General features: G+C 71.7%; 40 protein-coding genes. 26 read left to right on the top strand and 14 right to left on the bottom strand.

The features are described from left to right. The 4 genes from ABT106_RS12810 to ABT106_RS12795 all read right to left on the bottom strand — a co-directional run. The coding region (locus ABT106_RS12810) for a transglutaminase TgpA family protein (protein ID WP_351275919.1) at nt 1-2,229 on the bottom strand (2,229 nt) is incomplete at its 3' end. Further along, nucleotides 2,226-3,590, bottom strand: a complete 1,365-nt coding sequence (locus ABT106_RS12805; protein ID WP_351275917.1) for a DUF58 domain-containing protein — start codon at nt 3,588-3,590, stop codon at nt 2,226-2,228. The genes ABT106_RS12810 and ABT106_RS12805, both read right to left, overlap by 4 nt. Next, a complete protein-coding gene (locus tag ABT106_RS12800; RefSeq protein WP_351275915.1) occupies nt 3,590-4,600 on the bottom strand; it encodes an AAA family ATPase in 1,011 nt (336 codons plus the stop codon). Before ABT106_RS12800 ends, ABT106_RS12805 begins: the two co-directional genes overlap by 1 nt. Nucleotides 4,601-4,736: 136 nt before the next feature. Beyond that, entirely contained in the window at nt 4,737-5,348 is a 612-nt protein-coding gene (locus ABT106_RS12795; protein ID WP_502979333.1) for a beta-class carbonic anhydrase, read from the bottom strand. A gap of 348 nt (nt 5,349-5,696) precedes the next feature. On the opposite strand from ABT106_RS12795, the gene rsmH reads away from it, so the two are divergent. The 16 genes from rsmH (at nt 5,697) to ABT106_RS12715 (ending at nt 23,855) form a co-directional block, all read left to right on the top strand. Continuing rightward, nucleotides 5,697-6,656 carry a 16S rRNA (cytosine(1402)-N(4))-methyltransferase RsmH gene (gene rsmH / locus ABT106_RS12790; RefSeq protein WP_351275911.1) on the top strand — a complete coding sequence of 320 codons (960 nt, stop codon included), beginning with the start codon at nt 5,697-5,699 and terminating at the stop codon, nt 6,654-6,656. Further along, a complete protein-coding gene (gene ftsL / locus ABT106_RS12785) occupies nt 6,653-7,282 on the top strand; it encodes a cell division protein FtsL (RefSeq protein WP_351275909.1) in 630 nt (209 codons plus the stop codon). The genes rsmH and ftsL overlap by 4 nt, the downstream gene beginning before the upstream one ends. 126 nt (nt 7,283-7,408) lie before the next feature. Then, entirely contained in the window at nt 7,409-9,418 is a 2,010-nt protein-coding gene (locus ABT106_RS12780) for a peptidoglycan D,D-transpeptidase FtsI family protein (RefSeq protein ID WP_351275907.1), read from the top strand. A gap of 44 nt (nt 9,419-9,462) precedes the next feature. Then, nucleotides 9,463-11,172: a UDP-N-acetylmuramoyl-L-alanyl-D-glutamate--2,6-diaminopimelate ligase gene (locus tag ABT106_RS12775; RefSeq protein ID WP_351275905.1), complete on the top strand. Its 1,710-nt coding sequence runs from the start codon at nt 9,463-9,465 to the stop codon at nt 11,170-11,172. Further along, nucleotides 11,169-12,593 carry a UDP-N-acetylmuramoyl-tripeptide--D-alanyl-D-alanine ligase gene (locus tag ABT106_RS12770; RefSeq protein ID WP_351275903.1) on the top strand — a complete coding sequence of 475 codons (1,425 nt, stop codon included), beginning with the start codon at nt 11,169-11,171 and terminating at the stop codon, nt 12,591-12,593. The genes ABT106_RS12775 and ABT106_RS12770 overlap by 4 nt, the downstream gene beginning before the upstream one ends. Continuing rightward, the gene (gene mraY / locus ABT106_RS12765; protein ID WP_351275901.1) at nt 12,590-13,660 is read left to right on the top strand and encodes a phospho-N-acetylmuramoyl-pentapeptide-transferase; all 1,071 of its coding nucleotides are present in this window, start codon (nt 12,590-12,592) and stop codon (nt 13,658-13,660) included. Before ABT106_RS12770 ends, mraY begins: the two co-directional genes overlap by 4 nt. Continuing rightward, nucleotides 13,642-15,069 carry a UDP-N-acetylmuramoyl-L-alanine--D-glutamate ligase gene (murD, locus tag ABT106_RS12760; RefSeq protein WP_351275899.1) on the top strand — a complete coding sequence of 476 codons (1,428 nt, stop codon included), beginning with the start codon at nt 13,642-13,644 and terminating at the stop codon, nt 15,067-15,069. The genes mraY and murD overlap by 19 nt, the downstream gene beginning before the upstream one ends. Nucleotides 15,070-15,139: 70 nt before the next feature. Then, the gene (ftsW, locus tag ABT106_RS12755) at nt 15,140-16,501 is read left to right on the top strand and encodes a putative lipid II flippase FtsW (RefSeq protein ID WP_351275897.1); all 1,362 of its coding nucleotides are present in this window, start codon (nt 15,140-15,142) and stop codon (nt 16,499-16,501) included. Nucleotides 16,502-16,507: 6 nt separating this feature from the next. Further along, nucleotides 16,508-17,602 (top strand): undecaprenyldiphospho-muramoylpentapeptide beta-N-acetylglucosaminyltransferase, encoded by a 1,095-nt coding sequence (gene murG / locus ABT106_RS12750; protein WP_351275895.1) that lies wholly within the window; start codon nt 16,508-16,510, stop codon nt 17,600-17,602. 32 nt (nt 17,603-17,634) lie between these two features. After that, the gene (locus tag ABT106_RS12745; RefSeq protein ID WP_502979331.1) at nt 17,635-18,480 is read left to right on the top strand and encodes a cell division protein FtsQ/DivIB; all 846 of its coding nucleotides are present in this window, start codon (nt 17,635-17,637) and stop codon (nt 18,478-18,480) included. 279 nt (nt 18,481-18,759) lie between these two features. Continuing rightward, on the top strand, nt 18,760-19,965 hold the full coding sequence (gene ftsZ, locus ABT106_RS12740; RefSeq protein WP_351275893.1) for a cell division protein FtsZ: 1,206 nt from the start codon (nt 18,760-18,762) through the stop codon (nt 19,963-19,965). Beyond that, nucleotides 19,962-20,693, top strand: a complete 732-nt coding sequence (pgeF, locus tag ABT106_RS12735; RefSeq protein WP_502979330.1) for a peptidoglycan editing factor PgeF — start codon at nt 19,962-19,964, stop codon at nt 20,691-20,693. The genes ftsZ and pgeF overlap by 4 nt, the downstream gene beginning before the upstream one ends. A 3-nt stretch (nt 20,694-20,696) precedes the next feature. Then, a complete protein-coding gene (locus tag ABT106_RS12730) occupies nt 20,697-21,416 on the top strand; it encodes a YggS family pyridoxal phosphate-dependent enzyme (RefSeq protein WP_351275891.1) in 720 nt (239 codons plus the stop codon). 149 nt (nt 21,417-21,565) lie between these two features. Continuing rightward, nucleotides 21,566-22,183 (top strand): cell division protein SepF, encoded by a 618-nt coding sequence (locus ABT106_RS12725; RefSeq protein WP_351275889.1) that lies wholly within the window; start codon nt 21,566-21,568, stop codon nt 22,181-22,183. A gap of 60 nt (nt 22,184-22,243) precedes the next feature. Then, nucleotides 22,244-22,540, top strand: coding sequence for a YggT family protein (locus ABT106_RS12720; RefSeq protein WP_030155988.1), 297 nt, complete (start codon nt 22,244-22,246; stop codon nt 22,538-22,540). Between the two features lie 82 nt (nt 22,541-22,622). After that, complete coding sequence (locus ABT106_RS12715; protein WP_351275887.1) at nt 22,623-23,855, top strand: DivIVA domain-containing protein; 1,233 nt, start codon at nt 22,623-22,625, stop codon at nt 23,853-23,855. Nucleotides 23,856-24,222: 367 nt separating this feature from the next. Here the strand turns inward: ABT106_RS12715 and ileS are convergent, their stop codons facing one another. Then, nucleotides 24,223-27,390 carry an isoleucine--tRNA ligase gene (gene ileS, locus ABT106_RS12710; protein ID WP_351275885.1) on the bottom strand — a complete coding sequence of 1,056 codons (3,168 nt, stop codon included), beginning with the start codon at nt 27,388-27,390 and terminating at the stop codon, nt 24,223-24,225. A 594-nt stretch (nt 27,391-27,984) separates the two neighbouring features. On the opposite strand from ileS, the gene ABT106_RS12705 reads away from it, so the two are divergent. From ABT106_RS12705 to ABT106_RS12685, 5 genes are all read left to right on the top strand, one after another. Next, nucleotides 27,985-28,815, top strand: coding sequence for a TraR/DksA family transcriptional regulator (locus tag ABT106_RS12705; RefSeq protein ID WP_351275883.1), 831 nt, complete (start codon nt 27,985-27,987; stop codon nt 28,813-28,815). Nucleotides 28,816-29,008: 193 nt separating this feature from the next. Continuing rightward, nucleotides 29,009-29,551 (top strand): signal peptidase II, encoded by a 543-nt coding sequence (gene lspA, locus ABT106_RS12700; RefSeq protein WP_502979335.1) that lies wholly within the window; start codon nt 29,009-29,011, stop codon nt 29,549-29,551. A 52-nt stretch (nt 29,552-29,603) separates the two neighbouring features. Continuing rightward, on the top strand, nt 29,604-30,545 hold the full coding sequence (locus tag ABT106_RS12695) for an RluA family pseudouridine synthase (protein ID WP_351275881.1): 942 nt from the start codon (nt 29,604-29,606) through the stop codon (nt 30,543-30,545). Between the two features lie 74 nt (nt 30,546-30,619). Continuing rightward, nucleotides 30,620-31,048: a GNAT family N-acetyltransferase gene (locus ABT106_RS12690; RefSeq protein WP_351275923.1), complete on the top strand. Its 429-nt coding sequence runs from the start codon at nt 30,620-30,622 to the stop codon at nt 31,046-31,048. A 247-nt stretch (nt 31,049-31,295) separates the two neighbouring features. Continuing rightward, a complete protein-coding gene (locus ABT106_RS12685) occupies nt 31,296-32,888 on the top strand; it encodes a Na+/H+ antiporter (RefSeq protein ID WP_351275879.1) in 1,593 nt (530 codons plus the stop codon). 47 nt (nt 32,889-32,935) lie between these two features. On the opposite strand, the gene ABT106_RS12680 is transcribed toward ABT106_RS12685, so the two are convergent. Next, entirely contained in the window at nt 32,936-33,931 is a 996-nt protein-coding gene (locus ABT106_RS12680; RefSeq protein ID WP_351275877.1) for an SDR family NAD(P)-dependent oxidoreductase, read from the bottom strand. Next, nucleotides 33,928-35,115, bottom strand: coding sequence for a UDP-N-acetylglucosamine--N-acetylmuramyl-(pentapeptide) pyrophosphoryl-undecaprenol N-acetylglucosamine transferase (locus ABT106_RS12675; RefSeq protein ID WP_351275875.1), 1,188 nt, complete (start codon nt 35,113-35,115; stop codon nt 33,928-33,930). The genes ABT106_RS12680 and ABT106_RS12675 overlap by 4 nt, the downstream gene beginning before the upstream one ends. A gap of 432 nt (nt 35,116-35,547) precedes the next feature. Here ABT106_RS12675 and ABT106_RS12670 point away from each other — a divergent pair, with 432 nt between their 5' ends. Next, complete coding sequence (locus ABT106_RS12670) at nt 35,548-36,678, top strand: NsdA family TPR-like regulatory protein (protein WP_351275873.1); 1,131 nt, start codon at nt 35,548-35,550, stop codon at nt 36,676-36,678. On the opposite strand, the gene ABT106_RS12665 is transcribed toward ABT106_RS12670, so the two are convergent. Continuing rightward, complete coding sequence (locus tag ABT106_RS12665) at nt 36,662-37,438, bottom strand: NUDIX domain-containing protein (RefSeq protein ID WP_351275871.1); 777 nt, start codon at nt 37,436-37,438, stop codon at nt 36,662-36,664. The two genes, ABT106_RS12670 and ABT106_RS12665, sit on opposite strands and share 17 nt — an antisense overlap. Before the next feature lie 248 nt (nt 37,439-37,686). Further along, on the bottom strand, nt 37,687-39,081 hold the full coding sequence (locus tag ABT106_RS12660) for an ApeA N-terminal domain 1-containing protein (protein WP_351275869.1): 1,395 nt from the start codon (nt 39,079-39,081) through the stop codon (nt 37,687-37,689). Between the two features lie 638 nt (nt 39,082-39,719). Between ABT106_RS12660 and ABT106_RS12655 the strand changes: the two genes are divergently transcribed. Both ABT106_RS12655 and ABT106_RS12650 read left to right on the top strand, forming a co-directional pair. Next, complete coding sequence (locus tag ABT106_RS12655) at nt 39,720-40,451, top strand: response regulator transcription factor (protein WP_351275867.1); 732 nt, start codon at nt 39,720-39,722, stop codon at nt 40,449-40,451. After that, complete coding sequence (locus ABT106_RS12650) at nt 40,448-41,836, top strand: sensor histidine kinase (protein WP_351275865.1); 1,389 nt, start codon at nt 40,448-40,450, stop codon at nt 41,834-41,836. The genes ABT106_RS12655 and ABT106_RS12650 overlap by 4 nt, the downstream gene beginning before the upstream one ends. 56 nt (nt 41,837-41,892) lie before the next feature. On the opposite strand, the gene ABT106_RS12645 is transcribed toward ABT106_RS12650, so the two are convergent. After that, nucleotides 41,893-42,975 (bottom strand): mechanosensitive ion channel family protein, encoded by a 1,083-nt coding sequence (locus ABT106_RS12645; protein ID WP_351275921.1) that lies wholly within the window; start codon nt 42,973-42,975, stop codon nt 41,893-41,895. A gap of 55 nt (nt 42,976-43,030) precedes the next feature. On the opposite strand from ABT106_RS12645, the gene ABT106_RS12640 reads away from it, so the two are divergent. Then, nucleotides 43,031-43,600 (top strand): dienelactone hydrolase family protein, encoded by a 570-nt coding sequence (locus ABT106_RS12640; RefSeq protein WP_351275863.1) that lies wholly within the window; start codon nt 43,031-43,033, stop codon nt 43,598-43,600. A 65-nt stretch (nt 43,601-43,665) separates the two neighbouring features. Here ABT106_RS12640 and ABT106_RS12635 read toward each other — a convergent pair whose 3' ends face one another. The 4 genes from ABT106_RS12635 to ABT106_RS12620 form a co-directional block, all read right to left on the bottom strand. Continuing rightward, nucleotides 43,666-45,339, bottom strand: coding sequence for an alkaline phosphatase D family protein (locus ABT106_RS12635; RefSeq protein WP_351275861.1), 1,674 nt, complete (start codon nt 45,337-45,339; stop codon nt 43,666-43,668). Nucleotides 45,340-45,435: 96 nt separating this feature from the next. Beyond that, nucleotides 45,436-46,230 (bottom strand): DsbA family protein, encoded by a 795-nt coding sequence (locus tag ABT106_RS12630; protein WP_351275859.1) that lies wholly within the window; start codon nt 46,228-46,230, stop codon nt 45,436-45,438. A gap of 45 nt (nt 46,231-46,275) precedes the next feature. Further along, nucleotides 46,276-46,965 carry a hypothetical protein gene (locus tag ABT106_RS12625; protein ID WP_351275857.1) on the bottom strand — a complete coding sequence of 230 codons (690 nt, stop codon included), beginning with the start codon at nt 46,963-46,965 and terminating at the stop codon, nt 46,276-46,278. A 59-nt stretch (nt 46,966-47,024) separates the two neighbouring features. Continuing rightward, on the bottom strand, nt 47,025-48,350 hold the full coding sequence (locus ABT106_RS12620) for a DUF2252 domain-containing protein (RefSeq protein WP_351275855.1): 1,326 nt from the start codon (nt 48,348-48,350) through the stop codon (nt 47,025-47,027). A 183-nt stretch (nt 48,351-48,533) separates the two neighbouring features. On the opposite strand from ABT106_RS12620, the gene dnaE reads away from it, so the two are divergent. Then, nucleotides 48,534-52,076, top strand: coding sequence for a DNA polymerase III subunit alpha (dnaE, locus tag ABT106_RS12615; RefSeq protein ID WP_351275853.1), 3,543 nt, complete (start codon nt 48,534-48,536; stop codon nt 52,074-52,076). The last annotated feature ends 149 nt before the right edge of the window (nt 52,077-52,225 follow it).

The following is a 52,225-nucleotide window of genomic DNA, read 5'->3' as shown; positions in this document are numbered from 1 at the left end:
GGGGATCGCGCCCGTCACCTCGTCGTCGCGGATGGTCTCCACCCCGTTGACCCGTACGGACACGATCTCGCAGGCCCGCACCGCGGCGGCGGCCTCCGGCTCCAGCGCGCCCAGCTCCGCGATCCGGCCCGCCGCCCGGCGCGGGGACAACGCCCCGTCCGGGGGCACGCCCACGTCCCAGGCGGCGTCGCCCAGCTCCCGCCAGGCCGCCGCCACCTCACCGGTGCCCAGCCGGCGGGCCCGCACCCGGGTCCGCCACAGCAGCGGGAGCAGCGGGAGCGCGAGGACGGCCACCGCGGCCGCGGCCCAGCCGAGCACCACCAGCGGCGAGGTCCCGCCGCCGCCCGACGCGTTCTGCCGGAGCACCGGGCCGCCGCACTCGCCGAGCTTCTTCAGCTCCGGCGGGCAGTCCTCGGCCGCCGACGGCGCCGGGGCGGGCGCCGAAGCGCCCGTGGAGGGCAGCGGCGCGGGCGCCGACGGCTGGGCCGCCGGGGCCTGCGGCCGGGAGTAGTCCGGCACCGAGATGCCCGACCGCGGCGTCGGCTCGAAGCGGGTCCAGCCCACGCCCTCGAAGTACAGCTCGGGCCAGGCGTGCGCGTCCCGCATCGTCACGTTCACGTTGCCGTCCGGCTGCCGCTCGCCGGGGGTGAAGCCCACCGCGACCCGCGCCGGGATGCCGAGCGAACGGGACATCGCCGCCATCGAGAACGCGAAGTGGACGCAGAAGCCCTCCTTCTCGGCCAGGAAGCGGGCGACGGCCTGCGAGCCCGTCCCCGAGGCGGTCTTCGTGTTGTAGCGGAAGCCGCCGCTCACGGCGAAGTAGTCCTGTAGCTTCACGGCCCGCGTGTAGTCGTCCCGCGCGCCCTGCGTGACCTGGCGCGCCGTCTCCCCGACCACCGGCGGCAGCGTGTCCGGCAGCTTCGTGTACTCGGCCTGGACGGCCGCGTTCGGGGCGGGCGCGTTCTGCAGTTGCTGCGCCGTCGGCTTCAGCAGCAGGCTCCGTACGGTGTACTGCGCGCCCTGGACGTTCTGGAACCGCTCCTTGCCCAGCTGGTCCCCGACCAGGGTCCGGCCGGCCGGCTCGAAGCGCCACCTGCCGCGGACGTCGACCGCCGTCGCCGGGTACGGCATCGGGAGGTAGCGCTGGCTGTAGCCCTCGGCGGCCGAGATACTGGTCTGCACCTCCTGCGCGCCCTGGCGGACCTGATCGCCGAGCCCGGGCGGGTTCGGCAGCCGCTCGGGCACGTCGGTCAGCGCCCGGCCCGAGGCCTCCCACTTGACCCCGTTGAACTCGTCGAGCGCCAGGATCCGCAGGTACTGCTCGCCCTGCTGGGGGCTGTCCGTCCGGTACTTCAGCACCACCCGGTTGTCCTGCGCGTTCAGGCTGTTCTGCAGTGAGACCAGCGGATTGACCGCCGAGATCGTCCCGCCCGTACCGCCACCGCCGCCCCCGTCGCCGCCCTGCGGGCCCATCAGCCCGCTGCCGAGCGCCGGCAGCAGCGCGGGCACCACCAGCGCCAGGCCCAGGGCCGCCACGCCGATGCGCCGCCCGGTCCGCGCCGGAGCCGTCGCCCGGCCGCCGCCCGGTCCCGCGCCGAGGCCCGAGGCGGCCGACACCCGGCCGGACGGGGTGCCGCCGAAGACCCGGCCCCACTGCGCCAGCCGGTCGCGGCCCTCGCTCAGCAGCATCATCAGGTACCCGCCGCCCGCCAGCAGGAAGGAGACCCAGGAGGCTTCGCCCCCGCCCGACAGGCCCGCGGCCACCGAGTACAGCGCGAGCAGCGGCAGCCCGGCCGCCGCGGCGGTGCGCACGGTCACCGCCAGCAGGTCCACGAGCAGCCCGATCAGCAGCACCCCGGACACCAGCAGCAGCCGGATGCCGTCCGTGAGCGGGGCCGGGATCGCGTACTCGCCGACATCCATCGCGCCCTGCCGGAACAGCGCCCCGAAGTCCGTCACCAGGTACGCCACCGGACCGGAACCGCCGGACCCGGCCCGGCCGCCGAAGAAGAGCGCCAGCAGCAGCAGCGACACCAGCAGCTGTGCGGCCACGGTCAGCGAACGCGCCAGCGGCACCCGCCGCGCCCCGGCGCCCACCGCGCTCTGCACGGCCAGCAGCACCGCCGCCTGCGGCAGCCAGGTCGCCGACTCCACCAGCGGGGCCAGCGACCACGAGGTCAACAGCGTCGCCAGTGCCGCGAACAGCGTCAGTCTCGCGCGCCCGCTCATCCCCGACCTCCGGTGGTACCCGTGCCGGACGGAGCCCTCCCGGCCTGTCTCCACAGCTCGGCGAAGGCCACCCCGGGCGGGGCGGCCAGCGCCGTCCAGCCCGCGTCGCGCAGCCTGCGCAGCCGTTCCTCCACGGGGGGCAGCGCGTGCTCCTGCGCCGGACGGCCCGCCCAGGTGGCGGAGTCCAGCACGAAGGCGACCGCGCCCCCGGCGCGCTGGCGCATCTTCGCGGCCAGCTCCGTCTGTACGTCGTCCAGGTCGCCGAGGAAGGCGACGAGCAGACCGTCCCCGGCGTTGCCGCCGAAGCCGCTGCCGCGCACCGCGTCGTGCGCCCGCGAGAGCCCGGCGCCGTCGGAGTGCCCGACCACGGCGAGGGTGTCCATCATCAGCCCGGCGGCCGTCGCGGAGTCCTGCCCGCCGGAGGCGGAGAAGCCGCTGCCGCCGTCGCCGGGCACCGAGTCGCCGGTGTCCGTGAGGAGCCGCACCGAGAAGCCCCGCTCCAGGAGGTGCACCAGGGCCGAGGCGGCCCCGGACACCGCCCACTCGAACGCCGAGTCGGGGCCGGCGCCCTCGAAGGCCAGGCGCCGGGTGTCCAGCAGGACGGTCGCCCGGCTGCGCTGCGGCTGCTCCTCGCGGCGCACCATCAGCTCGCCGTAGCGGGCGGTGGAGCGCCAGTGGACCCGGCGCAGGTCGTCGCCGCGCCGGTAGGTGCGCGGGATCACGTCGTCGTCCCCGGCCAGGGCCAGCGAGCGGCGGGAGCCGTCGCCGTAGCCGGACGCCTCGCCGGCCAGGCGGACCGGCGGCAGCGGTTCGGTGCGCGGTATGACGGTGAGGGTGTCGTACGCGGAGAAGGAACGGGTCAGCTCGACCAGCCCGAAGGGGTCGCTCAGCCGCAGCTGGAGCGGGCCCAGCGGGTAGCGGCCGCGCAGATCGGAGCGGACTCGGTAGGACACCTCGCGGCGCCCCCCGGGCTCGACCCGGTCCAGTACGAAGCGGGGGCGCGGGCCCAGCACGTACGGCACCCGGTCCTGGAGCATCAGCAGGCCGGTGGGGAGGCGGGAGACGTTGTCCAGGCGCAGCTGGACCCGGGCCTCGGCGCCCGCGGAGACCCGCCCCGGGGTGAGCCGGCGGCTGCCGGACACCCGGTGGCGGGTGCGGTGCAGCGCCAGTACGCAGATCAGCGGCAGCACCGCCAGCAGCAGCCCGACCCGGAGCAGTTCGCCCTGCCCCAGTACGTACGCGCAGGCGGCGGCCGCGATCCCGGCGGCCAGGAACGAGCGGCCGCGCGTGGTCAGCCCGGACAGCGACGCGCGCAGCCCGCCGGCGCCGCGGCCCTCCTGCGCCGGGCCACCGGCGTCCATCAGAAGCCCCGGATGCCGGCGCCGGGCGGCATCTCGCCGCGGGCGTGCGCCGCGGGGACGGGGGTGCGCTGCAGGATGTCCTGGACGACCTGCTCGGCGGTGCGCCGGTTCAGCTGGGCCTGCGCGGTGAGCAGCAGCCGGTGCGCGAGGACCGGGGCGGCCAGCGCCTGGACGTCGTCGGGCAGGACGTACTCCCGGCCGGAGAGCGCGGCGGACGCCTTCACGGCGCGCAGCAGGTGCAGGGTGGCGCGGGGTGAGGCGCCCAGGCGCAGGTCCGGGTGGCTGCGGGTGGCGGAGACCAGGTCGACGACGTAGCGCCGGACGGGCTCGGCGACGTACACCTCGCGGACGGCCTCGATGAGCTTGACGATGTCGTGGGCGTGCGCGACGGCCGTCAGGTCGTCGAGCGGGGAGAGCCCGCCGTGCACGTCGAGCATCTGGAGCTCGGCCTCGGGGCTGGGGTAGCCGACGGAGACGCGGGCCATGAAGCGGTCGCGCTGGGCCTCGGGCAGCGGGTAGGTGCCCTCCATCTCCACCGGGTTCTGGGTGGCGACGACCATGAAGGGGGTCGGCAGCGCGTACGTGGTGCCGTCGATGGTGACCTGGTGCTCCTCCATCGACTCCAGCAGCGCGGACTGGGTCTTGGGCGAGGCGCGGTTGATCTCGTCGCCGATGACGATCTGCGCGAAGATCGCGCCCGGCTTGAACTCGAACTCGCGGCGCTGCTGGTCGTAGATGCTCACGCCGGTGATGTCGGAGGGCAGCAGGTCCGGAGTGAACTGGATGCGCTGCACCGAGCAGTCGATGGACTTGGCGAGCGTCTTGGCGAGCATGGTCTTGCCGACGCCGGGGACGTCCTCGATCAGCAGGTGTCCCTCGGCCAGCAGGACGGTCAGCGCGAGGCGCACGACCTCCGGCTTGCCCTCGATCACGCTTTCGACCGAGTGGCGCACGCGCTCCGCCGTGCTGGTCAGATCCGCGAGGCTCGCTCGGTCGTCATACGTCGTCACCTGGTTCTCCTCGGCCCTTTCCCAGGGCCGATCGCCTTGGCGCATGACCGGCCCACCCCGAAACACGGACACCGGTTCCGGGGGTTCCCGGAAGGCGTCTCCCCGCATTCTTGACGGCGTTACGGCCTTGTGTCACTCAAGAGCTGGGATCGATCTCCCGCAGGAGGCCGGTGTGCACGTCGAAGACGAAGCCTCGCACATCGTCCGTGTGCGGCAGGAAGGGGTTGGTCCGCACCCGCTGCATGGACTGGCGGACGTCCTGGTCGACGTCGCGGAACGCCTCCACGGCCCAGGCCGGGCGCTGGCCGACCTCGTCCTCGAGCTCGTGCCGGAAGTCCTCGGTCAGGCTTTCGAGGCCGCAGCCGGTGTGGTGGATGAGTATCACCGTGCGGGTCCCCAGGGCCCGCTGGCTGATGGTGAGGGAGCGGATGGTGTCGTCGGTGACCACGCCGCCCGCGTTGCGGATCGTGTGGCAGTCGCCGAGTTCCAGGCCGAGGGCGGCGTGCAGGTCGAGGCGGGCGTCCATGCAGGCCACGACGGCCACGCGCAGGACGGGGCGGGCGTCCATGCCGGGGTCGGCGAACTTCGCGGCGTACCGCCGGTTCGCCTCGACGAGACGGTCGGTGACGCCGTCCCCGGGGATCTCGGACACGGGCTCGGCGGGCAGGGATGCGGATGTCGTCATGGATACGACGTTAATGGTCACGGCTGGTCGGGGCAGTTGGTGAGGACGGACAAAGAAGGTCAACCGGCCTTGGTGTGAGCTAACCCACAGGGGTGAGGCGGAGGCGCCCATCCGAGTGATTCACGGCATTTGCCGCTTCCCCCGGAGAGCGTCGCACGGCGCGCGGGGCGGTTCGTTGACCGCGGCGACCGTTGCACTAAAGTGACGCGAACCGGCCGGAGCCCGGCCCTGACCGGCCGCCCGGCCCCCGATGAAACTCCGCGTGCGCGGCGCGTACGCACGGCCCGGCCCCTCCCGCTCACCGGCCCGGCCGGGGCCGGATTCCCCGGTGCCGCCGGACGGGTACCGCTCCCGAGCGGAGGGGGACCCGGCGGTGCGTGCGCGCGGTGCGCCGTTATCTGAGAGGGCGCTTTGACTAGCGAGTCCCGACATGTCCCGGTGATGCTCCAGCGGTGCCTGGACCTGTTGGCCCCGGCACTGGAGAGGCCCGGGGCCGTCGTCGTCGACTGCACCCTCGGCCTCGGCGGCCACAGCGAGGCCCTGCTCACCCGCTTCCCCGAGGCGCGCCTGATCGGCCTCGACCGCGACAAGGAGGCCCTGCGGCTCTCCGGCGAACGGCTCGCCCCCTTCGGCGACCGGGCCACCCTGGTCCACGCCATCTACGCCGATCTCGGCGAGGTCCTGGACGGGCTGCGTATCCCGGCCGTCCAGGGCATCCTCTTCGACCTCGGCGTCTCCTCCATGCAGCTCGACGAGGCCGACCGAGGGTTCGCGTACGCCCAGGACGCGCCGCTGGACATGCGGATGGACCAGACGACGGGCATCAGCGCCGCCGAGGTGCTCAACACCTACGCGCCGGGCGAGCTGGTGCGCATCCTGCGCCAGTACGGCGAGGAGAAGCAGGCCAAGCGGATCGTGTCCGCGGTCGTCCGGGAACGGGACAAGGAGCCCTTCACCAACAGCGCCCGGCTCGTCGAGCTGATCCGCGACTCCCTGCCCCAGGCGGCCAAGCGCACCGGCGGCAACCCCGCCAAGCGGACCTTCCAGGCCCTGCGCATCGAGGTCAACGGCGAGCTGTCGGGCCTGGAGCGCGCCATCCCGGCGGCCGTCGACCGGATCGCGGTCGGCGGCCGGATCGCGGTGCTCTCCTACCACTCGCTGGAGGACCGCCTGGTGAAGCAGGTCTTCGCGGCGGGCGCGACCTCCACGGCCCCGGCCGGGCTGCCGGTGGTCCCGGAGAAGTACCAGCCGAAGCTGAAGCTGCTCACGCGCGGCGCCGAGCTGCCGACCGAGGAGGAGATCGCCGAGAACCGGCGGGCCGCCCCGGCGCGCTGCCGCGGCGTCGAACGCATCCGGGAGGCGAAGCTGTGACGGCCGGGGGCGGCAAGGCGGGGAAGTTCGCCACGCTGACGCGCGGCCGGGCGGCCCGCGTCGGCCGGGCCCTCGGCGGCCGCCCCGGCGCACGTCCCGCGGGCTCCGCCGGACAGGCGGCCCGGATGCCGTTCGTCCTGCTCGTCGTGGCCCTGCTCGGCGGCGGCCTGATCAGCCTGCTGCTGCTGAACTCGGCGCTGAACGAGGGCTCCTTCCAGTTGAGCAAGCTGAAGAAGGAGACCACCGTCCTCACCGACGAGGAGCAGGCGCTCCAGCGCGACGTCGACGCCCGCTCCGCCCCCGACGCGCTCCAGCGCCGCGCGCAGGAGCTGGGCCTCGTCCCCGGCGGCAGCCCGGTCTTCATCAGTCCGGACGGCAAGGTCGCCGGCGCCGCCGCCCCGGCCGAGGCCCCGCCGCCGCCGTCCCCGCCTCCGTCCCCGGCACCCTCCCAGGGCCAGGCACCCGCCCAGGTGCCCTCCCAGACCCCGGGCGGGCCGCCGCCGGCCGCCGGCCCGTCGTCCTCGCCGGTTCCGGCCCCCGCGGCGCCCCCGTCGGCCGCCCCGCCCGGGCAGGCCCCGGCCGCCCCCAGTGGTTCCCAGCAGCCCAGCCAGCCCCCCGGAAGGTGACGTCGTGACGCGGACCCCTGCGGGACCCACCCCCGCCCCGCCCTCCCCCGGAACGGGCCGCAGCCCCCAAAACCCGGACGCGGCCCCGCTCCGCGGCGCCCGCCGCCGCCCCGCCGGGGGCACGGCGTGAGCCCGGCGGAGCCGCCGCGCCGGCGGGTTCCCGGTCCCGGGCGGCCGCGGCCGGGGGAGCGGGCCCGGGCCGGCGCGGCGCGTCCCGCGTCCCGGCCCGCGACCCGCCGCCCCGCGGGACCGTCCAGGCCGCACACCATCCGGCTCGGCAGCCCCAGGCCCCGGCTGCGCCTGGTCGGCGTCGGGCTGACCCTCGTCATGCTCGCCTTCGTCGTACGGCTGCTCCAGGTGCAGGCCGTGGACGCGCCGGCCTTCTCCGCCGCGGCCTCCAAGAACCGCTACACCAGCGTCAAACTGGCCGCCGAGCGCGGTGAGATCACCGACCGCAAGGGCGTGGCCCTGGCCACCAGCGTCGACGCGTACGACATCACCGCCGACCCGAAGATGTTCACCCCGCAGGACAGCAAGGCCCCGGACGCCCCCGAGCAGGCCGCGGCCCTCCTCGCGCCCATCCTCGGCAAGGACGCCAAGGAGCTGGCGGCCCGGCTGAAGACCCCGAACACCCGCTACGTCGTGATCGCCTACCGCCAGACCCCCCAGGTCTGGAACCAGATCAAGGACCTCAAGCGGGTCTTCGCGGACAAGGCGGCCGCCGACAAGCGCGGCAACGGCCCCGGCGCCAACGTCCTGGCGGGCGTGTTCAACGAGAACAGCAGCAAGCGCGTGTACCCGGGCGGAGACCTCGCCGCCGGGATACTGGGTTACGTCAACGCCGAGGGCAAGGGCGGCGGCGGCCTGGAGTCCTCCCTCGACAAGAAGCTGTCCGGCAAGGACGGCGAGGTCACCTACGCCCAGTCCGGCGGCCGCCGGGTGCCCACCGCCGGATCCAGCGAGAAGCCCGCCGTACCCGGCGAGGACATCGAGCTGACGATCGACCGCGACATCCAGTGGGCGGCCCAGAGCGCCATCGCCGAGCAGGTCCAGAAGTCCGGGGCCGACCGCGGCTACGTCATCGTCCAGGACACCCTCACCGGCGAGATCCTCGCCATGGCCAACGCCCCCGGCTTCGACCCCAACGACCTGACCCGCGCCCGCTCCGCGGCCATGGGCAACGCGGCCCTCCAGGACGTGTACGAGCCGGGCTCCACCGCCAAGGTGATGTCCATGGCCGCCGTGCTGGAGGAGAAGAAGGCCACCCCCGGCACGCACGTGGAGGTCCCCAACCGGCTCCACCGCGGGGACCGGCTCTTCAAGGACGACATCGACCACCCGACCTGGTACCTGACCCTCAACGGGGTCCTCGCCAAGTCCTCCAACATCGGCACCATCCTGGCCACCGGACAGCTCGGCCGCACCCAGCCCGAGGCCAACAAGGTGCTGCACTCCTACCTCACCGAGTTCGGCATGGGGCAGCCCACCGGCCTGGGCTACCCCGGCGAGTCCCGCGGCATCCTCGCCCGGCCGGAGGACTGGTCCACTTCGCAGCAGTACACGATCCCCTTCGGCCAGGGCATGTCCCTCAACGCCATGCAGGCGGCCTCCGTGTACTCGACCATCGCCAACGGCGGGGTCCGCATCGAGCCGACCCTCGTGCGCGGCACCAAGGGACCCGACGGCCGCTTCACCCCGGCCCCGGCCCCGCAGCAGCGCCAGGTGGTCAGCAAGGAGACCGCCAGGACCCTCGCCGAGATGCTCGAATCCGTGGTCGACGACCAGGACGGCACCGGCACCAAGGCCCGCATCCCCGGCTACCGCGTCGGCGGCAAGACCGGCACCTCCAACCGGGTGGACCCGGCCACCGGCCGCTACAAGGGCTACACCGCCTCCTTCGCCGGGTTCGCACCCGCCGACAACCCCCGCGTCACCGTCTACTGCGCCATCCAGAACCCCACGAAGGGCAGCTACTTCGGCGGCCAGATCTGCGGCCCCATCTACAAGAAGGTCATGGAGTTCGCCCTCAAGACCCTCCAGGTCGCCCCCTCCGGAACCGCCCCCGCCGGACTTCCGGTCACCTTCGAACCCGGCCCGCAGTCCGGCCCGCAGCCCAGTCCGCAGCCCGCGCAGTGACCCACCGCCCGGGCGGCCCGCCAGAAATGCGTGAGGCACCACCAGTGACAACGATCACCCCGAAACCAGGGAACCAGCCCATCGCCGGCACCGGGGCCGGGCCCTCGCTTCGCGAGCGGCCCGCCGCGCCCGGTACGCTCACCGCCGTGTCCCACGCCGATCAGCCCAGAACCACCCAGAAGGACGCCCCGGCAGTGCCGCCGGGAGCGCCCCGGCCCGAGTCCGCCAGCCCGACGCCACTGGGCGAGCTGGCGGCGCTGCTGGGCCTGCCGGAACCGGCCGCCGCACAGATCACCGGCATCACCCACGACTCCCGTGCGGTACGCCCCGGAGACCTGTACGCGGCCCTGGCGGGCGCCCGCACCCACGGCGCCGACTTCGCCGCCCAGGCGGCCGGCCTCGGCGCGGCCGCCGTGCTGACCGACCCCGCGGGGGCGGAGCGCGCCGCCGCGACCGGACTGCCCGTCCTGACCGTCGAGGACCCGCGCGGCCGGGTCGGCGAGCTGGCCGCGGCGATCTACGGGCGGCCCGGCGAGGGCCTGCTCCAGATCGGCATCACCGGCACCTCCGGCAAGACCACCACGGCGTACCTCGTCGAAGGCGGCCTGCGCGCCGCGGGCCGCAGCACCGGGCTCGTCGGCACCGTCGAGATGCGCGTCGGGGACGAGCGGATCAAGTCCGAGCGGACCACCCCCGAGGCCACCGACCTGCAGGCGCTCTTCGCCGTCATGCGCGAACGCGGGGTCGAGGCCGTCGCCATGGAGGTCTCCAGCCACGCCCTGGTGCTCGGGCGCGTGGACGGCTGCGTCTTCGACGTCGCCGTCTTCAACAACCTGAGCCCGGAGCACATGGAGTTCCACTCCGACATGGAGGACTACTTCCAGGCGAAGGCGCGGCTGTTCACCGCGCGCCGCGCCCGCCTCGCCGTGGTCAACCTCGACGACGAGTACGGCCGCCGCCTGGCCAAGGAGGCGGCGATCCCGGTCACCACCTTCTCCGCCGCCGGCGACCCGGCCGCCGACTGGCGTGCCGAGGACGTGGTGTTCGGGCCGGCCAGCTCCACTCTGACCCTGACCGGTCCCGCCGGTCAGCGCGTCCGGGCCACCGCCCCGCTGCCCGGCCCGTTCAACGTCGCCAACACCGTCGCCGCGATCGTCACCCTCGCCGCCGCCGGCCTCGACCCGCAGACCGCCGCCGACGGCGTCGCCGCGGTCCCCGGGGTCCCCGGCCGGCTGGAGCGGGTGGACGCGGGGCAGCCGTACCTCGCCGTCGTCGACTACGCCCACAAGACGGACGCCGTCGAATCCGTCCTGCGCGCCCTGCGCGAGGTCACCGAGGGCCGGCTGCACATCGTGCTCGGCTGCGGCGGCGACCGCGACACCACCAAGCGCGGCCCCATGGGCGCCGCGGCCGCCCGGTACGCCGACACCGCCGTCCTGACCTCCGACAACCCGCGCTCCGAGGACCCCCTCGCGATCCTCGCGGCCATGCTCGAAGGCGCCGTATCCGTCCCCGCCGCCGAGCGCGGCACCGTCCTGGTCGACGCCGACCGGGCCGCGGCCATCGCCGCCGCCGTGGCGCGCGCCGAGCCCGGCGACACCGTCCTGGTGGCGGGCAAGGGCCACGAGCAGGGCCAGGACACCGCGGGGACCGTACGCCCCTTCGACGACCGCACGGTGCTCCGCGCCGCGATCGAACGCCGGGCCGTGCAGAGCAGAGCGACGAACACCCCCCAGGCCGAGGTGAACCAGTGATCGACCTCTCCCTCGCCGAGATCGCCGACATCACCGGCGGGCGGCCCCACGACATACCGGATCCGTCGGTGCGGATCAGCGGGCCCGTCGTCATCGACTCCCGCCAGGTGGAGGCCGGCAGCCTCTTCGCCGCCTTCGACGGCGAGCACGTCGACGGGCACGACTACGCGGAGCGCGCGGTCGCCGCGGGCGCGGCGGCCGTGCTCGCGGCCCGGCCGGTCGGCGTGCCCGCCATCGTCGTGCCCGACGTGGAGAAGGCGCTCGGCGCCCTCGCGCGGGCCGTCGTCGAACGCCTCGGCACCGACGTGGTGGCCCTGACGGGCTCCGCCGGCAAGACGTCCACCAAGGACCTCATCGCCCAGGTGCTCCAGGCCCACGCGCCCACGGTGTGGACGCCCGGCTCCCTCAACAACGAGATCGGCCTGCCCCTCACCGCCCTGAAGGCCACCGCGGAGACCCGGCACCTGGTGCTGGAGATGGGGGCCCGGGGGATCGGCCACATCGCGTACCTCACCGGCCTGACCCCGCCGCGCATCGGGCTCGTCCTGAACGTCGGCACCGCCCACATCGGCGAGTTCGGCGGCCGCGAGCAGATCGCGCAGGCCAAGGGAGAGCTGGTCGAGGCGCTGCCGTCCGAGGCCGAGGGCGGCATCGCCGTCCTCAACGCCGACGACCCGCTCGTACGCCCCATGTCGGCCCGCACCAAGGCCCGTACGGTCCTCTTCGGCGAGGCCGAGGACGCCGACGTACGGGCCACCGACGTGCGCATGACGGAGGCGGGCCTGCCCTCCTTCACACTCCACACACCCACCGGGTGCGGCGAAGTGACCTTGCGGCTGTACGGTGAGCACCACGTGTCGAACGCGCTCGCCGCGGCCGCCGTCGCCCATGTACTGGGCATGTCCGTCGAGGAGATCGCCACCGCGCTCTCCGGGGCGGGCACCTTGTCCCGGTGGCGGATGGAGGTCACCGAGCGGGCGGACGGTGTGACGATCGTCAACGACGCCTACAACGCGAACCCGGAGTCCATGCGGGCCGCTCTGCGCGCACTTGCCGCGATGGGGGGCTCCGCGCGGGCGAACGGGGGACGCACGTGGGCGGTGCTCGGCCCCATGGCCGAGCTCGGTGACGCATCGCTCGCCGAACACGACGCGGTGGGACGGCTTGCCGTCCGGCTCAACGTGAGCAAGCTCGTCGCAGTCGGGGGCAGGGAAGCGTCCTGGTTGCAACTGGGCGCATATAACGAGGGTTCGTGGGGTGAGGAGTCGGTGGTCGTGTCCGACGCGCAGGCGGCGGTCGACCTGTTGCGCAGTGAGCTGCGCCCGGGTGACGTCGTGCTGGTGAAGGCTTCGAGGTCGATCGGTCTGGAGCGGGTCGCGCTGGCATTGCTGGAGCGCGAGGGCGAGGTCGCCGACCGATGAGGCAGATCCTGTTCGCCGGAGTCATCGGCCTGTTCCTGACACTCGTCGGCACCCCGTTGCTGATCAAGCTGCTGGCCCGCAAGGGCTACGGCCAGTTCATCCGCGACGACGGCCCCCGCGGCCACGCCGGGAAGAAGGGCACGCCCACCATGGGCGGCATCTCCTTCATCCTGGCGACGCTCATCGCGTACGCCCTGACGAAGGTCATCACCGGTGAGCCGGTGAGCCTCTCGGGCCTGCTCGTGCTGTTCCTCATGGCGGGCATGGGCGTCGTCGGCTACCTCGACGACTACATCAAGATCGTCAAGCGGCGCTCGCTCGGCCTGCGGGCCAAGGCGAAGATGTCCGGGCAGCTGATCGTCGGCATCGCGTTCGCGGTGCTCGCGCTCCAGTTCAAGGACTCGCGCGGGCTCACCCCGGCCTCCGACAGGCTGTCGTTCGTCACGGACTTCGGCTGGTCGATCGGCCCGGTGCTGTTCGTGCTCTGGGCCCTGTTCATGATCCTGGCGATGTCCAACGGCGTGAACCTGACCGACGGTCTGGACGGCCTGGCCACCGGCGCCGCCGTGATGGTCTTCGGCGCCTACACCTTCATCGGCGTCTGGCAGTACCAGGAGTCCTGCGCCAACGCGCAGACCCTGCCCTACCCGAACGCCTGCTTCGAGGTACGGGATCCGCTCGACCTGGCCGTCGTCGCCTCCGCCCTGATGGGCGCCTGCTTCGGCTTCCTGTGGTGGAACACCTCGCCCGCGAAGATCTTCATGGGCGACACCGGCTCGCTGGCCCTCGGCGGCGCGCTCGCCGGCCTCGCGATCTGCTCCCGCACCGAGTTCCTGATGGCGCTCCTCGGCGGTCTCTTCGTCCTCATCACGATGTCGGTCGTCATCCAGGTCGGCTCCTTCAAGCTGACCGGCAAGCGCGTCTTCCGGATGGCACCGCTGCAGCACCACTTCGAACTCAAGGGGTGGTCCGAAGTCCTTGTGGTGGTCCGCTTCTGGATCATCCAGGGCATGTGCGTGATCGTGGGTCTCGGTCTCTTCTACGCGGGATGGGCAGCGGACAAGTGACGTCCTGGCAGGGCAAGAACATCACCGTCGCCGGTCTCGGCGTGAGCGGCATCAGTGCCGCCCGCGCCCTGGCCGGCTTCGGCGCATCCGTGACCGTCGTCGACGGCGGAGACAGCGAGGGCCACCGCGCCCGCGCCGCGGAGCTGGAGGCCGCCGGGATCGCGGTGCGCCTCGCGGACGCCGAGACCCTGCCCGAGGGGACCGACCTGGTCGTCACCTCGCCCGGCTGGAAGCCCGACAGCCCGCTCTTCGCGGCGGCCGCGAAGGCCGGTGTCGACGTGGTCGGCGACGTGGAGATCGCCTGGCAGCTGCGCGGCGAGAACGCCGCCCCCTGGCTCGCCATCACCGGCACCAACGGCAAGACCACCACCACCCAGATGCTGGCGTCGATCCTCAAGGCCGCCGGCCTGCGGACCGCGGCCGTCGGCAACATCGGGACCCCGATCATCGACGTGGTGCTCCAGGAGGGCGCGTACGACGTGCTCGCCGTCGAGCTCTCCAGCTACCAGCTGCACTGGGCGCCGTCCCTGCGCGCCCACTCCGCGGCCGTGCTCAACCTGGCCCCCGACCACCTCGACTGGCACGGCTCGATGGAGGCGTACGCCGCCGACAAGGGCCGCATCTACGAGGGCAACACGGTCGCCTGCGTCTACAACGTCGCCGACCGGGCCACCGAGGACCTCGTGGTGGAGGCCGACGTCGAAGAGGGCTGCCGCGCGATCGGCTTCACCCTCGGCGCCCCCGGCCCCTCCATGCTCGGCGTGGTCGACGGCATCCTCATCGACCGGGCCTTCGTCGCCGACCGCCACAAGAACGCCCAGGAGCTGGCGCAGGTCGAGGACGTCAACCCGCCCGCCCCGCACAACATCGCCAACGCCCTCGCCGCGGCCGCCCTGGCCCGCGCCTTCGGCGTCGAGCCGCGCGCGGTGCGCGACGGGCTGCGCAACTTCCGCCCGGACGCCCACCGCGTCGCGTACGTGGACGAGGTCGCCTCCGTCACGTACATCGACGACTCCAAGGCCACCAACACGCACGCCGCGGCGGCCTCCCTCGCGGCCTTCGAGCCGGTCGTGTGGATCGCCGGGGGCCTCGCCAAGGGCGCGACCTTCGACGAGCTCGTAGGCAAGTCCGCGAAGCGGCTGCGCGCCGTCGTGCTGATCGGCGCCGACCGGGCGCTGATCGCCGAGGCGCTGGCGCGACACGCGCCCGAGGTCCCGGTCACCGACCTCGACCGGACCGACACTGGGGCGATGCTCGCGGCGGTGCGGGAGGCGGCCCGGCTCGCCGAGCCCGGCGACACGGTCCTGCTGGCGCCCGCCTGCGCATCCATGGACATGTTCGCGAACTACAACAAGCGCGGGGACGCGTTCGCCGACGCGGTGCGCGAACTGGCCGCCGAGAGCGCCTAGGCCGAAGGCTCCGGGGCGGGTTCCCTCCGGCGGGCTGCTCGCCCCGTACGAGTGGAGGGGAAGATCACAGATGCCGGCCAAGCAGATGCTTCCGGGGCGGCGGCCGTCCGCCGCGAGGGCGCAGGGCCGCAAGCGCCCCGCGGTGCGTGTGAAGCGGCCCGCCGGGCGCGGGCCGCTGGCCCGGTTCCGGCGTACGCAGGAGCAGGTGCGCAGGGCCTGGGACCGTCCGCTCACCGCGTATTACCTGATTTTCGGCAGCTCGCTGCTCATCACCGTGCTCGGTCTCGTGATGGTCTACTCGGCCTCCATGATCAAGGCGCTGCAGCTCGGCCTCGGTGACGCCTACTTCTTCAAGAAGCAGTTCCTGGCCGCCCTGATCGGCGGCTGCCTGCTGCTCGCCGCCTCCCGGATGCCGGTCAAACTGCACCGGGCCCTGTCCTATCCGGTGCTCGCCGGCACACTGTTCCTGATGGCCCTGGTCCAGGTTCCCGGGATAGGGGTGTCGATCAACGGCAACCAGAACTGGATCTCCCTTGGCGGTCCGTTCATGCTGCAGCCCAGTGAGTTCGGCAAGCTGGCACTGATCCTCTGGGGCGCCGACCTGCTCGCGCGCAAGGGCGACAAGGCGCTCCTGAGCCAGTGGAAGCACCTGCTGGTGCCGCTGGTCCCGGTGGCGTTCCTGCTGCTCGGACTGATCATGCTCGGCGGCGACATGGGCACCGCGATGATCCTCGGGGCCATCCTGTTCGGCCTGCTCTGGCTCGCGGGCGCCCCGACGCGGCTGTTCGTGGGGGTGCTGGCGTTCGCGGGTGTGATCGTCGCACTTCTGATCAAGACGAGCCCGCACCGGATGGACCGGCTGGCGTGCCTCGGCGCGACAGAACCGGGCAAGAACGACCTTTGCTGGCAGGCCGTGCACGGGATCTATGCTCTCGCCTCGGGCGGCTGGTTCGGTTCCGGCCTGGGGGCCAGTGTGGAAAAATGGGGCCAACTACCCGAAGCCCACACGGACTTCATCTTCGCCATCACCGGGGAGGAACTGGGTCTGGCGGGGACGCTGTCGGTCCTCGCCCTGTTCGCGGCCCTAGGCTATGCGGGTATCCGCGTGGCCGGACGCACGGAGGACTCCTTCGTACGGTTTGCCGCGGGAGGCGTGACCACCTGGATCACGGCGCAAGCCGTGATCAACATCGGTGCGGTGCTCGGCCTGCTGCCGATCGCCGGAGTCCCGCTCCCGCTGTTCTCCTACGGGGGGTCGGCCCTGCTGCCGACGATGTTCGCGGTCGGACTGCTCATCGCCTTCGCGCGGGAGGAGCCGGCGGCACGCGCGGCCCTCGCGATGCGGCAGCCGAAAAGCGGCTGGAGGCGGACCGGGGTGAGATGGAAATCGATGAGACGGCGCGTCAAGAAGCGTCCGTCCGGAGAGCGGTGAATTTCGGTGCATGTCGTACTCGCCGGTGGGGGGACCGCCGGCCACATCGAGCCGGCGCTCGCCCTCGCGGACGCCCTGCGCAGGCAGGACCCTTCAGTGGGCATCACCGCCCTCGGCACGGAGCGCGGACTGGAAACCCGCCTGGTGCCGGAACGCGGCTACGAGCTGGGCCTGATCCCCGCCGTACCGCTGCCCCGCAAGCCCACCCCGGAGCTGATCACCGTCCCGGGACGGCTGCGCGGCACCATCAAGGCCGCGGAGGAGATCCTCCTGCGGACCAAGGCCGACTGCGTCGTCGGCTTCGGCGGCTACGTGGCCCTGCCCGGCTACCTCGCGGCCAAGCGGCTCGGGGTGCCGATCATCGTCCACGAGGCCAACGCCCGTCCCGGACTGGCCAATAAGATCGGCTCTCGGTACGCCCACGCCGTCGCGGTCTCCACCCCCGACAGCAAACTGCGCGGCGCCCGCTACGTCGGGATCCCGCTGCGCCGCACGATCTCCACCCTCGACCGGGCCGCCGTACGCCCCGAGGCGCGCGCCGCGTTCGGCCTGGACCCCAACCTGCCGACGCTGCTCGTCTCCGGCGGCTCGCAGGGCGCCCGCCGCCTCAACGAGGTGATCCAGGCGGTCGCCCCGACCCTCCAGCGCTCCGGGATCCAGATCCTGCACGCGGTGGGTCCGAAGAACGAACTGCCGCGTGTCGACAACATGCCCGGGATGCCGCCTTATGTGCCGGTACCGTACGTGGACCGGATGGACCTCGCGTACGCCGCCGCCGACATGATGCTGTGCCGCGCGGGTGCGATGACCGTCGCCGAACTGTCCGCCGTCGGGCTCCCGGCCGCCTACGTCCCGTTGCCGATCGGCAACGGCGAACAGCGGCTCAACGCCCAGCCGGTGGTCAAGGCCGGCGGCGGCCTGCTCGTGGACGACGCGGAGCTGACGCCCGAGTGGGTGCTCGGCCAGATCCTCCCGGTGCTGTCCGACCCGCACCGCCTGTACGAGATGTCCCGCGCCGCCGGCGAGTTCGGCCGCCGGGACGCCGACGAACTGCTGGTCGGCATGGTGTACGAGGCGATCGCGGCACACCGGGCCCGCTGAGGCGGGAACGCACAGACGCAGGAGGCACAGGAGTGGCCGGAGCGAGCACCGCACAGCGCGGCACACCGGGTTCTGGCGGGCCCTCCCGCAAGGGCCCCGGCGCTCCCGGGCGCCCGGGGCCCCCGAAGCCCGCCAAGCCGTCGAAGAGGTCCGGCCCGCAGGGGCCCGGCGGACGCCTGCGCCGGGGCCCCGTACTGGCCTCCCTGGCGGCCGCCCTGCTCCTCACCGGGGGCGGCGCCTGGGTGCTCTACGGCTCCTCCTGGCTCCGCGTCGAGAAGGTCACCGCCGCCGGCACGGACGTGCTCACTCCCGAGCAGGTCCTGGCCGCGGCGGCGGTCCCGGTCGGCGCCCCCCTGGTGAGCGTGGACACCGACGAGATCGAAAGCCGTGTCAGGGGACGCCTGTCCCGCATCGATTCGGTCGATGTCGTACGGGCCTGGCCGCACGGAATCGGGCTGAAAGTGACGGAACGCAAACCCGTCCTGCTCATCAAAAAGGGCGCCGACTTCGTGGAAGTGGACGCTTCGGGTGTGCGATTCGACACGGTTCCGAAAGCGCCGGGGGGCGTTCCGGTGCTGGAATTGAACGCGGCGGGCTCTCCCAGCGCCCGCCGCTTCGACGAGGAGCGGCTGCTCCACGAGGCCGTCCTCGTCGCCGGCTCGCTCCCCGGGCCGGTCGCCAAGGAGACCGTGCAGGTCAAGGTGGGTTCCTACGATTCGGTCCTGCTGGAGCTGACCCGGGGGCGGACCGTGGCCTGGGGCAGCGGCGAACAGAGTGACGCGAAGGGGCGTGCGTTGACCGCTTTGCTGAAAGCCGCGCCCAAGGCTGATCACTTCGACGTGAGCGTCCCCACCGCCCCTGCGGTGTCCGGGAGTTGACGTCGGGTCCAACACCGACGCACCCTGGTTGGCCAGCGATACGGGTGATCACATAGGGTGAAAAGAAAAACGGGAGGTTCGGCGTGTTCGTTGAACACGCGCTACTTGTCGACTTAGTGTCCTGTTCGGAAGAACCCAGGGAACAGACACACCCCTAACCCTAAACTTCAGGGTGAGGGTTCGGGTCGGCGCGTTAGAACCGTCCCTATTTCGGCATCAGTCGTCGCAACGCAGGCCCGCGAGGCGGCGACACGTAACTCGAGGCGAGAGGCCTTCGACGTGGCAGCACCGCAGAACTACCTCGCAGTCATCAAGGTCATCGGTGTCGGCGGCGGTGGTGTCAATGCCATCAACCGAATGATCGAGGTCGGTCTCAAGGGCGTCGAGTTCATCGCCATCAACACGGACGCCCAGGCGCTGTTGATGAGCGACGCCGACGTCAAGCTCGACGTCGGCCGCGAACTCACCCGGGGCCTCGGCGCCGGCGCCAACCCGGCCGTCGGTCGCAAGGCGGCAGAGGACCACCGCGAGGAGATCGAGGAGGTCCTCAAGGGGGCCGACATGGTCTTCGTCACCGCCGGTGAGGGCGGCGGCACCGGCACAGGCGGCGCACCCGTCGTCGCCAACATCGCGCGCTCGCTGGGCGCCCTGACGATCGGCGTGGTCACCCGCCCCTTCACCTTCGAGGGCAGGCGCCGGGCGAACCAGGCGGAGGACGGCATCGCCGAGCTCCGCGAAGAGGTCGACACCCTCATCGTCATCCCCAACGACCGGCTGCTGTCCATCTCGGACCGCCAGGTCAGCGTGCTCGACGCCTTCAAGTCGGCCGACCAGGTCCTGCTGTCGGGCGTCCAGGGCATCACCGATCTCATCACCACCCCGGGTCTGATCAACCTCGACTTCGCCGACGTCAAGTCCGTGATGTCCGAGGCCGGCTCGGCGCTGATGGGCATCGGCTCGGCACGCGGCGACGACCGCGCGGTGGCCGCGGCCGAGATGGCGATCTCCTCGCCGCTGCTGGAGGCGTCCATCGACGGAGCCCGCGGCGTGCTGCTCTCCATCTCCGGTGGCTCGGACCTCGGTCTCTTCGAGATCAACGAGGCCGCGCAGCTGGTGAGCGAGGCCGCGCACCCCGAGGCGAACATCATCTTCGGCGCCGTCATCGACGACGCGCTCGGCGACGAGGTACGGGTCACCGTCATCGCGGCCGGGTTCGACGGCGGACAGCCCCCGGCCCGCCGGGACAACGTCATCGGCGCCGCGTCCACGAAGCGCGAGGAGCCGGCCCCCGCGCCGGTCCGCTCGGCGGAGCCGGTCCGTCCGGCCTTCGGCGGCCTCGGCTCGGTCACCCCGCGCGAGGAGCCCCCGGCCCCCGTCGAGCCGGCCCCGGTCGAGGTCCAGACCCCCGCGCCGCAGGTCCCGACGGCCCGGCCGTACCAGGACAGCCCGGCCGAGGAACTGGATGTCCCGGACTTCTTGAAGTGACACCGGAGCAGCACCACGTGGGCGGCGCCCACTTCGCCTTCACCGACAGGTGGGGCGGAGTGAGCGCCGTTCCGTACGAAGAGCTCAACCTCGGCGGCGCGGTCGGAGACGACCCTGCCGCCGTTCTCGCGAACCGGGTCCGGGCGGCGGGGTCCCTGGGCATCGAGCCGGACCGGGTGGTCTGGATGAACCAGGTGCACGGCCGGGACGTCGCGGTGGTCGACGGACCGTGGGCCGCCGACGCGGACATCCCCCGTGTGGACGCCGTGGTGACCGCCCGCCGGGGGCTCGCCCTCGCCGTGCTCACCGCCGACTGCACGCCGGTCCTGCTGGCGGACCCCGTCGCCGGGGTCGTGGGGGCCGCGCACGCCGGGCGGCCGGGGCTGGTCGTGGGGGTGGTGCCCGCCGCCGTCGAGGCGATGGTGGCCCTCGGGGCCGAGCCGGGCCGGATCACCGCCCGTACCGGGCCCACGGTCTGCGGCCGCTGCTACGAGGTGCCCGCCGCCATGCGGGACGAGGTCGCCGCGGTGGTGCCGGCCGCCCGGGCCGAGACCAGCTGGGGCACACCGGCCGTCGACGTGGTCGCCGGAGTCCACGCGCAGCTCGCGGAGGCGGGGGTGATGGAGAGTCGCCGTTCCCCGGTCTGCACACTGGAGTCGCGGGACCACTTCTCGTACCGCCGTGACCGGGTGACCGGGCGGCTTGCCGGATATGTCTGGTTGGACTGAAAAATGACGGACCGTGAGTCGGAACTCGCCGGGAACCTGGCGCGGGTGGAGGAACGCATCTCGTCGGCCTGCGCGGCGGCGGGACGCGGGCGGGACGAGGTGACCCTCATCGTGGTCACCAAGACCCACCCGGCGAGTGACGTACGTCTGCTGGCGGACCTGGGTGTCCGTCATGTGGCGGAGAATCGCGACCAGGACGCCGCCCCCAAGGCGGAGACCTGCGCGGACCTGCCGCTCACCTGGCACTTCGTCGGCCAGTTGCAGACCAACAAAGTCCGTTCCGTGGCGGGATACGCGCACCTGGTGCAGTCGGTCGACCGGCCGAAGCTCGTGACGGCCCTGTCCGCGGCCGCCGCGAACGCGGGCCGGGAGCTCGGCTGCCTCGTACAGATCGCCCTCGACGCCGAGTCGGGCGGACGGGGGGCCCGCGGGGGCGCCGCACCGGAGCAGCTCGCGGAGTTGGCGGACCTCGTGGCCGGCTCGCCCGGACTGCGGATCGACGGGCTGATGACCGTCGCCCCGCTGACCGGTCCGTACGCGGGACGCGAACAGGCCGCTTTCGAGCGGCTGGTGGAATTGTCATCCCGGCTGCGCGCGGACCATCCGACTGCCACGATGGTCTCGGCCGGGATGAGCGCAGACCTGGAACAGGCCGTGGCGGCCGGTGCGACACATGTACGCGTCGGCACTGCGGTACTCGGCGCGAGACCCCGGCTCGGGTAACGTCGCGAAGAAAGTCGGACCACAGCAGAAAATATGGTCATTCCCGCTGATGGGCGGGCAGACCACGTGGATCGCGGGCAGTTGGTGACATTCGTGACACGGCGGCACCTGCGACAGGGCGATCCACCACAGAGCGGAGGACTCAGAGAATGGCCGGCGCGATGCGCAAGATGGCGGTCTACCTCGGCCTCGTGGAGGACGACCGGTACGACAACCCGGGGTATGACCCCGACGACGAGTTCGAGCCCGAGCCGGAACCCGAGCGAGCCCGAGACCGGGATCGCCGACAGCAGCCTGTTCACCAAGCGCCCGTATCGGACGAACCGGTACGAGTCGCACAGCCACCGGCGCAGCGGGAGCCCATCCCAATTCCGGTTGAAAACGGACGTCCTGCGCGAATCGCCCCCGTGGCATCCATCACACCCGATCGCTCGAACCTGGAGAAGAACGCCCCCGTGATCATGCCCAAGGTCGTCTCCGAGCGGGAGCCGTACCGCATCACGACGCTGCACCCCCGGACCTACAACGAGGCCCGTACCATCGGGGAACACTTCCGTGAGGGCACTCCGGTGATCATGAATCTCACGGAGATGGACGACACGGATGCGAAGCGTCTCGTGGACTTCGCCGCCGGTCTCGTCTTCGGTCTGCACGGCAGCATTGAACGCGTGACACAGAAGGTGTTCCTGCTGTCGCCTGCTAACGTCGATGTCACGGCGGAGGACAAGGCCCGCATCGCGGAGGGCGGGTTCTTCAACCAAAGCTAGACCGATCCGTCAGATACGGGACCGGGAACAGAGCGGAAGCTGGGGAGAGGGAAGCGCGGGATGGGTGTCGCACTACAGGTCGTCTACATCGCGCTGATGTGCTTCCTCATCGTGCTGATCTTCCGACTGGTCATGGACTACGTGTTCCAGTTCGCACGTTCATGGACACCCGGCAAGGCGATGGTGGTCGTTTTGGAGGCCACCTACACTGTCACCGATCCACCGCTCAAGCTTCTTCGGCGTTTCATCCCGCCGTTGCGTCTCGGGGGCGTGGCACTCGACCTGTCCTTCTTCGTTCTGATGATCATCGTTTACATCCTCATCAGTTTCGTGAGCACCGCTGCGAGAAGCGTGTGAACGATGTGCTCCCCCGCAGGCGCGGGGACAGTCCCGATACGGTCTTGCCGACTGCCGACGACTACGTAGAGGTGAAGAAGAGATGCCGCTGACCCCCGAGGACGTGCGGAACAAGCAGTTCACGACCGTCCGCCTCCGAGAAGGCTATGACGAGGACGAGGTCGATGCCTTCCTCGACGAGGTCGAGTCCGAACTGACGCGCCTGCTGCGCGAGAACGAGGACCTGCGCGCCAAGCTGGCCGCCGCCACGCGTGCCGCCGCGCAGAACCAGCAGCAGCAGGGCATGCGCAAGCCGGAACCCCAGGACCAGCGAGGCCCCGGCGCCCCCGTGCCCGCGGCCATATCCGGCCCGCCGCAGCAGCAGCCCCAGATGGGCCCGCCCCAGCTGCCGGGCGGCCAGCCGCAACTGCCGCCGGGCCCCGGCGGGAACGGACCGCAGGGCCCGGGCCCGATGGGCGGCCCCATGCAGCAGCACCCCATGGGCGGACCGCAGGGCATGGGCCAGCAGCAGTCCATGCAGCAGCAACAGCAGCAGCAACAGCAGCAGCAGTCGATGGGCGGACAGAACCCGCTCGGCCAGCCGATGGGCCAGCAGATGCAGCCCATGGGGCAGCAGATGCAGCCGATGGGGCAGCAGATGCAGCCCATGGGCCAGCCGATGCACCAGCAGCAGCCCCAGCAGCTTCCGCAGCAGAGCCCCGGTGGCGACAGTGCCGCCCGCGTCCTGTCGCTGGCGCAGCAGACCGCCGACCAGGCGATCGCGGAGGCCCGTTCCGAGGCCAACAAGATCGTCGGCGAGGCCCGGTCGCGCGCCGAGGGCCTGGAGCGGGACGCCCGCGCCAAGGCCGACGCGCTGGAGCGGGACGCGCAGGAGAAGCACCGCGTCGCGATGGGCTCCCTGGAGTCCGCCCGCGCCACGCTGGAGCGCAAGGTCGAGGACCTTCGGGGCTTCGAGCGCGAGTACCGCACGCGTCTGAAGTCCTACCTGGAGTCGCAGCTGCGTCAGCTGGAGACCCAGGCGGACGACTCGCTGGCCCCGCCGCGCAACCCGGGTGCCCCCTCGCTGCCGCCGTCGCCGTCGCCTTCGATGGCTCCCGCCGGTGCGATGGGCCACTCCATGGGCGGCCCGTCGATGGGCGGCCCGTCCCCCATGGGCGGTCCCTCCCCGATGGGTGCCCCGTCCTACGGCGGCAACCAGCAGCAGATGTCCCCGGCGATGACCCAGCCGATGGCTCCGGTGCGGCCGGCCGCGCCGCAGCCGATGCAGGCGCCGTCTCCCATGCGGGGCTTCCTGATCGACGAGGACGACAACTAGGCGCCGCGTTCGGCGTCGGCAGTCGCTTCACGGGCCGGGCCCGGTTCCCCTTCGGGGGTGCCGGGCCCGGCCCGTTTCGTGCGTCCCGGTGCCGGTGGCTGGGGCCGGTCCCAGTGGGGGTGCCGCTGTCGCGGGGCGGGTGCGGCTCACCGCCCTGGGGCTCCGCCCCAGACCCCGCGCCTCAAACGCCGGCGGGGCTGGAGGGGGCGTGCCTCAAACGCCGGCGGGGCTGGAGGGGGCGTGGCTCAAACGCCGGCGGGGCCGGAGGTGGAGCGGATCAGCCACCGGCGGGGCTGGAGGTGGAGCGGCATACGCAAGCGGCCCGTACCCCCCCGGGAGGGGAGGTGCGGGCCGCTGGGGTGGGGGGTTACGCCTTGCGGAGTTGGAAGGTGAGGGAGAGGGGCTCGTCCGTGAAGGGGGCGCCGTACGCGGCGTCCGCTTCGCCGGGGGCGAAGTCCACGGCCAGGACCTCGTCGGAGATCAGGGCCGCGTGGTCGGTCAGCGCCGTCACGACCTCGGGCTCCGGCGAGGACCACCGCAGGGCGATCCGGTCCGCCACGTCCAGGCCGGAGTTCTTGCGGGCCTCCTGGATCAGGCGGATCGCGTCACGGGCCAGGCCCGCCAGCCGCAGCTCGGGGGTGATCTCCAGGTCCAGGGCGACGGTCGCCCCGGAGTCGGAGGCGACCGACCAGCCCTCGCGCGGGGTCTCGGTGATGATGACCTCCTCCGGGGTGAGGGCCACCGTCTCGCCGTTCACCTCGACCTCGGCGAAGCCGGAGCGCAGGGCCAGGGACAGTGCCGCCGCGTCGGCGGCGGCCACCGCCTTCGCCACGTCCTGCACGCCCTTGCCGAAGCGCTTGCCCAGCGCACGGAAGTTGGCCTTCGCCGTGGTGTCCACCAGGGACCCGCCGACCTCCGAGAGGGACGCCAGCGAGGAGACGTTCAGCTCCTCCGTGATCTGGGACCGGAGCTCGGGGGAGAGGGCGTCGAAGCCCGTGACCCCGACCAGCGCGCGCGACAGCGGCTGGCGGGTCTTCACGCCCGACTCCGCGCGGGTGGCGCGGCCCAGCTCGACCAGGCGGCGCACCAGCTGCATGTGGCGGGAGAGGTCCGGGTCGACCTGCGCGGCGTCCGGCTCCGGCCAGGAACTGAGGTGCACGGACTCCGGCGCCTCCGGGGTGACCGGGACGATCATGTCCTGCCAGACCCGCTCCGTGATGAAGGGGGTCAGCGGGGCCATCAGGCGGGTCACCGTCTCCACCACGTCGTGGAGCGTGCGCAGCGCGGCCGGGTCACCCTGCCAGAAGCGGCGGCGCGAGCGGCGGACGTACCAGTTGGAGAGGTCGTCGACGAACGCCGACAGCAGCTTGCCGGCGCGCTGGGTGTCGTACGTCTCCATCGCCTCCGTCACCTCGGCGACAAGGGTGTGGAGTTCGGACAGCAGCCACCGGTCGAGCACCGTGCGGTCGGCCGGCGCCGGGTCGGCGGCGGACGGGGCCCAGTTCGACGTACGGGCGTACAGCGCCTGGAAGGCCACCGTGTTCCAGTACGTGAGGAGGGTCTTGCGCACGACCTCCTGGATCGTGCCGTGGCCCACGCGCCGCGCCGCCCACGGGGAGCCGCCCGCCGCCATGAACCAGCGGACGGCGTCCGCGCCGTGCTGGTCCATCAGCGGGATCGGCTGCAGGATGTTGCCCAGGTGCTTGGACATCTTGCGGCCGTCCTCGGCGAGGATGTGGCCGAGGCAGACCACGTTCTCGTACGCGGACTTGTCGAAGACGAGGGTGCCGACCGCCATGAGGGTGTAGAACCACCCGCGGGTCTGGTCGATGGCCTCCGAGATGAACTGCGCCGGGTAGCGCTTCTCGAAGATCTCCTTGTTCTTGTACGGGTAGCCCCACTGCGCGAACGGCATCGAACCCGAGTCGTACCAGGCGTCGATGACCTCGGGTACGCGGACGGCCTCCAGCGCGCAGCCCTCGTGCGTGCAGGTGAAGGTGACGTCGTCGATGTACGGGCGGTGCGGGTCCAGCGCCGACTGGTCGGTGCCCGTCAGCTCGGACAGCTCCGCGCGGGAGCCGACGCAGGTGAGGTGGTTCTCCTCGCAGCGCCAGATCGGCAGCGGGGTGCCCCAGTACCGGTTGCGGGACAGCGCCCAGTCGATGTTGTTGTTGAGCCAGTCGCCGAAGCGGCCCTGCTTGACGGAGTCCGGGAACCAGTTGGTCTTCTCGTTCTCCCGCAGCATCGCGTCCTTGACGGCGGTGGTGCGGACGTACCAGGACGGCTGCGCGTAGTAGAGCAGCGCCGTGTGACAGCGCCAGCAGTGCGGGTAGCTGTGCTCGTAGGCGATGTGCTTGAAGAGCAGGCCGCGCGCGTCGAGGTCGGCGGTCAGCTTCTCGTCGGCCTTCTTGAAGAAGACGCCGCCGACGAGCGGGATCTCCTCCTCGAAGGTGCCGTCGGGGCGGACCGGGTTCACGACGGGCAGGCCGTACGCGCGGCAGACCGCGAGGTCATCGGCGCCGAAGGCGGGGGACTGGTGGACGAGACCGGTGCCGTCCTCGGTCGTGACGTACTCGGCGTTCACGACGTAGTGGGCGGGCACCGGGCTTCCCTCGCCGGTGCTCGGGAACGCGACCAGGTCGAAGGGGCGCTGGTAGGTCCAGCGCTCCATCTCCTTGCCGGTGAAGGACGCGCCGGTGGCCGACCAGCCCTCGCCGAGGGACTTCTCCAGCAGCGGCTCGGCGACGACGACCTTCTCGGTCCCGTCGGTGGCCACGACGTACCGGACCTCCGGGTGCGCCGCGACGGCGGTGTTGGACACCAGGGTCCAGGGGGTCGTCGTCCAGACGAGGAGGGCCGCCTCGCCCGCGAGCGGGCCGGAGGTCAGCGGGAAGCGGACGTAGACGGAGGGGTCGACGACCGTCTCGTAGCCCTGGGCCAGCTCGTGGTCCGACAGGCCGGTGCCGCAGCGGGGGCACCAGGGGGCGACGCGGTGGTCCTGCGTGAGGAGGCCCTTGTTGAAGATCTCCTTCAGCGACCACCACACGGACTCGACGTACTCGGGGTCCATGGTCCGGTAGGCGTCGTCCAGGTCGACCCAGTAGCCCATGCGGGTCGTCAGCTCGGTGAACGCGTCGGTGTGGCGGGTCACGGACTCGCGGCACTTGGCGTTGAACTCGGCGATGCCGTACGCCTCGATGTCCTTCTTGCCGTTGAAGCCCAGTTCCTTCTCGACGGCGAGCTCGACGGGCAGGCCGTGGCAGTCCCAGCCGGCCTTGCGGGCCACGTGGTAGCCGCGCATCGTGCGGAACCGGGGGAAGACGTCCTTGAAGACGCGGGCCTCGATGTGGTGCGCGCCGGGCATGCCGTTCGCGGTGGGCGGGCCCTCGTAGAAGACCCACTCGGGGCGGCCCTCGGACTGCTCCAGGGTCTTGGCGAAGGTCTTGCTCTCGCGCCAGAAGTCGAGAACGGCGTGTTCGAGGGCGGGCAGGTCGACCTGGGCGGGTACCGGGCGGTACTGCGGCGGTGTGGTCATGAGGCTGAACTCTTCCTCCGGCGGGATGTCACTTCCGTCCGGAGGGACGAGAGCCGGCACGGCCCCCGCGGTACCACCCTCCTTGGCCGCCGGACACGTCCGACCGCCCCCTCATTGGGGTGCGAAGCCGGTTCTACTCGCCGTACGCGGGCCCGGGGGTCGCGTACGCGCTTTCTTCCGGCGGCTCCGGGGTGATCCTTCACGTCGCGCTCGCCCCCGGGCTCTCACCGTCCCCGGGTCGCTCCTGGCTGCGTCCGACGCTACTCGTCCCCATCCATGCCTCTCGCTGGGGCCAGTGTACGGGCCGGGGGCGCGGTCGGCCGACCGGTTGGCGGGGCGTGCGCGGCGGCCCGCGCTCCCGGCGCCCCGGGAGCGGCGCGATGGGGGCGCGGGGCGGGGGCGGCGCGGTGGGCCGGGGCGGGCGGCCGGGTGCCCCGGACGGGCTGATGCGCCGGTATGGGATCCGGTGGGGCGCGAGGGGCGGATTACCGGGCTTCCGGATGGGCACAACGGTTTCAGGTCGGCCACGAGGGAAGCGTCTCCCGTTGCCGCGGGGCCGGAGTCGATTTATCGTTCCGGCACGATTCGCGAGCAATGATCACAGTATGTGAAGGGGCCGCGGCCATGGTGGCGAAGAAGACCGCCGGGAGTACAGCCAAGAGGGCCGCCGGGAAGGCTGCGGCGACCGAGGAAGCGGCTCCGGCCGGGAAGAAGACCGCCGCCCGGAAGACCGCTGCCCGCAAGACCGCCGCCGCCACGAAGGCGACGACGGGGAAGACGACCGCCGCCGAGGCCGAGGCCGAGGGTGCGGGCGCCGCCGAGAAGACGGATGCCGTCGAGAAGCGGAAGGCCACGGCCAAGGCGGCCGCGGCCGAGGGGGCGGCGCATGCCGCGAAGAAGACGGGAGTCCGCAAAGTGGTTGCCAAGAAGAGCACCGGTACGGCGAGGAAGACGGCGGCGGCCGCCACCAGCGGGCTGCCCAAGACCCGCGTCACGGAGGTCACCGCGCCGGGCGAGCTCGCCGTACCGGGCGAGCTCGCCGTACGGCCCGGCGAGGACCCGTGGACGCGGGGAGAGGCCGACGAGGCCCGCACCGAGCTGATGAGCGAGGTGCTGCGGCTGCGCGCCGAGCTGGACGCCTCCGAGGCGGCCATCTCCGGCCTGATGCGGGACTCAGGCGACGGGGCGGGCGACGACCAGGCCGACACGGGCACCAAGAACATCACGCGGGAGTCCGAGCTGTCCCTCGCGGCGAACGCCACCTCGATGCTGGAGCAGACCGAGCGGGCCCTGGAGCGGCTGGAGGCGGGCACGTACGGCCTCTGCGAGAACTGCGGGCAGCCCATCGGCAAGGCCAGGATGCAGGCCTTCCCCCGGGCCACGCTGTGCGTGGACTGCAAGCAGAAGCAGGAGCGGCGGCACTGACCGGTCCTGCGGGCCCGTCCCGTCCCCCGTCGGCGCCCGGCCGGGCGGGAGCGGGTCGAGGGGGCGCCTGGAGGGCGCCCGGCGGGTGCCCTGACGTACTCTCGTGTTCGGTCAGGGTCCAGGAACCTGGCGGAGCTGTGTCGCAACCTGGTTCGAGCTAGTTCGAGGGACTCACGTGGCAGAGGCGGAGCGCATCATCGGTACGCCGGAGGTCGGAGACGACTCCCAGCCGGAGTCCGCCGGGCCCAGGGGGCATCGGCGGATCGTGGCACTGCTCGTCGTGGCGGTGCTGGCCTACGTGCTGGACCTCGGCAGCAAGCTGCTCGTCGTGGCCAAGCTGGAGCACCAGCCGCCGATCGAGATCATCGGCGACCTGCTGAAGTTCGAGGCCGTCCGCAACCCGGGCGCCGCCTTCGGCTTCGGCGAGGCTTTCACGATCATCTTCACCTGCATCGCGGCCAGCGTGATCGTCGTGATCATCCGGTTGGCCCGCAAGCTCTACAGCCTGCCGTGGGCGATCGCGCTCGGTCTGCTGCTGGGCGGGGCCCTGGGCAACCTGACCGACCGGATCTTCCGCTCGCCGGGCGTGTTCCGCGGCGCGGTCGTCGACTTCATCGCGCCGGCCCACTTCGCGGTCTTCAACCTCGCGGACTCGGCGATCGTGTGCGGCGGCATCCTGATCGTGCTGCTGTCGTTCAAGGGTCTGGACCCGGACGGCACCGTCCACAAGGACTGATCGCGGGGCCGCTCGGGGACGGCCCGTCTGCCGAGTCCTGCATACTCGACAGGTGAGTACGATTCCCGAGATCCGAACCCTGCCCGTTCCCGATGGCCTCGAGGGCGAGCGCGTCGACGCCGCCATCGCCCGTATGTTCGGTTTCTCCCGGACGAAGGCGGCCGAACTCGCGGCCGCGGGAAAGGTGTCGGTCGACGGCAGTGTCGTCGGGAAGTCCGAACGTGTACACGGTGGCGCCTGGCTCGAAGTCGAGATGCCCGCCCCGCCGCGGCCCGTCGAGGTGATCGCCGAGCCCGTCCCGGGCATGGAGATCGTCCATGACGACGACGACATCGTCGTCATCATGAAGCCGGTGGGCGTCGCCGCCCACCCGAGCCCCGGCTGGACCGGCACCACCGTCATCGGCGGCCTCGCCGCCGCCGGATACCGCATCTCCACCTCCGGCGCCGCCGAGCGCCAGGGCATCGTGCACCGCCTCGACGTCGGCACGTCCGGCCTGATGGCCGTCGCGAAGTCGGAGCGCGCCTACACCTCGCTGAAGAACCAGTTCCGCGAGCGCGTCGTCGACAAGCGCTACCACGCGCTGGTCCAGGGCCACCCGGACCCGATGAGCGGCACCATCGACGCGCCGATCGGCCGCCACCCGACCGCCGACTACAAGTGGGCCGTGACCCAGGAGGGCAAGCCCTCCGTCACCCACTACGACCTCATCGAAGCCTTCCGCGCCGCCTCGCTGCTGGACATCAAGCTGGAGACGGGGCGCACGCACCAGATCCGCGTGCACATGGCCGCGCACCGTCACCCCTGCGTCGGCGACCTGACCTACGGCGCCGACCCGACCGTCGCCAAGCGCCTCGGGCTGACCCGGCAGTGGCTGCACGCGGTCCGGCTCGGCTTCGAGCACCCGTCGGACGGGCAGTGGGTCGAGTTCGAGAGCACCTACCCGGCCGACCTGCGCAACGCGCTGGACGTGATCCGGGCGGAGAGCGAGTGACGGACGGCGGGCGGGCGACGGGTGGCGGGCCGGTGCCCGCCTTCGCCGTCCGCGTGGCCGCGGGGGAGGCCGACATGGCCGCCTGCTTCGCGGTCCGGACCGAGGTGTTCGTGGTCGAGCAGTCCGTCCCGCCGTCGGTCGAGTACGACGCGTACGACGCGGACGCGGTGCACGTACTGGCCGTGGACCCGGACGGGAAACCACTGGGCACGGGGCGGCTGCTGTACGGGGCCGCCGCGCTGGCCAAGACCGGGTCCGAGGGCGTCGGCTCGCTGGGCCGGCTGGCCGTGAGCGCGGCCGCGCGCGGGCTGGGCGTGGGCGTCGCGCTGGTCCGCGCGATCGAGGCGGAGGCGGCCGGGCGGGGCCTGACGGCCGTCGACCTGGGCGCGCAGACGCACGCGCTGGGCTTCTACGAGCGGCTCGGGTACGAGGCGTACGGGCCGGAGTTCCTGGACGCGGGCATCCCGCACCGCTCGATGCGGCGCCGCCTCGCGGCTGGCTGACCCGGCCTGCTCCGGGCCGGGCCCCGGCCCGCCTGGCCTCGCCCGCTGTGCCGTGTCGTGGCGCGCCGCTTCCGGGGGCTCCGCCCCCGGACCCCCGCGCCTCAAACGCCGACGGGGCTGGTTGGGCCGGTACGGGCCGACGGGGCTGGATGGGCCGGTACGGGCCCGCGGGGCTGGATGTGCCGACACGGGCCGGCCTTGGTGGTCGCCGGGCATGTCGAGTGGGGCGGACTGGCAGGGTGGGGGAGTGGATCAGCTAGCTCTGCTGTTCGTGCTGTTGCTCGGGGCCGTGGTCACCGTCCCGCTCGGAGACCGGCTCGGACTGCCCTCACCCGTTCTCATGACCATCGGCGGGGTGGCCCTCGCCCTGCTGCCGTCCGTGCCGAACGTCGACGTCCCGCCCGACTACATCCTGCCGCTGGTGCTGCCGCCGCTGCTGTACGCCTCCGTGCAGCGCACCTCCTGGCGCCAGTTCGCCGCCAACGTCCGGCCCATCCTGCTGCTGGCCGTGGCCCTGGTGTTCGTCACGACCGCCGCCGTCGCCGCCGTCGCGCACGCCGCCGTGCCGGGGCTGCCGATCGCAGCCGCCGTCGCGCTCGGCGCGCTCGTCGCGCCGCCCGACCCGGTCGCCGCGACCGCCGTCGCCGGTTCGCTCGGGCTGCCCCGCCGCATGGTGTCGATCCTGGAGGGCGAGGGGCTCTTCAACGACGTCACCGCCATCGTGCTCTACCACGTGGCCATCGCCGCCGCCGTCAGCGGCAGCTTCTCGCTGCCCGACGCGCTCGGCGAGTTCGTGCTGTCCGCCGTCGTCGCGGTCGCCGTCGGTCTCGCCTTCGGCTGGATCACCCACCGCATGATGAGCAGGCTCGGCGACGCCACGCTGCAGATCGGCCTGACGCTGCTGGTGCCGTTCGTCTCGTACGTGGTGGCGGAGGAGCTCCAGGGGTCGGGGGTGCTGGCGGTCCTGACGACGGCGCTGTTCCTGGCCGAGTACGCGTCCGACGCCGACGACGTCCTGGGCCGGCTCGCCGGGCACACCTTCTGGGAAGTCGTCGACATGCTGGTCACCGGCGTGGCGTTCGGGCTGATCGGCCTGGAGCTCCACAACGTGTTCGGCACCGCGCAGGGCCGCGCCTGGGAGATGGCGGGCTGGGCGGGCGTCGTGATCGCCGTGGTGGTCGGCGTACGGCTGGTGTGGCTGCTGCCGGCCGGCTGGGTCGCGCAGAAGCTGCACAAGCGGCGCGACTACGACGAGGAGATCCCGGTGAGCTGGCGGGAGAGCGTCGTCATGTGGTGGGCCGGGATGCGGGGCGTGGCCTCGGTGGCCCTCGCCCTCGCCATCCCGTTCGAGACCGACGCGGGCGAACCGTTCCCGGCGCGGGACGAGATCGTCTTCATCGCCTTCGCGGTGATCATGGCGACCCTCGTGGTGCAGGGGCTCACCCTGCCGTGGCTGGTGCGGCGGCTGGGCGTGGCGGCCGACTCCGACGCGGACCGTGACGCCGAGCGGGCGTTGGCGATCCGCGCCGCGAAGGCAGCCAAACGGCGGCTGAAGGAGATCGAGGAGGTGGAGGAGCTGCCGGACGACCTGGTGGAGACCCTCTACCGGCGGGCGTACGACGTGGGGGCCCGCATCAGCCCCGACATGGTCGACGAGGAACGCCGGGAGGCGTACGCGCAGCGGGTGGAGCGGATCCGGGACGTCCAGCGGATCCAGCGCGAGATGATGTCCGCCGCCCGGCACGAGGTACTGGCCGCGCGCAGCGAGGCCGGGTCCGACCCGGAGGTCGTGGACCGGGTGCTGCGGCACCTGGACGTACGCAGCCTGCGGAACCCGTAGGGCGGAGCAGGCCGGGGCCCCACCCGCCCCGGGGCCCCGCCGGCCGGTCAGACCGCGTAGCGGTCCGGGGCGAAGAGGGAGCCGTTCGCCGCGATCCACTGCGAGGTGCGGCGCAGGCCGTCCTCCAGGGAGACCCGGGGCCGCCAGCCGGCCCACTCGCGGGCCCGGGAGTTGTCCGACAGCAGCCGCTGCACCTCACTGCCCGCCGGACGCAGCCGGGACGGGTCCACGACCACCCGCGCGTCCCGGCCGGAAGCCGCGATCAGGGCCTCGGCCAGGGCGCCGACCGAGATCTCCTCGCCGGTCCCGAGGTTGACCACCTCGCCCAGCGCCCGGTCGCACTCCGCGACGGCGAGGAAGCCCTCGGCCGTGTCCGTCACGTACGTGAAGTCGCGGGTCGGGGTGAGCGAGCCGAGCCGGATCTCCCGCGAGCCCGCGTGCAGCTGGGACAGGATCGTCGGGATGACGGCGCGCGCCGACTGCCGGGGGCCGTAGGTGTTGAACGGCCGCACCACCGTCACCGGCAGGTCGAAGGCGTGGTGGAAGGAGAGCGCCGCCATGTCCGCGCCGATCTTCGACGCGGAGTAGGGCGACTGCGGCTGCAGCGGGTGGCTCTCGGAGATCGGCGCCGTCAGGGCCGTCCCGTACACCTCGCTGGTGGAGGTGTGCACGAGACGGCGCACGGCGTGGCGCCGGCACGCCTCCGCCACGTTCTGCGTGCCCGTCACGTTCGTCTGGACGTACGCGCCGGGCGAGGCGTAGCTGTACGGGATCCCGATGAGCGCCGCCAGGTGGAAGACGGTGTCGCAGCCCGCCACCGCGTCGCTGACACGGCCCGCGTCGCGGACGTCGCCCGCCCACATCTCGACGGGGCCGCCCGGATCGGCGAGGTGGCGGGCCAGGTTGCCCTTCTCGGCGTACGGCTTGTAGTGCACGAAGGCGCGCACCCGCGCGCCCCGGGACACCAGCAGGTCCACCAGCGTCGAGCCGATGAAGCCCTCGGCTCCGGTGACGAGGACGGTGCGGCCGGTCCAGCTGTTCACATGCGCTCCAGGAGAGGGGTGGTGGGGACGGCGCCGGCGACGCGGAGGACCTCCGCGGCCAGCAGTTCGGCGGCCCGCGCGTGCGGGCCGGGGTCGGCGGCGCCGGCCATCGCCGCCAGCCGGGCCGGATCGGCCAGCAGCGGTCCGATGAGCCCGGCGAGGCGCTCGGCGGTGGTCTCGGCGTCGGGCAGCAGCAGCCCGGCGCCCGTGTCGGACAGCACCCGGGCGTTGTGGGTCTGGTGGTCGCCCGGGGCGTACGGGTACGGCACCAGGACGGCGGGCACGCCGGTCGCCGCCAGCTCGGCGACCGTCGCCGAACCGGCGCGGCACACCACCAGGTCGGCGGCCGCGTAGACCAGGTCCATCCGGTCCAGGTACGGCAGGGCCCGCGCGATCCGCGCCCCGCCGGAGGCCCCGAGGGCGGCGGCCGCGTCCGGCAGGGCCGCCGGGCCCGTCTTGACCAGCAGCTGTACGTCGTCGCGGCCCTGCCAGAGCGCGGCCAGGCCGGTCGCGGCCCGGGTCAGGCGGACGGCGCCCAGGCTGCCGCCGTTGAAGACCACCAGCCGCCGCCCCCCGGGGACCCCCAGGGCCCGCCGGGCCTCGGCGCGCAGGGCCGTCCGGTCCGGGCCGCCGAGCCGCGCGAGGCCGGCCAGCGCGGCGGAGATCGGCATCCCCGTGGTCAGCGCCCGCGCCCCGCCCGCGAGATGGGCGCGGCTGCGGTCGAAGGCCACCGCCACGTGCGGGGTGAGGCGGGCGGCGAACCGGTTGGCGCGGCCGGGCACCGCGTTGGACTCGTGGATCACCGCCGGCACCCCGGCCAGCCGCGCCCCGAGCACGGCGGGGGCGCTCGGGTAGCCGCCCATGCCGACGACGGCGTGCGCGCCCTGCGCCCGGATCACGGAGCGGGCCTGGTGCGCGGACTTCAGCAGCGCCGCGGGCAGCAGGAACCGCTTCGCTCCCAGGGCCGGGTCGAAGGGGATCATGTCGACGGTGTGCAGGCGGTAGCCGGCGCCGGGGATCAGGTCGCTCTCCAGGCCCCGCTCGGTCCCGATGAACGAGACCACGGCGCCGGGGACGGCCGCGCGCAGCGCCTCGGCGAGGGCCAGTCCCGGGTAGATGTGCCCGCCGGTGCCGCCCGCACCGATCACGACGGACAGTGCCGCTGGGGTGTGTGGTGTGGTCATGACCGCACACTCCCGGTGCGGCTTAAGAACGTTCTAAGAGTCGATCCGGCGGCCCGTAGCGGATAGCCGCAGTTCAGAGCCCTTTCACCGTGCCCACGCCCGCCCCGAGGGAGCCAATCTGGGAGCCACGACCCGCATTTCGCTGCTCTTACGGCGTGTCGGCAAGGGCTCCCGTAAGAACGGGACACGCCGGACGCCAAGAGGTACTGCGCGCACATCAGGGCTAGGCCCTTACGAGCCATCTGGTGCGCACCAAATGCAAGCCCTTGGTTCGTTCGGGCCTGCCGGTGCGCTTCTGCGTGACTTCAGGAAACGGCCCAGACGGGGGGCCTCGGTAGCCAACAGGGTTTAACCTCAGGGGTGTTAACCCGCTCCACCTGCGGCGACTCGGTCAAGTCCTGGCGGGTGGCACGGCCATCGGAGGCGATGCACGTGGGCCAGGGATTACGAGACGTTCGTACGGCGCGGGGATGGTCGCAGGAGCGGCTGATCTTCGAGATCGAGCGCTACGCGCGGCAGCACATACTGAACGTCGCCTCAAGTGCAAGCCTGAAGACCTACGTGTCCGAGTGGGAGAACGGCCGGCGCGTCATCACGGAGCGATACGCCGTGATCCTCCGGCCACTTCTCGGGGTTACGGACGCCGAGTTGGGCGGGGAGCGTGCGCAGGCGGTCCACCAGCAAGCTGACGGCTACGAGGACCTGTTGAGTCGGATCGACTCGGCGCGGAGCGTCAGCGACTCCATGGTGAGCACCTTCATGGACCAGACCGAGCTACTGCGGACCATGGACCGACAGACGGGGGCATCCGGCCTGGTGGACCAGATGGGCGGACATCTGGCGAGGATGGAGGACGCGCTCACGTTTGCTGTGTTGCCAGGAACGCGTCGCCCCATCGCGACGGCATTGGCCGGGGCAGCGACATTGGCGGCCTGGCAGGCGCTAGATGCCGGTGCCGTAGAGCGCGCCTGGCGGCACTACGAGCTGGCGAAACGAGCCGCGCAGGATGCAGACGCGCCGCAGTATTTGGCTCACGCCATGGGGGAGCAGGCGTACGTCCTGGGTGATGCCGGCCGACCGGAGATGGCGGTGGAGTTGATTCGTGACGCGCAGCGTACACACGCGGAGCGGCAGTCACCCCGCCGTCGGGCATGGCTGAGCGCGGCCGAAGCAGAACTGTGCGCCGCTGCTGGAATGCACGACGATGTCAGGGGTGCGGTCGACCGGGCGGCGACCTCACTGCCGGCAGGTGCGGATGCCCGCGACCCGGACATGCTGAGCATCTCCCTGAATGCTGACCACCTGGCCCGTTGGCGGGGAAACGTACTGGCACTCCTGGGCGACAGCTTGGCCATGGATGACCTCTACGTATCGCTCCAGACAACCGACCCCACCTTCGTCCGTGCCAAGGCAGGCCTGCACAGCGACCTGACGCAGGCGCATCTTGCCCGCGGCGAGTTCGACGAGGCCCGTTCGAACCTTCAACAGGCGCGCCTGCTGGCGAACCGCACGGGGTCCGTGCGGCATCGCCGGCGTGTGGAGCTGCTTACGGGGCGGCTGTAGCCCGCGACGCGAGGACATGAAGGAGGGCGACCAGGGTTCCTGACCCCATGAGCTTCCCCTCAGCCATGAGTCCGGGGATATCCGCCAGGGGAACCCAAGCGATCTGTCCGGCCTCCTCGACATCCGTGGGTTCGCCCACCTTCACCGCACCGCGCGCCACGAAGATCTCATGGGGTGAGTCGACCATGCCGATCATGGGCTGATACGTCACGACGTGCTCGACGTTCGTCGGAAGCCAGCCGGTTTCTTCCTCGGTCTCGCGCACTGCCGTGGTCGCCGCGTCCTCGCCTTCGTCCACGATGCCGCCGGGAAGTTCCCATCCCCACTGCTGCGGGACGAAGCGATAGCGCCACAGCATCAGGACGCGCTGCTGCTCGTCGATCACAGCCGTGATCGCTACATGGTGGAGACGCACCACGTGGTGCTCGAACCGCTCGGCCCCGGGCGGCTCGACTTCGACGAGGTCGAGGTTCACCCACCGGTTCTCATAGACCGTCCTGCTGCCATGGATGGTCCAAGGTTCCATCTCCGCCGGCGTGGCAACGGTCTCGCCACCCACGACGCGGTACGAACTGCGGTCGTACGCCTTGATGAGCCGCTCGCTCGCCATTCGTGCGAGTACCTGGCGGAGAGCGGTACGGCCGATCTCCAGCTCAGCGCTCATAGTCCGCTCGGAGGGAAGCTTCTGGCCGGGTCCGTACTTGCCCGACTCGATCCAAGACCGGATCGTCTGGTAGACCCTCGTCGACTTCGGTCCCATCCTCAGAGCACTCTCCCCGTTCGCTGGCTGGCGGTGCAGCGTAGTCGGGGGGGATCACGGAGGTCTCAGCCATGCTCATCTCTCCTGGTCTGACTTGAGGGCATCGCAAGGGGGCACCTTCGAGTGCCCGGGGCCACCCAGGCGTCAGAATTCCGCCCCACTATCACTCCGTGTGGGTCGACGGCAGGCGAGATGACAGTGGGTTGTGGGCGAAAGCCATGGGTGTCGGCCCGGAGCTAGGGATTTGCCTAGGAGGGGTACGGGACGAAAGCTCCTGCAGAATCCACGAATATATCGTGAGACCTGCAAATGGACTCAAGATCGTCCAGCTTCTTGCGGGATGTAAAATTAGCCGTGGATGGCGTCCCGATCTTTGTTTGCTTCGCGGCCAAGACTCGAATGGCAAGAAGCGATACCTCGCTTGCGAAATAGCTTTCGGAAGCGCGTGGGAACTCTCCTCGGTCGAAATGCTTGATGGTGTTGTAGTTTATCGAGACAGCTCGCGCCAATCCGGGCAAGCTATCACACACCCTGGAGAAGTCGAGCCCTGAATGCGCGAGGCAGCGAAAGATGAAGGTGGTGGTCGTTGGCTTTCCCTTATTGTGGGTTTCTTGCTCGCCGCTCACCGTTCCGATTAGATTTCCCGCAGCTTCCAGGCTGATGGCCGCGTTCATCACGAGGCTTTCCACTTCTCCACCTGGGCGGCTGAGCGTGCTGACCGCCGGACCAATGGCGCGCTTCCACTCCCGATAGATAGAATTCCAGCTCGATAGGCCATCCATTCCGATGTCCGAAATTGATGCGATTGCATCGCTGAAATCCTTAGGTGCGGGCAAAGGCTGCGAGTGGTCCCGATACGTCAGCGAACTAATGAGGCCATAGTGCGAGTGCCCCATCGATCGGCCATTCAAGTCAGTATCGGTGAATCTCTGGTCGTAGACAGAATGCCTGCGGAAACGCATCGCGTGACCGAATACTAGAGTGAGCAGTGAAACGAACTTTCGCTGTTCCGCCAAGTGATCGCTTATCGGTCGCGGATCCGCGAACTCACTTTCAAGCGAGCCCCACTCGGACACAAGCATGCCGGGGCCTGATCTAAATGTCTCCCAATTATTGGCGATCGTGAGGGTGGCGTCACCTTGAGTCCAGCTCAATTTTGCAGGACTCTCGGCGGTGATGGTGAAACGAGTAAGTCGTCCGGATTCATCCGACTCGGGCGCATAGCGAAGCGATCGAAGCTGACTCCATTCGGCGATGCCGTCGATCTCCGACTTTAGTCGCGCCACTTTGAGTTCACTTGCGAGATCTTCGCCTGCGCTATGAAGGACGACTGATTCAGGCGTGATGAGGCCTATCGAATATCCATGTCCGAACGTCATTGAATGTCCGGAGTAGCGGCAGCCGAACAGCGAAATCGTCCCACCTCGGGTTACAAACCCCAAATTTCTTGGTGGCGATGCAGTATCGAACCAGGTGTCAGGCTCATCAAATTGACGAGTCTGGGCTCCGTGCACGTACGGAACCTCAATTCTGATGCCGCGAGCCTCCGAGTAGGTAAGCGTTGCGACAACGAAAGGCGTGTCGCGCTTCCCGTCCACGAGTAGGCCGGCCAGCGAGTCACCGAACGAGATCTTTGCAGCCATCACCCCTCCTTGTGAACTTGGAGGATACGGCTCGATAACATGATCAAGTTGGTCATTTATCAGACTGCTGAAGGCGCCCCAGGGGCGCGAGGCAAAGGGGCTGCGGCCAGCGGGTCAGCTGCAGCCGACCACGCGCCAAGTTCCCTAGACGCGCCGTCGGCCGGGCAGTGCGCTCGGCGTGCCGGACTGGCGCTAGCGCGGCAGGCTGGGGGCGTGTTGGACCAGACGGAAAATCATCGTGCATCCGGTCTCCCGGTGGGAGGCCGGAAGGTCACCGTGCACGCGGCATGGACGCGGACCTCGGGCGAGCGCCCCCCTGGGTGTCGCCGAGTTTCTGCGTCCCGCCGACCTGGAGGACGTAGACCTGAGCGAGGTCGTGCCACTCACCTGGGAGGGCGGCGGCCTCCAGGTGTGGAACCGCCCCGACGCCTGAACGTCGTCGGCGGTACTTGGGGGAGCCAATCGGGGAGCCACCCGAGGCAGCACACGCCGGATCTTCCTAGACTGTCATGGACGGTGGGGAGCCGGATCCCTTGCGGTGCAGGGGCTTCGCAATGCCGCTTCCTGAGGCGACTCTCACCCCTGGCTTAAGAACGTTCTAAGAGGTTCTCTCAGACGGGTTTGGCAGGCTTTGCCCCATGAGCTCCACGGGCAGTACGGGTGACACGGGTGGTACCGGCGGCGCGGACCGGCAGCGGATCCTCGTCGTGGACGACGAGCCCGAGGTGCGGGCGGCCGTCCAGGACGGGCTGGCCGTCGAGGGGTACGAGGTACGGGGCGCGGCCGACGGCCTGGACGCCCTCTCGCAGGTCGCGGCCTGGGAGCCCGACGCCCTCGTCCTGGACGTGATGATGCCCGTCCTCGACGGACTCGGCGTCTGCCGGCAGCTGCGCGCGATGGGCGACCGGACCCCCGTCCTGGTGCTCACCGCGCTGGACTCCGTCAGCGAACGCGTCGACGGGCTGGACGCCGGAGCCGACGACTACCTCGTCAAGCCGTTCGCGCTCGACGAGCTGGTCGCGCGGGTACGGGCGCTGCTGCGCCGGGCCGCGCCCGAGCCCGCGGGCGCCGCCTGCCCGGGCTTCGCCGACCTGGTCCTGGACCTCGCGACCCGCACCGGGCGCCGCGGCGGGCGGCCGCTGGAGTTCAGCCGGACCGAGGCCGCGCTCCTGGAACTGCTGCTGCGCCACCCCGGCCAGGTGCTCCCGCGCGAGCTGATCCTGGAGCTGGTGTGGGGGCGGGACTTCGGGCCGGACTCCAACTCCCTCGCGGTGTACGTGGGCTACCTGCGCCGGAAGCTGGAGGCCGGCGGCGAGCCCCGGCTGGTCCACACCGTGCACGGGGTCGGCTACCGGCTGGACCTCGCGTGAGCGGCGGCGGCCGGCGCCGGCTCGGGGCGGCCTGGCGCCGCAGGCGGCCGCTGCGCACCCGGCTGGCGCTGGCGGTGACCGCGGCCGTGGCGTTCGTGGCCGTGGTGGTGTGCGCGGCCGCGTTCTTCGTCGTACGGTCCGCCCTCTACCAGCAGCTCGACCTGAGCCTGACGCAGTCGGCCCGGCTCGCCGCCCAGCGGGAGCCGGGGGCCGCGCCGGGCACCCTCGCCGGGGAGTGCCGGTTCCTGGCCGCTCCCGCGTGCGCCGAGGTGGTGCCCGCCGACCCGGCCAAGGACCCCCGCACACCGGGGCTGCTGCCGGTGGCGCCGGCGGCGCGGGAGGTCGCGGCGGGGCGCAGGGCCCCGTACTACACCCACATCACCGTCTCCGGTCATCCCGCCCGGATGCTCACCACCGACTACGCCCGGGGCCGGGCGCTCCAGGTCGCGCTGCGGGCCGACACCGTCGAGGACGGCATCGAGGAGGCCGCCTGGTGGCTCGTCCTGACGGCGGCGGCCGGGGTGCTCCTCGCCGCGGTACTGGGGTACTGGGTGTCGCGGACCGGGCTGGCCCCCGTCACCCGGCTCACCGCGACCGCCGAGCGGATCGCCGCCACCCGGGACCCGCGGCACCGGATCGAACTTCCGCCGCCGGGGCGGGAGGACGAGATCACCCGGCTGGCCGGGAGCTTCAACACGATGCTCGGGGAACTGGAGCAGTCCGTCACCGCGCAGCGCCGGCTCGTCGCGGACGCCTCGCACGAGCTGCGGACCCCGCTGACGGCCCTGCGGACCAACGCGGAGCTGCTGGCCCGCGCCGACCGGCTGACCCCGGAGCAGCGGGAGCGCGCCTCGGCCGCGCTGGGGCGTCAGCTCCGGGAGGTGACCGGCCTGGTCAACGATCTGATCGAGCTGGCCCGGGACGAGGAGCCGCGGCCGCTGGTGGAGCAGGTCCGGCTGGGGCCGCTGGTGGAGCACTGCGCGGAGGTGGCGCGGGCGCACTGGCCGGCGGTCCCGGTGCGCGTACGGGTGGAGGCGCCGGCGGAGGCGGCGGTCGTCCCCGGGGTGCCGGCGCGGCTGAGCCGGCTGCTGGGGAACCTGCTGGACAACGCGGCGAAGTTCAGCCCGCCGGGGCTGCCGGTGGAGGTCGAGCTGACCGTGCCGTCCGGCGGACCGGAGGTGACGGTGCGGGACCACGGGCGGGGGATCGCGCCGCAGGACCTGCCGTACGTCTTCGACCGGTTCTACCGGGCCGGCGCCGCGCGGGCGCTGCCGGGGTCGGGGCTCGGCCTGGCGATGGCCCGGCAGATCGCGCGGGCCCACGGCGCGGAACTGGTGGCGGAACCGGCCCCGGGCGGCGGGGCGCTGTTCCGGCTGACGTTCTGAGGCGGGGCGGCGGCCGGGGCGGGCACGGGAGAGCGGTGCCCGCCCCGGCCCCCGCCTCAGGCGCCGGCGGCTCCCGGGGTCTCGGCGGTCGCGGCCCGGGCGCCCGGGACGGCGGCGGCCTCGGAGGTCGTGACGCGGGGCAGGGCGTACGGGTGGGAGGCGACGAGCCAGGCGATCATCTGCTCGCGGACCGCGCACCGCACGGTCCAGACGTCGTCGGCGTTCTTCGCGGTGACGACCGCGCGGACCTGCACGGTGTTCGGGGTGGTGTCGGTCACCGCCAGACCGACGCCGCGGCCGTCCCACTCGGGGATCTCCTTCACGAGGTCCTGGAGCCGCTCCCGCATGAGGTCGACCGGCGCGCTGTGGTCGAGGTGCCAGAAGACGGTGCCGGTCATCTGGGCGCCGCCGCGCGACCAGTTCTCGTACGGCTTGCTCGTGAAGTAGGAGACCGGCATCGTGATCCGGCGCTCGTCCCAGGTGCGGACGGTCAGGAAGGTCAGGGTGATCTCCTCGACCGTGCCCCACTCCTTGTCGACGACCACCGTGTCGCCGATGCGGACGGTGTCGCCGAAGGCGATCTGCAGGCCGGCGAAGAGGTTGCCCAGGGCGGACTGCGCGGCGATGCCCGCCACGATGCCGAGGACGCCGGCGGAGGCCAGCATCGAGGTGCCGACGGCCTTCATCGGCGGGAAGGTCAGCAGCATGGCCGCCAGCGCGACCACGACCACCACCGCCGTGACCACCCGCTGGATCAGGGTCACCTGCGTGCGCACGCGGCGGACCCGGGCGTCGTCCTGGGCCACCGAGGCGTAGCGGGCGTACGTGGAGTCGACCGCGGCCGTCGCGATGCGCACGGCCAGCCAGGCCGCGGAGGCGATCGTCACCAGGGTGAGGATCCGCCCGATGTAGAACGCGGACTCGGGAAGGAGCCCCGCGGACCGGTAGGAACCCCGGAGCAGCGCGGTGCACAGCACGACCTGGAACGGCACCCTGCAGCGCCGCAGCAGCCCCCACAGGGGGGTCTCCGGGTGCCGTCGGTCGACGCGTCGCAGCAGCCGGTCGAGCAGCCACCCGGCGAGCAGGGTGATCAGCAGCGAGCCGCCGATGACGATCAGAGGGCGTAGCAAGGTCTCCATCTCCATGACGTGAACGTAACCGGAAGCCGTCTCCGGAAACTGGCACGATGGAGTCATGAACATCATGCTTTTCCATTCGACGTACGGGTTGCGGCCCGCCGTCCACGAGGCGGCCGACCGGCTGCGCGCGGCCGGGCACGAGGTCCAGGTGCCGGACCTCTTCGAGGGGCGCACCTTCGGAACCGTCGAGGAGGGCATGGCACACCAGGAGGAGATCGGCCGGGACGAGCTGCTCAAGCGCGCGGTGCTGGCCTCCGCCCCCTTCTCCGACCGGGGCCTGGTCTACGCGGGGTTCTCCTTCGGCGGCTCGATCGCCCAGCACCTGGCCCTGGCCGACGAGAAGGCGCGCGGGCTGCTGCTCCTGCACGGGACGGCGGACCTGGAGGCGGACGCCTCGGCCGACGAGCTGCCCGTACAGCTGCACATCGCCGACCCGGACCCGTTCGAGCCGCACGACTGGCTGACGGCCTGGTACCTGCGGATGCGGCGGGCGGGGGCGGACGTGGAGGTCCACAGCTACCCGGGCGCCGGGCACCTGTTCACGGACGCGGGCCTGGACGACTACGACGCCGAGGCCGCCGAGCAGACCTGGAAGGTCGCGATCGGCTTCCTCGACACCCTGTAGGACACGGTGGCGGCGGGGCGGCCCGCACCGGGCGCCCCGCCGCCACCGCACGCCCGGCGGGCCGGTCAGCGCACCGGCTGGTGCACCCGCTGCACCGTCTGGGTCCCGCTCAGGGTCCGGTACGAGCGCGACCACGCGGCCGAGGCGTCCGGCCGGCGCTTGTCGGAGAGCACGTAGTAGTCCATCTGCGAGCGCTCCGCCGTCACGTCGAGCACGCCGTAGCCGTGCGCGTCCATGTCGAGCCACTTCACGTGCCAGTTGGCGGCCTTGACCGCCGACTCGGCGACCAGCGAGGCGGTGTCCGCCGGAACGTGCAGGATGTCGTCCAGGTTGTCCGAGGTCACGGAGGTGACCACGAACTCGGTCGCGGCCGTCCCCGAGCCCGGGTAGGTCGCCATGTTCACCGGGACCTCGTTCGCCCACGCCATGTGGATGTCGCCGGTCAGGAACACGGTGTTCCTGACGTTCCGGTCCTTCAGGTGGCCCAGCAGCTCCTTGCGGTCGTCCGTGTAGCCGTCCCACTGGTCCACGTTGACGGCGAGGCCGCCCTCGGGCAGGCCCAGCAGCTTGGCGAGCGGCTTGAGCAGGTGCGCGGGCAGCGAGCCGAAGGCCACCGGGGAGATCATCACGGAGGTGCCGACCAGCTTCCAGGTCGCGTCCGAGCCCGCCAGGCCCGCCTTGAGCCAGTCCAGCTGGGCCCGGCCCGTGAGGGTGCGTTCGGGGTCGTCGACCGAGCCGCTGCCGACCTTGACCTGCTGCGAGCGGAAGGACCGCAGGTCGAGGAGGTGCAGGTCGGCGAGGGTGCCGAAGCGCAGCCGCCGGTAGACGGTGCCGGCGATGGAGGCGCGTACGGGCATCCACTCGAAGTACGCCTGCTTGGCGGCGGCCGCGCGGGCCGCCCACTCGCCCTCGGCGCCCGGGGTGTGGTTCTCCGCGCCGCCCGCCCAGGCGTCGTTGGCGAACTCGTGGTCGTCCCAGATCGCGACGACCGGGTGCGCCTGGTGCAGCGCCTGGAGGTCGGGGTCGGTCTTGTACTTCCCGTGCCGGGTGCGGTAGTCGGCGAGCGAGACGATCTCGTGCCGCGGCTCGTGCGGGCGGACGGTGTACCTGGCCTCCGGGTAGCTCCCCGTGGCGTACTCGTAGAGGTAGTCGCCCAGGTGCAGGACCGCGTCCAGGTCGGCGCGGGCGGCGAGGTGGCGGTAGGCGGAGAAGTAGCCGGACTCCCAGTTCGCGCAGGAGACCACGCCGAAGCGGACCCCGGCGGTCGTCGTCCCGGCGGCCGGGGTGGTCAGGGTGCGGCCGGGCGGGGAGACGGCGGTGCCGGCGGAGAACCGGTACCAGTACGGGGTCTGCGGGCTCAGGCCGCGCACGTCCACCTTGACCGTGTGGTCGGAGGCGGCGCTCGCGGTGACGGCGCCGGAGGCGACGATCCGGGAGAAGGTCTTGTCCGAGGCCACCTCCCAGCCCACCCGCACGGCGGGGCCGAGTCCGGAGCCGGGCACGGCCTCGGCGGTGGGGGTGACGCGGGTCCACAGCAGGACCCCGTCGGGCAGCGGGTCGCCGGAGGCGACGCCGTGGAGGAACGCGGGCGCGCTCTGGGAGGCGTGGGCCGCCGGGGCGCCCAGCGAGGCGATCGGCGCGAGTGCGGCGGTGGCGGCCGCGGCCAGCACGACCGTGCGGCGGCGCGGAGCGGGTACGCCCGGGGAAGAGGGCGCGGGGGACGGGAGATGACTGGTCACGGATGATCATGTTACTGGCGGGTATGACCCTGCGTACATCCCCCGGAACGCAAAGAGCGGGCGAACTCCCGGAGTCCGCCCACCCGTTGGCCGAAATCAGCCTGCGAGGGCCTTGTCGATCGCCGCGGTGAACGCGTCGGCGGTCCCCGGGGTCTCGATCTTCTTGCCGTCCATCTTCAGCGTCGGGGTACCCGTCACGCCCGACTTGCCGAACGCGTCGGACATCGTCAGCGCCCACCGGTCGTAGGTGCCGTCCTCGACGGCCTTCTTGAACTCGGCGTTGCCCTTGAGCGCCGGCACCGTGTCGGCGACCTTCAGCAGGTAGGCGTCCTTGGCGAAGCTGTCGACGGTCTCCTCGGGGTGCAGTTCCTTGGAGTAGAGCGCCGCCTTGTAGTCGAGGAACGCCTCCGGGCTGACGTTCAGCGCCGCGCCCAGGGCGCTCAGCGCGTTCTTCGAGCCCTCGCCCTTGACCGCGTTGTCGATGAAGGTGGCGCCGAAGTAGCGGAGCTTGTACTTGCCTGCGTCGACGTCCTTCTTGACCTGCCCGCCGACGGCCTGCTCGAACGAGGCGCAGGCCGGGCAGCGGGAGTCCTCGTACAGCTCCAGGGTCTTCTTCGCCTCGGGCTTGCCGACGACGACCGTGGTGCCGTCCTCGCCCTCGGTGTTCTTCGGCTTGATCAGGTCGGCCTTCGCGGCGTTCTCCCAGTAGCCGGGCTTGCTGGACTGGACGACCGCGTAGCCGATGCCGCCGGCTATGGCGAGGACGGCGAGGACGGCGCCGCCCACGACCAGCTGGCGGCGCACCTTGTCCTTCTTCGCCTGGGCCTCGCGCTCGGCGCGGAGCCGCTCGCGGGCCGCCGCCTTGTTCGCCTGGCTGTTGCGTGAACTCATGATGATCTCCGTGGAATGCGACGTGACGGGGGTGTCGTACCTGCGTCAGGCGCGCGCGAGCGCGCCGGGCACGGGCGGCCCCCGCCGTCCCACGGAGTGGGCGGGGAACCGGGTGAGGGCCCCCGCGCCCGGAAGGACCGAGCGCAGCACGCGCCGCGCTGCCCCCGGGGCCGCCGCCACCGGGGCCACCGCCAGCAGCAGCGGCCGGAAGGCGCAGACCGCCACCGCCCGCAGCAGCTGGGCCAGCGCCCGCTCGCCGCAGTGCAGCCACCCGGCGGCCACCAGCCCGACCGACACGTGCGCCGCGAGCAGCAGCCAGGGCGTCCACGGCCCGGGCGAGGCCAGCAGCGCCGCCGGATCGGCGACGGGCCCGGCCACCTCGGTCAGCGGCCCGCCCACCGGGGCGCCGCCGCACAGCGCGTCCAGGCCCATCGCGCGCAGCGGCCCGGAGACCGGTCCGCCCGCGGGGCCGTAGCAGAGGTGCTGTCCGGCGGTGAAGACGGTGTCGGCGGCCAGCTCCAGCGGTACGAGCAGCCCGGCGATGGGCCCGAAGGCCCGACGGCGCCCGGCCAGCGCGTACGCGATCACGAAGACGGCGGCGAAGGCCCCCGCCAGCAGCGGGGCCGGCAGCGGTACCCGGGACATCAGGACGTGCGAACCCGCCGAGAGCAGCACGACGAGCGCGCTGAACAGCGCCGCCCGCAGCCCCCGGAGTCCTGCCCCTGATATGTCCATCGTCGCGAGTGTGCCACGAGAGCCTGTGGAGCCGGGCCCCCGGGCCCGGCTCCCCCGGCTCACGGCATGAGCCGCCCGTTGCGGAAGAGGTCCACGAAGATCTGGTGGTCGGCGCGGGCCCGGGCGCCGTACGCGTGGGCGAACTCCACCAGCAGTTCCGCGAAGCCCTCCTCGTCGGCCGCGATGGCCGCGTCGATGGCCCGCTCGGTCGAGAACGGGACCAGGGAGTGGCCGCTCTCCGCCTCGTCGGCCGCCCCGTGCATGGTCGCCGTGGCCCGGCCGAGGTCCGCGACGACGGCGGCGATCTCCTCCGGGTCGTCCAGGTCCGACCAGTCCAGGTCCACCGCGTACGGGGAGACCTCCGCCACCAGCTGCCCGGAGCCGTCCAGCTCCGTCCAGCCCAGCCACGGGTCGGCGTGCGCCTGCAGGGCCCGCTGGGAGATCACCGTGCGGTGACCCTCGTGGTGGAAGTAGTCGCGGACGGCCCGGTCGGTGACGTGCCGGGAGACCGCCGGGGTCTGGGCCTGCTTGAGGTAGATCACGACGTCGTTCTCCAGGGCGTCGCTGTGCCCCTCCAGCAGGATGTTGTAGGAGGGCAGGCCGGCCGAGCCGATGCCGACGCCCCGGCGGCCCACCACGTCCTTGACCCGGTAGGAGTCGGGCCGGACCAGGGACTCGTCGGGCAGGGTCTCCAGGTAGCCGTCGAAGGCGTCCAGCACCTTGTAGCGCGTGGCCGCGTCCAGCTCGATGGTGCCCGGGCCGGGTGCGAAACGCCGCTCGAAGTCCCGGATCTCCGTCATCGAGTCCAGCAGCGAGAAGCGGGTGCGCGCGCGGGCCGCGCGCAGGGCGCCCAGCAGCGGGCCGTCGGCGGTGTCCAGGGTGAAGGAGGGCACCTCCTCGTACTTGGCCCCGGCGGCCAGGCGGTGGACGCGCTCCCGGTAGGCACCGGCGTACGTGCGCACCAGATCGCCGATCTGCCCGTCGCTGAGCGCCTTGGTGTAGCCGATCAGCGCCACGGAGGCCGCGAACCGCTTCAGGTCCCAGGTGAAGGGGCCGACGTACGCCTCGTCGAAGTCGTTGACGTTGAAGACCAGCCGGCCGTTGGAGTCCATGTACGTGCCGAAGTTCTCGGCGTGCAGATCGCCGTGGATCCACACCCGGCCGGTGCGCTCGTCCACGTACGGGCCGCCCTGCCCGTCCTGCTCCAGGTCCGCGTAGAAGAGGCAGGCCGTACCGCGGTAGAAGGCGAACGCCGAGGCCGCCATCTTCCGGAATTTGACCTGGAAGGCAGCCGGGTCGGCTGTGAGGAGCTCGCCGAACGCGGTGTCGAACACGTCGAGTATCCGCTCGGCACGCTGTGCGTCGGTCGTCTCGGGAACCGCCATGGCGGATGCCTCCTGGTGGCGCGGGGTGGAGCGCGGGTGGAGCGCTGTGCTGACCGTGCTGGGCAGGACCGGGGGCCCTGGTTCTGCAACGGACGACCGTACCCGTCGGTGCCCGCGGGCTGTCACCCGGGAGACGTAGAATTCGTAGCCGCCCCCCTCTCTCCCCTCCGGAGGATCCCCACCGTGACCAAGCAGCCGTTCACGCACCTGCACGTCCACACCCAGTACTCCCTGCTGGACGGTGCCGCGCGGCTGAAGGACATGTTCAACGCGTGCAACGAGATGGGCATGTCCCACATCGCGATGTCGGACCACGGCAACCTGCACGGGGCCTATGACTTCTTCCACACCGCGAAGAAGTCCGGCATCACGCCGATCATCGGCATAGAGGCGTACGTCGCCCCCGAGTCCCGGCGCAACAAGCGCCGCATCCAGTGGGGCCAGCCGCACCAGAAGCGCGACGACGTCTCCGGCTCCGGCGGCTACACCCACAAGACGATCTGGGCGGCGAACGCCACCGGCCTGAACAACCTCTTCCGGCTGTCCTCCGACGCGTACGCCGAGGGCTGGCTCACGAAGTGGCCGCGCATGGACAAGGAGACCATCGCCAAGTGGTCCGAGGGGCTCATCGCCTCCACCGGCTGCCCCTCCGGCGAGCTCCAGACCCGGCTGCGCCTCGGCCAGTTCGACGAGGCCGTCAAGGCCGCCTCCGAGTACCAGGACATCTTCGGCAAGGACCGGTACTTCCTGGAGCTGATGGACCACGGCATCGAGATCGAGCGCCGGGTCCGCGACGGGCTCCTGGAGATCGGCAGGAAGCTCGGCATCCCGCCGCTGGTGACGAACGACTCGCATTACACCTACGCCAGCGAGGCGGGCGCCCACGACGCCCTGCTCTGCATCCAGACCGGCAAGAACCTCTCCGACCCGGACCGCTTCCGCTTCGACGGCACCGGCTACTACCTGAAGTCCGCGCAGGAGATGTACGCCATCGACTCCTCGGACGCCTGGCAGGAGGGCTGCGCCAACACCCGCCTCGTCGCCGAGCAGGTCGACACCGAGGGCATGTTCCAGTTCCGGAACCTGATGCCGAAGTTCGACATACCGGACGGCTACACCGAGGTCACCTGGTTCCGCGCGGAGACCATGCGCGGCATGGACCGCCGCTATCCGGGGGGCATCCCGGACGACCGGATGAAGCAGGCCGAGTACGAGATGGACACGATCATCTCGATGGGCTTCCCCGGCTACTTCCTCGTGGTCGCCGACTTCATCATGTGGGCCAAGAACCAGGGCATCGCGGTGGGCCCGGGCCGCGGCTCCGCGGCCGGCTCGATCGTCGCGTACGCCATGGGCATCACCGACCTCGACCCGATCACCCACGGCCTGATCTTCGAACGCTTCCTGAACCCCGAGCGCGTCTCCATGCCCGATGTCGACATCGACTTCGACGAGCGCAGGCGCGTCGAGGTGATCCGGTACGTGACCGAGAAGTACGGCGCCGACAAGGTCGCCATGATCGGCACGTACGGCACCATCAAGGCCAAGAACGCGATCAAGGACTCCGCGCGCGTCCTGGGCTACCCGTACGCCATGGGCGACCGGCTCACCAAGGCCATGCCCGCCGACGTCCTCGGCAAGGGCATCCCGCTCTCCGGCATCCTCGACCCGGCGCACCCCCGCTACGGCGAGGCCGGCGAGCTCCGCGGGATGTACGAGAACGAGCCGGACGTGAAGAAGGTCATCGACACCGCCCGCGGCGTGGAGGGCCTGGTCCGGCAGATGGGCGTGCACGCCGCCGGCGTGATCATGTCCAGCGAGACGATCACCGACCACGTGCCCGTCTGGGTGCGGCACTCCGACGGCGTCACCATCACCCAGTGGGACTACCCGAGCTGCGAGTCGCTCGGCCTGCTGAAGATGGACTTCCTCGGCCTGCGCAACCTCACGATCATGGACGACGCCGTCAAGATGGTGAAGGCCAACAAGGGGATCGACATCGATCTCCTCGGCCTCCCGCTCGACGACCCCAAGACCTTCGAACTGCTCGGCCGCGGCGACACCCTCGGCGTCTTCCAGTTCGACGGCGGGCCCATGCGCTCCCTGCTGCGCCTGATGAAGCCCGACAACTTCGAGGACATCTCCGCCGTCTCGGCCCTGTACCGGCCGGGCCCGATGGGCATGAACTCGCACACGAACTACGCCCTGCGCAAGAACAAGCAGCAGGAGATCACCCCGATCCACCCGGACCTGGAGAAGCCCCTCGAAGAGGTGCTGGCGGTCACCTACGGCCTGATCGTCTACCAGGAGCAGGTGCAGAAGGCCGCCCAGATCATCGCCGGGTACTCGCTCGGCGAGGCCGACATCCTGCGCCGCGTGATGGGCAAGAAGAAGCCCGAGGAACTGGCGAAGAACTTCACGATCTTCCAGGAGGGCGCCCGGAAGAACGGCTACAACGACAAGGCCATCCAGGCCCTGTGGGACGTCCTGGTCCCCTTCGCCGGCTACGCCTTCAACAAGGCCCACTCGGCCGCCTACGGACTGGTCTCCTACTGGACCGCCTACCTGAAGGCGAACTTCCCGGCCGAGTACATGGCCGGCCTGCTCACCTCGGTCAAGGACGACAAGGACAAGTCCGCGATCTACCTCAACGAGTGCCGGCGCATGGGCATCAAGGTCCTGCCGCCGAACGTGAACGAGTCCGAGCCGAACTTCGCCGCCCAGGGCGACGACGTGATCCTCTTCGGCCTCACCGCCGTCCGCAACGTCGGCACGAACGTCGTGGAATCGATCATCAAGAGCCGCAAGGCGAAGGGGAAGTACGCCTCCTTCCCCGACTTCCTGGACAAGGTCGAGGCCGTGGTCTGCAACAAGCGGACCGTCGAGTCGCTGATCAAGGCCGGCGCCTTCGACGAGATGGGCCACACCCGCAAGGGCCTCGTCGCCCACCACGAACCGATGATCGACAACGTGGTGGCGGTCAAGCGCAAGGAGGCCGAGGGACAGTTCGACCTCTTCGGCGCGATGGGCGACGAGGGCGCGGGCGACGAGCCGGGCTTCGGGCTCGACGTCGTCTTCTCCGACGTCGAGTGGGAGAAGTCCTACCTGCTCGCCCAGGAGCGCGAGATGCTCGGCCTCTACGTCTCCGACCACCCGCTCTTCGGCCTGGAACACGTGCTGTCCGACAAGACGGACGCCGGCATCTCCCAGCTGACCGGCGGCGAGCACTCCGACGGCGCGGTCGTCACCATCGGCGGCATCATCTCGGGCCTCCAGCGCAAGATGACCAAACAGGGCAACGCCTGGGCCATCGCCACCGTCGAGGACCTGGCCGGCTCCATCGAGTGCATGTTCTTCCCCGCGACCTACCAGCTCGTCTCCACCCAGCTGGTCGAGGACACCGTCGTCTTCGTCAAGGGCCGCCTCGACAAGCGCGAGGACGTCCCGCGCCTTGTCGCGATGGAGATGATGGTCCCCGACGTCTCCTCGGCCGGCACCAACGCGCCCGTCGTCCTCACCATCCCCACCGTCAAGGTCACGCCGCCGATGGTGACCCGGCTGGGCGAGATCCTGCGCCACCACCACGGCAACACCGAGGTGCGGATCAAGCTCCAGGGTCCGCGCTCGACCACGGTCCTGCGGCTCGACAGGCACCGGGTCAAGCCCGACCCGGCGCTGTTCGGCGACCTCAAGGTGCTGCTCGGACCGTCCTGCCTGGCCGGATAGGGACGCTCTCCCCGCATGCGGAGGGGCCCGCCCGGCGATGCCGGGCGGGGGCCCCCCCCGCCCCCCCCCCCCGGGGGGGGGCCCCCCCGCGCGGGGTGGTGGGGGATAATTTGGTGTTTTTTTTTGTGGAGATGGGGAGGGCGGAGGGC

The sequence above is a fragment of the Streptomyces sp. NPDC002044 genome, assembly GCF_040296725.1.
Taxonomy (GTDB): Bacteria; Actinomycetota; Actinomycetes; order Streptomycetales; family Streptomycetaceae; genus Streptomyces; species Streptomyces antarcticus.
The sequence above is the reverse complement of the archived record's forward strand: the minus strand, read 5'-3'. Positions and strand labels throughout refer to the sequence as shown.

What these genes read in the sequence shown, in the direction of transcription:
- ABT106_RS12805 (WP_351275917.1), bottom strand. Translation starts at nt 3,590, where the DNA reads ATGGACGCCGGTGGCCCGGCGCAGGAGGGCCGCGGCGCCGGCGGGCTG.
- mraY (WP_351275901.1), top strand. Translation starts at nt 12,590, where the DNA reads ATGAGGCAGATCCTGTTCGCCGGAGTCATCGGCCTGTTCCTGACACTC.
- murD (WP_351275899.1), top strand. Translation starts at nt 13,642, where the DNA reads ATGGGCAGCGGACAAGTGACGTCCTGGCAGGGCAAGAACATCACCGTC.
- ftsW (WP_351275897.1), top strand. Translation starts at nt 15,140, where the DNA reads ATGCCGGCCAAGCAGATGCTTCCGGGGCGGCGGCCGTCCGCCGCGAGG.
- ABT106_RS12730 (WP_351275891.1), top strand. Translation starts at nt 20,697, where the DNA reads ATGACGGACCGTGAGTCGGAACTCGCCGGGAACCTGGCGCGGGTGGAG.
- ABT106_RS12725 (WP_351275889.1), top strand. Translation starts at nt 21,566, where the DNA reads ATGGCCGGCGCGATGCGCAAGATGGCGGTCTACCTCGGCCTCGTGGAG.
- ABT106_RS12720 (WP_030155988.1), top strand. Translation starts at nt 22,244, where the DNA reads ATGGGTGTCGCACTACAGGTCGTCTACATCGCGCTGATGTGCTTCCTC.
- ABT106_RS12715 (WP_351275887.1), top strand. Translation starts at nt 22,623, where the DNA reads ATGCCGCTGACCCCCGAGGACGTGCGGAACAAGCAGTTCACGACCGTC.
- ileS (WP_351275885.1), bottom strand. Translation starts at nt 27,390, where the DNA reads ATGACCACACCGCCGCAGTACCGCCCGGTACCCGCCCAGGTCGACCTG.
- ABT106_RS12705 (WP_351275883.1), top strand. Translation starts at nt 27,985, where the DNA reads ATGATCACAGTATGTGAAGGGGCCGCGGCCATGGTGGCGAAGAAGACC.
- ABT106_RS12690 (WP_351275923.1), top strand. Translation starts at nt 30,620, where the DNA reads ATGGCCGCCTGCTTCGCGGTCCGGACCGAGGTGTTCGTGGTCGAGCAG.
- ABT106_RS12675 (WP_351275875.1), bottom strand. Translation starts at nt 35,115, where the DNA reads ATGACCACACCACACACCCCAGCGGCACTGTCCGTCGTGATCGGTGCG.
- ABT106_RS12665 (WP_351275871.1), bottom strand. Translation starts at nt 37,438, where the DNA reads ATGGGACCGAAGTCGACGAGGGTCTACCAGACGATCCGGTCTTGGATC.
- ABT106_RS12660 (WP_351275869.1), bottom strand. Translation starts at nt 39,081, where the DNA reads ATGGCTGCAAAGATCTCGTTCGGTGACTCGCTGGCCGGCCTACTCGTG.
- ABT106_RS12655 (WP_351275867.1), top strand. Translation starts at nt 39,720, where the DNA reads ATGAGCTCCACGGGCAGTACGGGTGACACGGGTGGTACCGGCGGCGCG.
- ABT106_RS12645 (WP_351275921.1), bottom strand. Translation starts at nt 42,975, where the DNA reads ATGGAGACCTTGCTACGCCCTCTGATCGTCATCGGCGGCTCGCTGCTG.
- ABT106_RS12640 (WP_351275863.1), top strand. Translation starts at nt 43,031, where the DNA reads ATGAACATCATGCTTTTCCATTCGACGTACGGGTTGCGGCCCGCCGTC.
- ABT106_RS12630 (WP_351275859.1), bottom strand. Translation starts at nt 46,230, where the DNA reads ATGAGTTCACGCAACAGCCAGGCGAACAAGGCGGCGGCCCGCGAGCGG.
- ABT106_RS12625 (WP_351275857.1), bottom strand. Translation starts at nt 46,965, where the DNA reads ATGGACATATCAGGGGCAGGACTCCGGGGGCTGCGGGCGGCGCTGTTC.
- ABT106_RS12620 (WP_351275855.1), bottom strand. Translation starts at nt 48,350, where the DNA reads ATGGCGGTTCCCGAGACGACCGACGCACAGCGTGCCGAGCGGATACTC.